64 protein-coding genes, 1 pseudogene and 1 other annotated feature (1 of these 66 cut by a window edge) are annotated in these 57671 nt (G+C 37.9%); of the genes and pseudogenes, 58 read left to right on the top strand and 7 right to left on the bottom strand.

Going from position 1 to position 57671, the window contains the following annotated elements:
- From V7124_RS06535 to V7124_RS06515, 5 genes are all read left to right on the top strand, one after another.
- Positions 1–38: the final stretch of a peptidase U32 family protein gene (locus V7124_RS06535; RefSeq protein ID WP_335487205.1), read on the top strand. Its footprint begins 1234 nt before the window's first position; 38 of the gene's 1272 nt are visible here — the last part of the coding sequence; its start codon lies off the left edge, out of view; it ends in the stop codon at positions 36–38.
- A gap of 4 nt (positions 39–42) precedes the next feature.
- Positions 43–675, top strand: coding sequence for a uridine kinase (udk, locus tag V7124_RS06530; protein WP_335408843.1), 633 nt, complete (start codon positions 43–45; stop codon positions 673–675).
- 161 nt (positions 676–836) lie between these two features.
- Positions 837–1313, top strand: a complete 477-nt coding sequence (gene greA, locus V7124_RS06525) for a transcription elongation factor GreA (protein WP_335487203.1) — start codon at positions 837–839, stop codon at positions 1311–1313.
- A gap of 66 nt (positions 1314–1379) precedes the next feature.
- A complete protein-coding gene (locus tag V7124_RS06520) occupies positions 1380–3140 on the top strand; it encodes a peptidoglycan D,D-transpeptidase FtsI family protein (RefSeq protein ID WP_335487200.1) in 1761 nt (586 codons plus the stop codon).
- A 71-nt stretch (positions 3141–3211) separates the two neighbouring features.
- The gene (locus V7124_RS06515; protein ID WP_335408850.1) at positions 3212–3880 is read left to right on the top strand and encodes a YrrS family protein; all 669 of its coding nucleotides are present in this window, start codon (positions 3212–3214) and stop codon (positions 3878–3880) included.
- 57 nt (positions 3881–3937) lie between these two features.
- Here the strand turns inward: V7124_RS06515 and V7124_RS06510 are convergent, their stop codons facing one another.
- Positions 3938–4141 carry a DUF2536 family protein gene (locus tag V7124_RS06510; RefSeq protein ID WP_335487197.1) on the bottom strand — a complete coding sequence of 68 codons (204 nt, stop codon included), beginning with the start codon at positions 4139–4141 and terminating at the stop codon, positions 3938–3940.
- Between the two features lie 270 nt (positions 4142–4411).
- Here V7124_RS06510 and mtnN point away from each other — a divergent pair, with 270 nt between their 5' ends.
- The 6 genes from mtnN (at position 4412) to V7124_RS06480 (ending at position 9420) form a co-directional block, all read left to right on the top strand.
- The gene (gene mtnN, locus V7124_RS06505; RefSeq protein WP_335487391.1) at positions 4412–5107 is read left to right on the top strand and encodes a 5'-methylthioadenosine/S-adenosylhomocysteine nucleosidase; all 696 of its coding nucleotides are present in this window, start codon (positions 4412–4414) and stop codon (positions 5105–5107) included.
- A 143-nt stretch (positions 5108–5250) separates the two neighbouring features.
- A complete protein-coding gene (locus V7124_RS06500) occupies positions 5251–5496 on the top strand; it encodes a YrhC family protein (RefSeq protein ID WP_335487194.1) in 246 nt (81 codons plus the stop codon).
- Between the two features lie 296 nt (positions 5497–5792).
- Positions 5793–6068: a YrzI family small protein gene (locus V7124_RS06495; RefSeq protein WP_335487191.1), complete on the top strand. Its 276-nt coding sequence runs from the start codon at positions 5793–5795 to the stop codon at positions 6066–6068.
- Positions 6069–6092: 24 nt separating this feature from the next.
- Entirely contained in the window at positions 6093–6236 is a 144-nt protein-coding gene (locus tag V7124_RS06490; protein ID WP_335408860.1) for a YrzI family small protein, read from the top strand.
- A gap of 545 nt (positions 6237–6781) precedes the next feature.
- Positions 6782–7498: an RNA polymerase sporulation sigma factor SigK gene (sigK, locus tag V7124_RS06485; protein ID WP_045517798.1), complete on the top strand. Its 717-nt coding sequence runs from the start codon at positions 6782–6784 to the stop codon at positions 7496–7498.
- Between the two features lie 122 nt (positions 7499–7620).
- Complete coding sequence (locus V7124_RS06480; RefSeq protein ID WP_335487188.1) at positions 7621–9420, top strand: M3 family oligoendopeptidase; 1800 nt, start codon at positions 7621–7623, stop codon at positions 9418–9420.
- Positions 9421–9470: 50 nt separating this feature from the next.
- Here the strand turns inward: V7124_RS06480 and pssA are convergent, their stop codons facing one another.
- Entirely contained in the window at positions 9471–10010 is a 540-nt protein-coding gene (gene pssA, locus V7124_RS06475; protein WP_335408864.1) for a CDP-diacylglycerol--serine O-phosphatidyltransferase, read from the bottom strand.
- 126 nt (positions 10011–10136) lie between these two features.
- Between pssA and V7124_RS06470 the strand changes: the two genes are divergently transcribed.
- Positions 10137–10937 (top strand): phosphatidylserine decarboxylase, encoded by an 801-nt coding sequence (locus tag V7124_RS06470; RefSeq protein WP_335487185.1) that lies wholly within the window; start codon positions 10137–10139, stop codon positions 10935–10937.
- 12 nt (positions 10938–10949) lie between these two features.
- Here V7124_RS06470 and V7124_RS06465 read toward each other — a convergent pair whose 3' ends face one another.
- The gene (locus tag V7124_RS06465; protein ID WP_335408869.1) at positions 10950–11090 is read right to left on the bottom strand and encodes a sporulation histidine kinase inhibitor Sda; all 141 of its coding nucleotides are present in this window, start codon (positions 11088–11090) and stop codon (positions 10950–10952) included.
- A gap of 402 nt (positions 11091–11492) precedes the next feature.
- Between V7124_RS06465 and V7124_RS06460 the strand changes: the two genes are divergently transcribed.
- Genes V7124_RS06460 through V7124_RS06425 form a run of 8 tightly spaced genes read left to right on the top strand, consistent with a single transcriptional unit; the run spans position 11493 to position 16521 of the window.
- Complete coding sequence (locus tag V7124_RS06460) at positions 11493–12008, top strand: YqeG family HAD IIIA-type phosphatase (RefSeq protein ID WP_335487182.1); 516 nt, start codon at positions 11493–11495, stop codon at positions 12006–12008.
- A gap of 30 nt (positions 12009–12038) precedes the next feature.
- Positions 12039–13121, top strand: a complete 1083-nt coding sequence (gene yqeH / locus V7124_RS06455; RefSeq protein ID WP_335409071.1) for a ribosome biogenesis GTPase YqeH — start codon at positions 12039–12041, stop codon at positions 13119–13121.
- Between the two features lie 27 nt (positions 13122–13148).
- On the top strand, positions 13149–13979 hold the full coding sequence (aroE, locus tag V7124_RS06450; protein ID WP_335408873.1) for a shikimate dehydrogenase: 831 nt from the start codon (positions 13149–13151) through the stop codon (positions 13977–13979).
- A gap of 1 nt (position 13980) precedes the next feature.
- Positions 13981–14271: a ribosome assembly RNA-binding protein YhbY gene (gene yhbY, locus V7124_RS06445; RefSeq protein WP_335408875.1), complete on the top strand. Its 291-nt coding sequence runs from the start codon at positions 13981–13983 to the stop codon at positions 14269–14271.
- A 15-nt stretch (positions 14272–14286) separates the two neighbouring features.
- Positions 14287–14856, top strand: a complete 570-nt coding sequence (locus V7124_RS06440) for a nicotinate-nucleotide adenylyltransferase (RefSeq protein WP_335487179.1) — start codon at positions 14287–14289, stop codon at positions 14854–14856.
- Positions 14846–15412, top strand: coding sequence for a bis(5'-nucleosyl)-tetraphosphatase (symmetrical) YqeK (gene yqeK / locus V7124_RS06435; RefSeq protein ID WP_335408880.1), 567 nt, complete (start codon positions 14846–14848; stop codon positions 15410–15412). The genes V7124_RS06440 and yqeK overlap by 11 nt, the downstream gene beginning before the upstream one ends.
- 3 nt (positions 15413–15415) lie before the next feature.
- Complete coding sequence (gene rsfS / locus V7124_RS06430; RefSeq protein ID WP_335408882.1) at positions 15416–15772, top strand: ribosome silencing factor; 357 nt, start codon at positions 15416–15418, stop codon at positions 15770–15772.
- Positions 15769–16521 carry a class I SAM-dependent DNA methyltransferase gene (locus V7124_RS06425; RefSeq protein ID WP_335408884.1) on the top strand — a complete coding sequence of 251 codons (753 nt, stop codon included), beginning with the start codon at positions 15769–15771 and terminating at the stop codon, positions 16519–16521. The genes rsfS and V7124_RS06425 overlap by 4 nt, the downstream gene beginning before the upstream one ends.
- Positions 16522–16576: 55 nt before the next feature.
- Here the strand turns inward: V7124_RS06425 and comER are convergent, their stop codons facing one another.
- The gene (gene comER, locus V7124_RS06420; RefSeq protein WP_335408886.1) at positions 16577–17401 is read right to left on the bottom strand and encodes a late competence protein ComER; all 825 of its coding nucleotides are present in this window, start codon (positions 17399–17401) and stop codon (positions 16577–16579) included.
- 85 nt (positions 17402–17486) lie between these two features.
- Between comER and V7124_RS06415 the strand changes: the two genes are divergently transcribed.
- The 3 genes and pseudogenes from V7124_RS06415 to V7124_RS06405 all read left to right on the top strand — a co-directional run bounded on the left by V7124_RS06415 (position 17487) and on the right by V7124_RS06405 (position 21050).
- Positions 17487–18110: a helix-hairpin-helix domain-containing protein gene (locus tag V7124_RS06415; RefSeq protein ID WP_335408887.1), complete on the top strand. Its 624-nt coding sequence runs from the start codon at positions 17487–17489 to the stop codon at positions 18108–18110.
- An 82-nt stretch (positions 18111–18192) separates the two neighbouring features.
- Positions 18193–18639 (top strand): annotated as a pseudogene (locus tag V7124_RS06410) (ComE operon protein 2); the annotation flags it as partial.
- A 77-nt stretch (positions 18640–18716) separates the two neighbouring features.
- Positions 18717–21050: a DNA internalization-related competence protein ComEC/Rec2 gene (locus V7124_RS06405; RefSeq protein ID WP_335487173.1), complete on the top strand. Its 2334-nt coding sequence runs from the start codon at positions 18717–18719 to the stop codon at positions 21048–21050.
- A 64-nt stretch (positions 21051–21114) separates the two neighbouring features.
- On the opposite strand, the gene V7124_RS06400 is transcribed toward V7124_RS06405, so the two are convergent.
- Complete coding sequence (locus V7124_RS06400) at positions 21115–21249, bottom strand: YqzM family protein (protein WP_335408893.1); 135 nt, start codon at positions 21247–21249, stop codon at positions 21115–21117.
- Positions 21250–21558: 309 nt separating this feature from the next.
- Here V7124_RS06400 and holA point away from each other — a divergent pair, with 309 nt between their 5' ends.
- Positions 21559–22575, top strand: coding sequence for a DNA polymerase III subunit delta (gene holA, locus V7124_RS06395; protein WP_335408896.1), 1017 nt, complete (start codon positions 21559–21561; stop codon positions 22573–22575).
- Positions 22576–22623: 48 nt separating this feature from the next.
- Here holA and rpsT read toward each other — a convergent pair whose 3' ends face one another.
- On the bottom strand, positions 22624–22881 hold the full coding sequence (gene rpsT / locus V7124_RS06390) for a 30S ribosomal protein S20 (protein WP_335408898.1): 258 nt from the start codon (positions 22879–22881) through the stop codon (positions 22624–22626).
- A gap of 212 nt (positions 22882–23093) precedes the next feature.
- Between rpsT and gpr the strand changes: the two genes are divergently transcribed.
- The 13 genes from gpr to deoC all read left to right on the top strand — a co-directional run bounded on the left by gpr (position 23094) and on the right by deoC (position 38356).
- Entirely contained in the window at positions 23094–24218 is a 1125-nt protein-coding gene (gene gpr / locus V7124_RS06385; RefSeq protein WP_335408900.1) for a GPR endopeptidase, read from the top strand.
- A gap of 93 nt (positions 24219–24311) precedes the next feature.
- The gene (spoIIP, locus tag V7124_RS06380) at positions 24312–25502 is read left to right on the top strand and encodes a stage II sporulation protein P (RefSeq protein WP_335487170.1); all 1191 of its coding nucleotides are present in this window, start codon (positions 24312–24314) and stop codon (positions 25500–25502) included.
- A 19-nt stretch (positions 25503–25521) separates the two neighbouring features.
- On the top strand, positions 25522–25848 hold the full coding sequence (locus V7124_RS06375) for a YqxA family protein (RefSeq protein ID WP_335408903.1): 327 nt from the start codon (positions 25522–25524) through the stop codon (positions 25846–25848).
- Positions 25849–26041: 193 nt separating this feature from the next.
- Entirely contained in the window at positions 26042–27877 is a 1836-nt protein-coding gene (gene lepA, locus V7124_RS06370; protein WP_335408905.1) for a translation elongation factor 4, read from the top strand.
- 93 nt (positions 27878–27970) lie between these two features.
- Entirely contained in the window at positions 27971–29113 is a 1143-nt protein-coding gene (gene hemW, locus V7124_RS06365; RefSeq protein WP_335408908.1) for a radical SAM family heme chaperone HemW, read from the top strand.
- Between the two features lie 121 nt (positions 29114–29234).
- Complete coding sequence (hrcA, locus tag V7124_RS06360; RefSeq protein ID WP_335487168.1) at positions 29235–30263, top strand: heat-inducible transcriptional repressor HrcA; 1029 nt, start codon at positions 29235–29237, stop codon at positions 30261–30263.
- Positions 30264–30349: 86 nt separating this feature from the next.
- Entirely contained in the window at positions 30350–30937 is a 588-nt protein-coding gene (grpE, locus tag V7124_RS06355) for a nucleotide exchange factor GrpE (protein ID WP_335408913.1), read from the top strand.
- A 33-nt stretch (positions 30938–30970) separates the two neighbouring features.
- Complete coding sequence (gene dnaK, locus V7124_RS06350) at positions 30971–32800, top strand: molecular chaperone DnaK (protein WP_335487165.1); 1830 nt, start codon at positions 30971–30973, stop codon at positions 32798–32800.
- Positions 32801–33183: 383 nt separating this feature from the next.
- A complete protein-coding gene (dnaJ, locus tag V7124_RS06345; protein ID WP_335408917.1) occupies positions 33184–34314 on the top strand; it encodes a molecular chaperone DnaJ in 1131 nt (376 codons plus the stop codon).
- Between the two features lie 17 nt (positions 34315–34331).
- Complete coding sequence (prmA, locus tag V7124_RS06340; RefSeq protein WP_335408919.1) at positions 34332–35273, top strand: 50S ribosomal protein L11 methyltransferase; 942 nt, start codon at positions 34332–34334, stop codon at positions 35271–35273.
- A 211-nt stretch (positions 35274–35484) separates the two neighbouring features.
- A complete protein-coding gene (locus tag V7124_RS06335) occupies positions 35485–36237 on the top strand; it encodes a 16S rRNA (uracil(1498)-N(3))-methyltransferase (RefSeq protein ID WP_335487162.1) in 753 nt (250 codons plus the stop codon).
- A gap of 5 nt (positions 36238–36242) precedes the next feature.
- Positions 36243–37601, top strand: a complete 1359-nt coding sequence (gene mtaB / locus V7124_RS06330) for a tRNA (N(6)-L-threonylcarbamoyladenosine(37)-C(2))-methylthiotransferase MtaB (RefSeq protein WP_335487159.1) — start codon at positions 36243–36245, stop codon at positions 37599–37601.
- Positions 37602–37681: 80 nt separating this feature from the next.
- A complete protein-coding gene (gene deoC, locus V7124_RS06325; protein ID WP_335408924.1) occupies positions 37682–38356 on the top strand; it encodes a deoxyribose-phosphate aldolase in 675 nt (224 codons plus the stop codon).
- A 21-nt stretch (positions 38357–38377) separates the two neighbouring features.
- On the opposite strand, the gene V7124_RS06320 is transcribed toward deoC, so the two are convergent.
- A complete protein-coding gene (locus V7124_RS06320; protein WP_335408926.1) occupies positions 38378–39307 on the bottom strand; it encodes a Na/Pi symporter in 930 nt (309 codons plus the stop codon).
- A 210-nt stretch (positions 39308–39517) separates the two neighbouring features.
- Here V7124_RS06320 and rpsU point away from each other — a divergent pair, with 210 nt between their 5' ends.
- The 21 genes from rpsU (at position 39518) to rpoD (ending at position 57469) form a co-directional block, all read left to right on the top strand.
- On the top strand, positions 39518–39691 hold the full coding sequence (gene rpsU / locus V7124_RS06315; protein WP_075686208.1) for a 30S ribosomal protein S21: 174 nt from the start codon (positions 39518–39520) through the stop codon (positions 39689–39691).
- A 15-nt stretch (positions 39692–39706) separates the two neighbouring features.
- Positions 39707–40153, top strand: a complete 447-nt coding sequence (locus tag V7124_RS06310) for a GatB/YqeY domain-containing protein (protein ID WP_335408930.1) — start codon at positions 39707–39709, stop codon at positions 40151–40153.
- A 114-nt stretch (positions 40154–40267) separates the two neighbouring features.
- Positions 40268–40900, top strand: a complete 633-nt coding sequence (locus V7124_RS06305) for an NfeD family protein (protein WP_335408932.1) — start codon at positions 40268–40270, stop codon at positions 40898–40900.
- 53 nt (positions 40901–40953) lie between these two features.
- The gene (gene floA / locus V7124_RS06300) at positions 40954–41919 is read left to right on the top strand and encodes a flotillin-like protein FloA (RefSeq protein WP_420490510.1); all 966 of its coding nucleotides are present in this window, start codon (positions 40954–40956) and stop codon (positions 41917–41919) included.
- Between the two features lie 19 nt (positions 41920–41938).
- The gene (locus V7124_RS06295) at positions 41939–42358 is read left to right on the top strand and encodes a hypothetical protein (RefSeq protein WP_335408934.1); all 420 of its coding nucleotides are present in this window, start codon (positions 41939–41941) and stop codon (positions 42356–42358) included.
- A gap of 95 nt (positions 42359–42453) precedes the next feature.
- On the top strand, positions 42454–42756 hold the full coding sequence (yqfC, locus tag V7124_RS06290) for a sporulation protein YqfC (protein WP_335408937.1): 303 nt from the start codon (positions 42454–42456) through the stop codon (positions 42754–42756).
- Entirely contained in the window at positions 42753–43940 is a 1188-nt protein-coding gene (yqfD, locus tag V7124_RS06285; protein ID WP_335487156.1) for a sporulation protein YqfD, read from the top strand. Before yqfC ends, yqfD begins: the two co-directional genes overlap by 4 nt.
- Entirely contained in the window at positions 43937–44905 is a 969-nt protein-coding gene (locus V7124_RS06280) for a PhoH family protein (protein ID WP_335408941.1), read from the top strand. The genes yqfD and V7124_RS06280 overlap by 4 nt, the downstream gene beginning before the upstream one ends.
- Positions 44906–45075: 170 nt before the next feature.
- Positions 45076–47244, top strand: coding sequence for an HD family phosphohydrolase (locus V7124_RS06275; protein WP_335408943.1), 2169 nt, complete (start codon positions 45076–45078; stop codon positions 47242–47244).
- Positions 47241–47714: an rRNA maturation RNase YbeY gene (ybeY, locus tag V7124_RS06270; protein ID WP_335408945.1), complete on the top strand. Its 474-nt coding sequence runs from the start codon at positions 47241–47243 to the stop codon at positions 47712–47714. The genes V7124_RS06275 and ybeY overlap by 4 nt, the downstream gene beginning before the upstream one ends.
- Positions 47698–48078 (top strand): diacylglycerol kinase family protein, encoded by a 381-nt coding sequence (locus tag V7124_RS06265; protein WP_335487153.1) that lies wholly within the window; start codon positions 47698–47700, stop codon positions 48076–48078. Before ybeY ends, V7124_RS06265 begins: the two co-directional genes overlap by 17 nt.
- Positions 48079–48272: 194 nt before the next feature.
- Entirely contained in the window at positions 48273–48674 is a 402-nt protein-coding gene (locus V7124_RS06260; protein WP_335408949.1) for a cytidine deaminase, read from the top strand.
- A complete protein-coding gene (era, locus tag V7124_RS06255; RefSeq protein WP_335408950.1) occupies positions 48664–49584 on the top strand; it encodes a GTPase Era in 921 nt (306 codons plus the stop codon). Before V7124_RS06260 ends, era begins: the two co-directional genes overlap by 11 nt.
- A 157-nt stretch (positions 49585–49741) precedes the next feature.
- Positions 49742–49885, top strand: coding sequence for a YqzL family protein (locus V7124_RS06250; RefSeq protein WP_075686228.1), 144 nt, complete (start codon positions 49742–49744; stop codon positions 49883–49885).
- A 31-nt stretch (positions 49886–49916) separates the two neighbouring features.
- Positions 49917–50669: a DNA repair protein RecO gene (gene recO, locus V7124_RS06245; RefSeq protein ID WP_335487150.1), complete on the top strand. Its 753-nt coding sequence runs from the start codon at positions 49917–49919 to the stop codon at positions 50667–50669.
- Between the two features lie 51 nt (positions 50670–50720).
- Positions 50721–50902, top strand: a binding site (T-box leader).
- Positions 50903–50958: 56 nt separating this feature from the next.
- Positions 50959–52341: a glycine--tRNA ligase gene (locus V7124_RS06240; protein WP_335487148.1), complete on the top strand. Its 1383-nt coding sequence runs from the start codon at positions 50959–50961 to the stop codon at positions 52339–52341.
- A gap of 37 nt (positions 52342–52378) precedes the next feature.
- Complete coding sequence (locus V7124_RS06235) at positions 52379–53029, top strand: helix-turn-helix transcriptional regulator (RefSeq protein WP_335408956.1); 651 nt, start codon at positions 52379–52381, stop codon at positions 53027–53029.
- A gap of 65 nt (positions 53030–53094) precedes the next feature.
- Positions 53095–53904 carry a pyruvate, water dikinase regulatory protein gene (locus tag V7124_RS06230; protein WP_420489486.1) on the top strand — a complete coding sequence of 270 codons (810 nt, stop codon included), beginning with the start codon at positions 53095–53097 and terminating at the stop codon, positions 53902–53904.
- Between the two features lie 360 nt (positions 53905–54264).
- Positions 54265–54411, top strand: coding sequence for a DUF188 domain-containing protein (locus V7124_RS06225; RefSeq protein ID WP_335487145.1), 147 nt, complete (start codon positions 54265–54267; stop codon positions 54409–54411).
- A gap of 79 nt (positions 54412–54490) precedes the next feature.
- Positions 54491–56299, top strand: coding sequence for a DNA primase (gene dnaG, locus V7124_RS06220; RefSeq protein ID WP_335487142.1), 1809 nt, complete (start codon positions 54491–54493; stop codon positions 56297–56299).
- Between the two features lie 42 nt (positions 56300–56341).
- The gene (gene rpoD / locus V7124_RS06215) at positions 56342–57469 is read left to right on the top strand and encodes an RNA polymerase sigma factor RpoD (RefSeq protein ID WP_335408962.1); all 1128 of its coding nucleotides are present in this window, start codon (positions 56342–56344) and stop codon (positions 57467–57469) included.
- Positions 57470–57671: the final 202 nt, after the last annotated feature.

Genomic DNA, 57671 nt, shown 5'->3' with positions numbered 1-57671 from the left:
CAGTTTACCCTAACAACATGATGCGAAAGGAGAACTAGGTCCATGCGCAAACCTGTTGTTATTGGTGTTGCTGGAGGTTCCGGCTCGGGGAAAACAAGTGTCACAAAAGCAATATATAAAAGCTTTACAGGTCATTCTATCACGATGATTCAACAAGATTATTATTATAAAGACCAAAGTGAGTTACCGTTTGAGGAACGCTTAAAGACCAATTATGACCATCCTTTTGCATTTGACAATGATTTGCTCGTCGAACATCTTGAAAAGCTTCTGCGCTACGAGACGATCGAAAAACCCGTTTATGATTATTCAATTCATACTCGCTCAAAAGAAATCATTGAAGTTGAACCAAAAGATGTTATTATTTTAGAAGGTATCCTTGTTCTGGAAGATGAACGGTTAAGAAATCTGATGGATATTAAGCTTTTTGTTGATACAGACGCAGATATTCGAATTATTAGACGATTATCTCGTGATATTAAAGAGCGTGGTCGTACATTGGATTCCGTTATTGATCAATATACGAATGTTGTTCGTCCGATGCATAATCAATTTATTGAGCCAACAAAGCGCTATGCTGACGTCATTATTCCTGAAGGCGGTCAAAACCATGTGGCGATTGATTTAATGGTCACAAAAATTCAAACAATTCTTGAACAAAAGTCATTTTTATGAAACAATAGCGTAAAGATTAGTTACAATGATTCCAAAATGGATGAATACATGCCTGCGCGCCCTTCTAAGAGGACGCGCTACTATGTATTTATGTGATACCTACATAACATTATCAAACACAGTCTATGGGGGATTGTGAAGACTAGAAGGAGTGAGAAGTATTGGCGATTGACAAAGTATTTCCAATGACACAGGCGGGTAAGGATAAGCTTATCCAGGAACTTGACCATTTAAAATCTGTAAAGCGTAAAGAGGTTGTAGAAAGAATCAAAATAGCTAGAAGTTTCGGGGATTTATCTGAAAACTCTGAGTATGATTCTGCAAAAGAAGAACAAGCTTTTGTGGAGGGACGGATTACAACCTTAGAAAATATGATCCGCAATGCAAAAATTATCGAAGAAGGCGACATGTCCACTGATTCTGTTACTCTAGGCAGATCCGTTACATTTGTTGAACTTCCTAATGGCGACGAAGAAACATATACCATTGTTGGTAGTGCAGAGGCAGATCCGTTTGAAGGTAAAATTTCCAACGATTCTCCTATAGCGAAAAGCTTAATGGGCAAAAAAGTAGGCGATCAAGTATCTGTTCAAACACCAGGCGGTGAAATGAGCGTTCGTATTGTCTCAATTAAGTAATTGAATTATTTACTTTATGTTTGAAATGGGAACACCTCGTCAAAACTTTTGACGAGGTGTTTTTTTATGATAAAGAGAAGAATTAAAGGATTACTTGTCTTTTGTGTAGCTGGAATCTTAGTCCTCACAGCCAGGTTAATTCAGATTCAGTTAGTCCAATCTGAATCCTTTTCAAAGCATAATGTTAATTTATTGGAAGAAAGTGTCCAGCAACGAACACAAGAATTAGTCATTGATAATGGCCGCGGTAATTTTTTGGATCGAAATGGAGAGATGCTTACCCATAAAAAAGTATCTGTTCTTGTCCTTTTCCCCTTTTTAAAAAATATGACTTGGGATAGTGAAACAGTCGCAGCGATTTCTGGGATATCAGAAGTAAAGTTAAAAGACGCATTGGAACAGGCCAAAAAACCATTTGCATTTGGAGAGCCAGCGCCAATAGAGTTGACTTCTACGCAGATGGAGAAAATTAACAAACTGGAAATACCCGGTGTATTTGCGATTGAAAAGAAATTTGAACGTACAGAGATTCCAGCCGAACAATTACTTGGTCTAACTGGTGAAAATGTAGAGGAATTAAAAAAGCGCTATCCTAACAAGGAACTTTCGGAAAAAACACTCATTGGTGTTTCGGGTCTTGAAGAAAGTTTTGATGAGTTTTTACTTCCAGAGGGAAAATCAAAACTCGTCTATCACGTAGATGGTGACGGAGCTCCGTTATTTGGAATAAATGTGAAGTATGTGGACCCTGCTAATCCTTTTTATCCAGTGAATATTAGGACAACCATTGATAAAAGTTTACAGCAAAAGTCTGAGGAGCTAGTGGATCAGCATGGTATTAGGAAGGGAGGATTAATCCTTATTGATATTGAAACTAATAGTGTTTTAGCATCCGTTTCGCGACCAGCCATCAATCAAAAGGATCCGTATAGCGGGTCTGGCATCACCAATCGGATGCTTAAGCAAGAAATAATGGGTTCCATTTTTAAAACAGTGGTAGCCGCTGCTGCTATTGACCAAAATCTTGATGATCCCACACGGTTATTTAATTGTAGTCAAAAAATTAATGGGGAACCTGAATTAAAATATAACTATGGAATGCTGTCTTTTACTGAAAGCTTTGCGAGAAGCTGTAACCGAACTTTTGGAGAGTTGGCAAAAGAACTTCAAAAAAAAGATCAAGATATGCTGGCCGATTACGCTGAGAAATTATCATTAACTGGTACTGTAGGCTGGCAGGGTGAAGTCTACCATACAAACAATTTTAAGCAGCTATTGGATGAAGATAAAGGAAGAGTGTTTTTAACAGAAGAGGCAAAAAAGGACCCGAACTTTGCTGCAATGTCAGGGATTGGGCAGCATGAGGTTCGGGCTACACCCCTCGCTGTTGCCAATATGATGGCTACGATTGCCAAAGGGGGGAAAAAAGAAATGGTCAGAACCGCTTCGAAAATTGAGTATAAGAACGGGACGACGATGGTTACCTTTGAAAAAGAAGAGTTACCTGGTGACACGATTTCCCCTTACAGTGCGATGAAGCTTCAGAAATTATTAAGAGAAGTTGTTGTTAATCCAAATGGGACTGGAAAATGGTTTCAAAATCTACCTTACGAGGTTGCTGGAAAATCCGGAACTGCTGAGACAGGTAAGTATGAGAACAATCAACAACTTCATAATAAATGGTTCGCTGGTTACTTCCCATACCAAAACCCTAAATACGCGCTTGTTGCAGTTAATCTTGATGTAGTAGACACAGAAGGCGGCGTAAATTTACTTTTTGCAGATATGGTCAAAATGTTATTCGAAGCCGACAATGGAACTCAATAAGGGATATCCCTTCAGGTTTTTTTTCTTTCATGTTAGAATATTGAAGACCTTATTTTTGGGGAGTGAAATGTATGAGTAATGATTTCCAATCTGGCTCGCGTTCAAGTTACCGGGCAAAAAGAAAGAAAACGAATATTATATTGAATAGTCTAATTGTACTTGTACTTGCCCTTATTTTCTTTGTTGCCTACACGATTTTTTTATCTGGTGATGATAAAGCAGCAACTAAAAAAGTTGAGCCAAAAACAGAAAATCAAGCAGCAAATACAAAAGATAAAGATGTCGAAAAGAAAAAAGAAGATAAGGGAACAGCAGAAGAGACAGCTGGCGAGGAAAGCACTGAAGAAGATAGTGAAGAAGTTACAGCTCCCGAAAAGGAAGATGACTCACAGGCAGTTGTGACTGAAGGAGATGGAAGTTCAAACGTCCTAAAAACCATTGAAAATCCTTCATGGAAGCCTGTCGGAACAGTGCAAACCGGTGAGCATGCACCTAGTTATGATGAAGCCTCTGTAGATTGGCAGGAAATGCTAAAGGCTGTTTCATATGCTACTGGACTAGAAGAAAGCAATATGACGCTTTATTGGTTTGGGCGAGATAAAAAATCTGGAAGTGGCTACTTTAGTACCGTTGCATCTAAAGACAAAACTTTTAAATACAATGTTTTTCTGCAATGGGTCGACGGGAAAGGCTGGAAACCTGTCAAGGTGGAAGAGCTTTCTGAAATAGTAGTAGAATAGGATGGAATACCCCATCCTATTTTTTATCTAGCGGTAAGCCTTGGGGCTTCCGCTTTTCTACTTCCGTTTAAAGTGAACGACTGCGCTATAGAATCTTTGGCCTTTTTCACTAACATACATTTGATGGGAAACGGAATGTACACCTAAAAGAATCGCTTTATTTTCCTCAATTTTTCCTTCAATCTTCTTTTCTAAAACCTTAAGCTCAGTTTCTTCAAAAAATTCTACTTTATCCTCAATAAAATCGAGTTGAAAATTCATTAAAATCATCCTTTCCATAAGTTCATTTTAGTTAATTCCTTTCTTTGAATCAATTACATATTAATAACACTTTGGTGAGGGAAAAGTAAGAAGGAACCTATTGATATGGAAGAATTCTGTCGATTGATGGTAGAATAGGGTTTGCGGATACCAAGGTTGAATCTGAGGAAGATTATAAAAATGGATTCGTGTAAACAAAAAACCATCTTTCATAATCTGGCAATTAAGTCGTTTATGAAAGGAGTAAAAAGATCAGAAAGAGGTTTTAAAATGAAAATTGCCATCATTGGAGCAATGGAAGAAGAAGTAAAATTACTAAGAGACAATATTGAAGGGCAAACACAAGAGACAATAGCAGGTTGTGAGTTTACCTTTGGACAAATGAAAGGTGCAGAGGTGATTTTGCTGCGCTCAGGGATTGGAAAAGTAAATGCCGCGATGTCAACAACTATTTTGCTTGAAAAGTATAAGCCGGACTGCATTATAAATACAGGGTCAGCTGGTGGATATAATCCTGATTTAAACGTAGGGGATGCTGTTATTTCTACAGAAGTCCGGCATCATGATGTTGATGTCACTGCCTTCGGGTATGAATACGGTCAGGTTCCACAGTTGCCTGCTGCTTTTTTAGCAGATGAAAAGTTAATTACCGTAGCAGAAAAGGCTGCAAAAGAACTAAGTAAATTCCAAATTGTTAAGGGCTTAATCGCCACGGGAGATTCTTTCATGGAGGATCCAGAGCGTGTGGAGTTTGTTCGTTCTAAGTTTGAAAAATTGCAGGCTGTTGAAATGGAAGCAGCTGCGATTGCACAAGTTGCCCATCGATTTGGGGTGCCATTTGTGATCATCCGTTCATTATCAGATATTGCTGGTAAAGAATCGGAAATTTCCTTTGACCAATTTATCGACCAAGCAGCCACCCATTCAGCTACATTAGTCATGAAAATGGTTGAAGCTCTAGGGTAGTCAGCTTTAGATTAGTGTGGTGGGTCCGGCTGAAAAGCCGGATTATTTTTTTTCTCCAGTTATGCTAAAATTTACATCCACCTAAGTGCCCGCTTTTATGTTAAAGTAGTCTAGTAGATTTTAAGAAAAGCAGGTGACCAACAGTGGACAAACAAACAAAAAGTCTTAAAGATAAAATGATTGATTTTAAACAATTTGCTGTCGTATTACTCGCTGTCGGTGTATTTTTATATTTAGGTGTAATCATTCCATCAGACGCAAAAACTGAAATGGATATAAATATAATGATGATCTCTTCCACGTCCTTTTTAGCAGTATCAATCTTCCTCTTTATCCAATCAAAACAATGTCAGCTAAAACTTATGGACATGGAAAATAGCAGCAAATGATGAGCGTTCCTTAAGGAACGTTTATTTTTTTTGCACTAATTCCCTAATGTATAAAAAAAAGGCGATTTAATTATTTTTTTAAAAAATTTCAAATAAATGGTTTACAAAGGGGAGGTTGGTGGATATAATTACCGTAGTTAGTAAAAAATTCCGAAGGAGGTCGAAGTAAAATGATGATGAAGTTATGGGTTGCTGCCAACAGAAATGCCATTGGAATGACAACTGGATATATGAATAATTTGCATTCGACCAATAGGAATGGATTGCTTAACTAATTTTAGTTACCTTACATATCCATGCCGCAGGGTGAATGCTGCCCTGCGGTATTTTTGTGCCTAAAATTTGGCCGCAAGGGAGTAATTTCTTGCGGCCTTTTTGCGTCTACTTTTTGGATATATTTCACAATTTTACCAATGAAAGGATGTGATAGCATGACACTCAATATATTTTTTATCTCCATTACATTCAAAAAACGTCAAGAAAGTCTTCAACAAGCAACTCGAAATGAAATGGTTGAAAAGCTTTATGAGCAGCACAAAGATCGTCAAGTTTCTATGTATCATTTAATGTAAAACCCTTTACGGGAGGTGAAAGTCATGACCTTAAATATTTTATTTTTATCCATTACTATCAAAAAACGTGAGATGAATTTCGAAGAAGCAGCGCATCAAGCCCAAATTAAGAAAATATTTGAAGAAACGAAGGATCGTCAAATATCCGTTCATCGCATTATGTATTAAGATTTTAACATGACAAAAAAGAAAGGTGGTTTTACAAATGATATTTTTAATTCAAAGACGTGGAGCAAGCCTATGGAGTATGAAAGATACCACCTAGTCAGCCTTAAAAAGGAGGTAGTCGAAGTGCCAGTGTATAATTTTTTATTGTTTCTTTTCGTTAAGAAAAAAGGAAAATCCAGGATAATATCAAAACTCAACTAAAAGGTAAAATCGATAAATGTTTGTTAACAAAATGTTCACATCCCCCTAAGTTAGATACTGTGAAAATATGATAAATTCGAAGTAGATAAAAGGATCTATCTTAAGGGGTGGAGAATATGTTCATGGTTGTGATGGCTTTGGTCATTACTGGAGCGATTGCCAGTGTGATAACAGCAGAATTGAGTGTTGAGTAATCAACTCAAAAGCGTTGATCTTTTTTTAGGTCAATGCTTTTTTTGTATATGATAAAAGGCATTAATTTTCTTGGACAGACACAATCCCCCTGCTTCTAACATAGGAATTAGTTATAGGCAAAGCCCAAAAAAGCACGGGGGTGGATGTGCATGGCAGGGATTTTCACAGCACTTGGTTATCTCATTAAAGAATTTTTATTTCTTGTCTCTTATGTAAAAAACAATGCTTTTCCGCAGCCCCTATCTGCTGCCGATGAAAGGAAATACCTACGGTTGATGGCGGAAGGGGACTCACATGCCCGTAATATGTTAATCGAACATAATTTACGGCTTGTCGCACATATTGTCAAAAAATTCGAAAATACTGGGGAAGATTCAGAGGATTTAATTTCAATAGGAACGATCGGTTTAATTAAAGCGATTGAGAGTTATTCTGAGGGCAAAGGTACAAAGCTGGCTACCTATGCCGCGCGTTGTATTGAAAACGAGATACTCATGCACCTAAGGGCACTGAAGAAGACAAAAAAGGACGTCTCTTTGCATGACCCAATTGGACAGGATAAAGAAGGGAATGAAATCTCACTCATTGATGTTCTGAAGTCGGAATCTGAGGATGTCATCGATACCATCCAATTAAACATGGAACTCGAGAAAATTCGCAAATATATTGATGTCCTTGATGACAGAGAAAAAGAAGTAATCGTTGGTCGTTTTGGTCTTGACCTTCAAAAAGAAAAGACTCAGCGAGAAATTGCCAAAGAATTAGGGATTTCGAGAAGCTATGTCTCTAGGATAGAAAAAAGAGCATTAATGAAAATGTTTCATGAATTTTATCGTGCTGAAAAAGAGCGGAAGAAAAAGAACTAGCAGAGTCGGAAATATTTCCGTCTCTGTTTTTCATTCTAATCATTTATTAATCGATACTCATAAATAGAATTTTTAAAATTAAGTATTATAATGTAAAGGTACATAGAAAAGGGGGTAACAAAATGACATCGTCTACATATTCTGATGTTTGGAATCTTGAAGTGTTTTTTAAAGGTGGGAGTGATTCAGCAGAATTAGATACCCATTTGAAGGATACGAAGGATTTGATTGAGCTTTTTGAAGCAAAAGTAAAAGATTGGATCCCTCTCAATACCGTTGAAGATAGGATCTATCTTAAGGAATTACTATTAGACTTTGAACGAGCCGGTAAAAAGCTTCGTCAGGCAAGCGCATTTGTGGGCTGCCTGCAGGCGCAAAATACTGAGGATAAAAAGGCTTATGCGCTTGAGGCAACTGTAACGGGTCTAAGCGCCACCTTTCAATCTGCGCTAAGTGCATTTGACAACCTTTTAACGTCTATCCTTGATGAGACTTGGAAACAAGTGTTAGAGGATGATTATCTTGCAGAGTTGACATTCTCGCTTTCCGAAAGGCGTGAACGGGCTAAAGATAAGTTATCGATTGAGGAAGAAGCATTAATAAGTGCACTTGGTGTCGATGGCTACCATAGCTGGGGGCAATTGTATGATTTGATTGTAAGTAAAATAAAGATTCCTGTAGAGGAAAATGGTGAGGTAAAGAAGCTTTCCGTTGGTCAGGCATCCAATAAATTTTCCAGCTCGGACAGAGAAGTTAGAAAAGCCGTTTTTAAAAGCTGGGAAAATTCATGGAATGAACAGGCCGATTACTTATCGAAAACTTTAAATCATCTCTCAGGGTTCCGTTTAAATGTCTATAAAAAACGTGGCTGGGAAGATGTATTAAAAGAACCATTAAGCATCAATAGAATGAAAAAAGAAACATTAGAAACCATGTGGGCTGTGATTTCTGAAAATAAGCAGCCACTCGTTGAGTATTTGAATCGTAAAGCAAAACTTTTAGGTCTTAAAAAATTAAGCTGGTACGACTTAGATGCACCATATGGAAAAACAGAGTCGAAAGTTTCCTACCAAGAAGGTGCTGAGTTTATCGAAGAAAACTTTGCTCTTTTTGGTGAAAAGATGTCTGGATTTGCCAAAAAAGCATTTGAAAATCAATGGATTGAAGCGGAAGATCGTCCCGGAAAAGCACCTGGTGGTTTCTGTACAGGGTTTCCTGAAAGTGAAGAATCTCGTATTTTCATGACTTATTCTGGTACACCATCCAATGTTTCAACACTGGCTCACGAGCTAGGTCATGGCTTCCATTCCTATGCCATGAGAGGGGTACATTATCTCAATCGCGGGTATGCCATGAATGTCGCAGAAACGGCATCGACTTTTGCAGAAATGATTGTTGCTGATGCAGCTGTAAAGAATGCTAAGGGTGAAGAAGAAAAGCTTGCATTACTAGATGATAAAATCCAGAGAACAGTTGCATTATTAATGAATATTCATGCTCGATTCCTATTTGAAACACGTTTTTATGAGGAAAGAAAGCGCGGTCCAGTGTCAGTTGAAACATTAAATCAATTAATGCTAGGTGCTCAGAAAGAAGCATATTGTGAAGCGTTGGACGAATATCATCCTTTATTTTGGGCATCCAAGCTCCATTTCTTTATTACTGGCGTGCCGTTTTATAACTTCCCCTATACTTTTGGTTATTTGTTTTCACTTGGAATATACGCTCAAGCACTTGAGGAAGGTAAAGGATACGAAGAAAAATATATCTCTTTATTAAGAGATACTGCTTCGATGACTGTTGAGGATTTGGCGGCTAAGCATTTACAAGTGGACCTAGATCAAAAAGATTTCTGGGAAAAAGCAGTACGTATATGCATAGACGACATCGATGAGTTCTTGAAACTAACAGAAAATAAATAAAAAATAAATAAAAAATAAACCCAGCAGATTCTTTCTGCTGGGTTTTTGCGTTATACTTTTCTAAGTTTAAATGGGCTAACCATCAGGAATGATAAAATGATGATAATAAACAAAAACGTCTGTGAAGGCAGGTAGGGGATAGCTAAAAAGCTTAAGGTTGCTAAGCACCCTGCTGCTGTAATTGGTAAGCCTGTAAAATACCCATTACTCTCAGTAATATTAAAGCGGGCTAGTCTAAAAGCGCCACAGCCAATGTAGAAAACCGTAAAAAATGATCCAGGTCCGCCAAATTCATTTAAAATTCCCTGATATAGTAATAGTGCAGGGGCCACACCAAATGATATAATATCACTCATGGAATCTAATTGTTTTCCTAGTTCAGATTCGATATTAAACTTTCTTGCAGCCATCCCATCAAAGCGATCAGCCAATGCTGCGATAAAAATTAATAACAAACTTAATCTTAAATTACCCTCCATGGCAAAAATTATTGCAAAACCACCAAAAGATAGATTTGTTAAAGTGATGACATTTGCAGTTTGGGACTTAAGTTTCTTAACGGTAGAATCAAAAACGTCTAGTAAAAACATTTTGCTCCACACTCCTTTTCAACAAGCCAGAAGAGAACTTTTTATTTTGTTTATCTATATTATCTAATTCTAAGCCTTTTAAGCAATTTCGTAAAGAGTATTTTTACACTTTTTGGAGGTTATGTAATGTTAAAGCATGCATATCGATTAATGATAGAACTAACCAATGGAAAATGGACATCTGTTATTTTACAGCGATTTGCTCGTTCGCGAGTAAGTAAATTAGTTGTCCCGTCATTTGCTAAAATTTATAACATAAATCTGGATGAAATGGAAAAGGCTTTACATGAATATCCTACTTTACATGATTTATTTATTCGAACACTTAAAAAAGAAGTACGATTGGTTGACCAAAGTGAAAATACAGTGGTTAGCCCTGTTGATGCCGTCATCGAGGATGTAGGAGCCATTAACGAAACGAGTGAAATCATTGTCAAAGGTAAGACCTATTCAATTGAAGAGATGTTAGGAAGCCATGAGACAGCAAATAAGTATTTACATGGTACATATATGATTCTATATTTAAGCCCAAGTCATTATCATCGTATTCACAGTCCTGTTGAAGGTACGATTGTTAAACAGTGGAGTCTTGGCTCTAAATCATATCCAGTTAATAAAATCGGTTTAAAATATGGGGTAAGAACCTTAGCTAAAAATTACCGTGTGGTTACTGAAGTGAACACCCTATTTGGTAATGCTGCAATCGTTAAAGTCGGGGCGATGTTTGTAAATTCAATCGAAACAACTCATACAGGTTCAAAACTTAAAAAAGGCGGGGAAATGGCTTACTTTAGTTTTGGATCCACGGTTGTATTGTTGTTTGAAAAAGGAATTTTTCAACTTGACTCCTCTATTCAAACACCAAAGGATATTAGAATTGGTGAAAAAATAGGAGTCTTTCTTAGGACAAAAGAAAAAGCCCTCTAAGGGGCAAAATTCTTAAGAAAACATTATCATTTTATTCATTAATGAACGGCGATGAATTTCTGTTTCAATAAGCTCAATAAACTCGGGACATAGTTTTAATTCTCTTGCTTTATAGTAGGATTCGATTAATAATTCATCTGACAGTTTACGCAAGCCAGAATGCACCTCCATATTAAAAATATATGGTACTAAAAAAGAAAAATGAAGCATAAAATGGTAGGTTCAATTGGTGTACCCTAAATCTACCAAATTAACTGGAATTGGACAACCTTACCAATTATTCACAATTAACGGTGGATAACTTGTGATTAATTTGTTTATAAAGTTTTTAAAAGTGACTGAAACAATGTGTATAATGTTAATAACTTTATCCACAGGTGTGTAAAATCAAGGATTTTGTCGAAAAATATTTATAAAGTATTTATATTTTTGTAAAATGAGGAACTTAGTAAATGATTAAACCTACCTACTTTTATAGTTTTATTTTGATACTAAAGCTAAAATTGGGTATGATGGTACAGATAAATAGATGTTAATTAATGAGGTGTAAGCTGAGTGTTAAAGAATTTTTTACCTGATGAACATGTAAAAAGCATATTAGATATTCATCCCGAAGTTTTGAAAAAAAGAGGAATTAAGGGAATTATTACTGATTTGGATAATACGCTTGTGGAATGGGACCGTCCCAATGCAACACCTGAGCTAATAAATTGGTTCGAACAAATTAGAAACCACGATATACTCGTAACAATTGTTTCCAACAATAACGAAAACCGTGTAAAGGAATTCTCGGATCCACTACAAATACCGTTTATTTTTCGAGCCCGCAAACCAATGGTGCGTGCATTTTATAGTGCTCTTTCCAAAATGGGAATTAAAAAGGAAGAAGCTGTTGTTATCGGTGATCAATTATTAACGGATGTTCTCGGTGGCAATCGAAGCGGATTTCATACGATTCTTGTGGTTCCTGTGGCGCAAACAGATGGTTTTTTTACTAAATTTAACCGGTTTACGGAGCGAAGAATTTTGAATTGGTTCAGGAAAAAAGGCATGATTCAGTGGGAGGATTAAAGGGTGAGTGAACAAGAGCAATATTTATGTATGGGCTGTGGGGTAAAGGTTCAAACTGAAAACCCAGAGGAATTAGGATATGCACCGTCATCAGCACTCGAAAAGGAAGCGATTATTTGTCAACGCTGTTTTCGACTAAAGCATTATAATGAGGTTCAGGATGTTAGCTTAACTGATGATGATTTCTTAAAAATTTTAAATGGCATTGGCCAAACGGATGCATTAATTGTTCTGATTGTAGATATTTTTGACTTTAATGGCAGCTGGCTTCCTGGTTTACACCGATTTGTAGGCAGCAATAAAATCGTCCTCGTTGGAAATAAGGTAGACTTATTGCCTAAATCAGTGAAACATAATAAATTGATAAATTGGATGAAACAACAATCTAAAGAGCTAGGGCTTAAACCAGAAGAAGTTTTCTTAGTCAGTGCTGAAAAAGGTAAGTTCATCAAAGAAACGGCGGCAGCGATTGACGAAATGAGAAATGGAAAAGATGTCTATGTCGTAGGATGTACAAATGTAGGGAAATCTACTTTTATTAATAGGATTATTAAAGATGTTACTGGCGAAGGTGACATCATTACTACATCACACTTTCCTGGAACCACTTTAGATATTATTAAAATTCCACTTGAGGATGGCAAAGCATTGATTGATTCACCTGGAATTATCAATCACCATCAAATGGCACACTTTGTAGACAAAAAGGATTTAAAAGTGATTACGCCCAAAAGGGAAATAAAGCCAAAAGTGTTTCAACTGAATGAGGGTCAAACACTATTTTTTGGAGGATTAGCGAGGTTCGACTTTATCAGCGGGGGCAGAAACTCATTTGTTTGCCATGTTTCTAATGACATAAACATTCATCGAACAAAAACAGAAAATGCCGATGAGCTGTATAAAAACCACGTTGGAGAAATGCTAACTCCGCCTCGAAAAGATGGATTAGATGAATTTCCAGAGCTAGTAAAACAAGAATTTATGATCAAGGATGCAAAAACGGATGTAGTGTTTTCTGGACTTGGCTGGGTAACGATTAACGAGCCCGGGATAAAAGTTGCAGCATACGTGCCAAAGGGTGTCCAAACTTTGTTGCGGAAATCTTTAATCTAGAGATATGGTAAATGGGGGAGAAACAAGGTGAAAAAACTTTTTGCGGTTTTGGGAGATCCAATCGGTCATTCAATGTCACCGATTATGCATAATGCTTTATTATCATATTATGAAATCGATGCCCATTATCTTCCCTTTAAAGTGAAAACTGAGGATTTATCAGCAGCTATTAAGGGGTTAAAGGCGATTGGCATTTCAGGTTTCAATGTGACAGTACCCCATAAAAGCTCGATCATTCCATTTTTAGATGATGTTGATCCATTAGCTTTAAGCATTGGTGCAGTAAATACTGTGGTCAATGAAAATGGAAATTTAATTGGCTATAATACAGATGGGCTAGGATTCATAAAGGGATTAGAACCATTTATTACATCATTTACGGACAAAAAACTTCTCATTATTGGTGCAGGCGGGGGAGCGAGAGCTATTTATTTTACACTAGCGAAAATGAAACCCCTAGTGGTTGACATCGCTAACCGCACCATTAATAAAGCCGTAGAACTAATTGAAGCTTGCCCGTTTGATACCACTTCAAAAGCATTATCTTTGGAAGAGGCAGGGCAACAATTGGCGGAATATGATATTGTTATTCAGACAACCATGATAGGAATGTATCCAAATATTTCAGAACTACCGCTGAGTCTTGAAAATCTAAGAGCCCAATCTTTGGTTTGTGACATCATATACAACCCATTAGAAACACAGTTTTTAAAGGAAGCTAAGCAAAAAGATGCAACGATTCAAAATGGAATAGATATGTTTGTTTATCAAGGAGCGCTTGCTTTTGAAAAATGGACAGGAATTTTCCCTGATGTAAACAGAATGAAAGAAAATGTACTAAGACAGTTGGAGGCGTAAAATGTTAACAGGTAAGCAAAAAAGGTTTTTAAGGTCAAAAGCACATCATTTAGACCCGATTTTTCAAGTAGGAAAAGGCGGAGTAAATGAAAACATGATTAAACAAGTGGCGGAAGCTTTAGAAGCAAGAGAACTATTTAAAATAAGTGTATTGCAAAATTGTGAAGAAGATAAAACCGTGGTGGCTCAGCAGCTAGCTGAAGGAGCTGGCGCGGACATTGTCCAAATCATTGGAAATACGATTGTTCTTTACAAAGAATCGGTGGAAAAGAAACAAATTTCACTTCCATAAAAAGGAGGTTTCATCATGACGAAGGTGGGGATTTTAGGAGGGACTTTTGACCCGCCTCATTACGGACATTTATTAATTGCCAATGAGGTACTCTCTGAGCTTAATCTTGATGAAATTTGGTTTATGCCAAACCAAGAGCCTCCTCATAAGAAAAAATCAGAATCCGTTGAAAATAATGACCGTTTGCAAATGCTTGAACTCTCGATCGAAGGAAATCCAGCGTTTAAGATCGAAAAGATTGAGCTTGAAAGAACAGGTCCTTCCTTTACGGTTGACACGATGAAGATTTTAAACGAGCGATTTTCTGACCATCAGTTTTTTTTTATCATTGGTGCAGACATGATAGAATATTTGCCAAAATGGCATAAAATAGACGAACTGATTGAACTTGTACAATTTGTTGGCGTAGAAAGACCAGAATACAGCTCGAAAACAGATTATCCCATTGTATATGTGGACATACCTGCATTCGAGGTTTCGTCAAGTATGATTAGAAACAGAGTGCAACATGGCAAGACAGTTCGTTATTTATTACCTGAACGGGTCATTGAATTTATTAGGGAGAAGCATTTATATGGAACGTGAAGATGCATTAAAGATTGTACGGGAACAGTTGACTGACCATCGCTATCAGCACACTTTAGGTGTAATGGAAACGGCTATTGCCTTAGCAAAACAATACGGTGCTGATGAAAAAAAAGCAGAATTAGCTGCAATCTTTCATGACTATGCGAAATTTCGTCCAAAAGATGAAATGAGGAATATTATTGAATCACAAAAATTTTCTCAGGATTTACTTCACTATAATTCTGAGTTGTGGCATGCACCAACAGGAGCCTATCTAGTTGAAAAGGAAGCAGGTTTAATGGATAAGGAAATCCTGGATGCTATTCGCTATCATACAGCAGGAAGACCGAACATGACCTTGCTTGAAAAAATCATTTATTTAGCGGATTATATCGAACCAGGACGTCATTTCCCGGGTGTCGATGAGGTAAGAGATTTAGCAAAACAAAATTTGGACACTGCATTAATACAAGCTGTCAAAAATACCATACTATTCTTAATGAAGAAGAATCAACCGGTTTACCCAGAAAGCTTTCAAACATATAATGATCTCGTCAAGAGACAGGAGGATTGATTTATGTCTAATCAAGAGTTATTAAAAATTGCTGTAAAGGCAGCAGATGATAAAAGAGCAGAAGATATTTTAGCCCTAAATATGCAGGGGATCTCGCTAATTGCTGATTATTTTATTATTTGTCATGGGAATTCTGACAAACAAGTACAGGCAATTGCAAGGGAAATTAAAGGTAAAGCAGAAGAACACGGATATAATGTAAGAAGAATGGAAGGTTTCGATGAAGCTACATGGATCTTAATTGACCTTGGTGATGTGGTAGCACATGTATTCCACCGCGATGAAAGAAGTTACTACAAGTTAGAACGCTTATGGGGCGATGCACCGTTAGAGGATATTCGCAGTGAGCTAACAACATGAGCTATGAGCAATTTGCCTATCTTTATGACGAGCTCATGCAGGACGCTCCATATGATGAATGGGTCAGATTTGTAAAAGAAAAATTGGATAAATATCAAGTAGATGGTAAAAGTCTACTTGATTTGGCCTGTGGTACTGGAGAACTCTCCGTTCGTTTTGCAAAGGAGGGTTTTTCGGTTACGGGAGTAGATTTATCTGCTGATATGCTTGCGGTTGCACAGGCAAAAGCACAGGAGGAAGGACTGAATATTCCTTTTTTTGAGCAGGATATGGCAAATTTAGAGGGTCATGGAGAATTTGATATTATCGGGATTTTTTGTGATTCTTTAAATTATTTGAAATCAGATTTAGACGTTATACATACATTTTCTTGTGCTTTGGAGCATCTAAAGGATTCTGGGATATTGTTTTTTGATGTCCATTCAACTTATAAAATTTCACAGCTGTTTATCGATCAAACCTTCACGATGGCGGAAGATCATTTATCATATATTTGGAATAGCTTTGCTGGTGAATTACCAAATAGTGTTGAACATGAGCTGAGTTTTTTTGTCTTAGACGAGCAGACTGGAAAATATGATCGTTTTGATGAACTTCATTACCAAAGAACCTATTCTGTTCAACAGTATTCTGCTTGGCTGGAACAAGCTGGTTTTGAAATCCTTGAAGTCAGTGCAGATTTCCAACCAACAGATCCACAGCCAAATTCCGAAAGAATCTTTTTTATAGCAAGGAAAAAGCCATCATAAAAAATATGATGGCTTTTTTTAAAATAAATAAAGGAATTTGACTAATTTTGGCGAATTATTGTTTATAGAATTGCAGATTTACTTTTTCTAGGTCTTCATTAAACTTTGCATGTGTTGCTTGGAAGATATGTTCAAAGACATCACCAAGCTCCTCCTCCATCACCTTAATTCCCTCACCTGTGATACCGCCCTTAACACAAACTTTTTCTTGTAATGAAGGTAATGTATAATGTCCCTGCTTTATTAGCTCCCCAAGCCCAATAATCATTTCACTTGCCATTACGGTAGCTGTTTCTTGATCAATATCAGTCTCTTTCACCGCTGCTAGAATAAATCGCTGCAGCAGGTAACTGAAAAATGCTGGACCGCAGCTTACAATATCTGAGGCAACCCTTGTTATCTTCTCATCAATCGTTACTGGTACCGATATCTTCGCAAATAGACTCTCCACGCTTGTTTTCCAATTTTCCCTGCAATGTTGACCATACGTTAAAAGAGAAACTCCTGCTAACGCCCTATTTGTAATACTAGGAATAGCTCTGATCACCGAACATGCTGTTTTGACTTCAAGTGTATTTGTGGCGATCGGACTCGTGATGGAGATGATACATTTTCTATTATTTATATGTGGATTAATCTCATTGAGAATGGTGTAAACATCCAAAGGTTTAACACAAATAAATACTAAATCGGATTGAGATGCCACTTCTGCCGCATTTTCCCCAACCCTTAAATTCTTATATTTATCTTTAAGCATCATTGCTTTAATTTTTGTCCTATTAGTTATTACCATAGAAGAAGGGGAAACAGCTTTTCCGTCGATCAAAGCTTCGACCAAAATTGTCCCCATATTACCGGTACCAATGATACCAATTTTCATATTGCGACCCTCCTTCGCATGCAGATTCTCTAATTACAATATGAAATTTGATAGTGAAATATACCAATTGAAAGGATGGATTATATTGAAGGACTGGGTGAGTGAGCATAAGTTCTATGTCATGATTGCTGTCGTTATCGCTTTTGCGGCCATTTTTTATTTTTTAGAGGACAGAAAAACTACAGATGGCACGGTAGAAAATTTTATCCCCACAGATATAAAGGAAGAAAAGGAGGGTGAACCACAACAAAGCCAAGTGGAGGAACCTGAAAACATCATTGTAGATGTTAAGGGTCAAGTGAAAATCCCTGGTGTCTATTCATCGTCTCAGGGTGAGAGGGTGATAGATGTAATTAATCGTGCGGGTGGATTAACCGAAAATGCGGATGAAACGCAGGTAAACTTCGCTGAGCATGTGCAGGATGCCATGGTTATATATATTCCTGCGAAAGGGGAGGAAGGGATTGAACCAGTTGGAACCACTGGTATTGTGAATACTGGGGGTGATAAACAAGCGAAAATTAATTTGAATAAAGCTGATGAAACACAGTTGCAAAACATTCCAGGAATAGGTCCTGCAAAAGCCGCAGCCATAATAGAATACCGTGAATCCATCGGCTTGTTTAAAAGTGTGGAAGATTTGAAAAATGTAAACGGAATTGGTGATAAAACATTTGAAAAGCTTAAAGATAGTATAACCTTGCAATAAAGTTCAAATTTTATTGACCAATTAAAGTCCTCACTATTACACTGAAGATAGAAATATATCGAAATTTGGAGGAGTGAAGAAAGTGGAGCGCATTTCGTGGGATCAGTATTTTATGGCACAAAGCCATTTGTTAGCATTAAGAAGTACCTGTACGCGGCTTACGGTTGGAGCAACAATCGTCAGAGATAAGCGAATCATAGCAGGTGGTTACAACGGTTCAATTGCAGGAGGAGATCATTGTATCGACAAAGGTTGCTATGTAATTGATAACCATTGCATAAGAACGATTCATGCTGAAATGAATGCACTTTTACAATGTGCAAAATTTGGCGTACCCACAGCTGAAGCTGAGATTTATGTTACTCATTTTCCGTGTCTCCAATGCTGTAAAGCTATAATCCAGGCAGGGATTAAAACGGTTTATTATGCAGAGGATTATAAAAATCATCCTCATGCAGTTGAATTATTCCAACAAGCAAACGTAAGAACTGAAAAGGTTGAATTGAAGGAATCAGTCATTGATTTTCGGAAAGTAAGCCAGTAACTCAAAAAAAAATAACGCCGGCAGTTCCGGCGTTAATACTCTCTAATAGATGGAGAAAACTCATGAATGGTAAATATTTTTATTTTGCAATTGCTGCTTTATTAGGGATTTCAACCGCTCTTTTCTATCATTGGACTTTCTTCCCGCTTTTCATCATTTATCTATCCCTCCTCTACAAATATAAGAAGTATACAAAACTCCAATTAGTAATCGTATTCTGCCTCTTTATCATTTTTTTTCTCACCAGTCAACATGCAGTAATAAATAATAAAACGATCCTGTCAGATTCCGATGAGAATTTCTATGTAGAATTTACGGAGAACACGAAAGTGGATGGCGATTTACTCCAAGTCACTGCACTTGAAATAAATCATAAAGAAAAGCTGATAATCCGCTATAAAATTAAATCTGAGGCAGAGAAAATGGCTTTAAAAAACACCAATTTTTACGGCCGTATATGCCATATATCTGGACAAATAAGTGATCCTTCCATAGCAAAAAATCCAAATGCATTTGATTACCGCAACTATTTAGCCAGTAAACAAATATTTAAAGTTATTGAATCGGAGGGAAATCCACTTAATAGATGTTCTGCGGTAAAATCTACACCCTTAACAATAATAAAAGAATTACGTTTTAATGGTATTCACTACTTAGAAAAGCATTTCCCACCCGAAATAGCCGCCCTTTCAGCCACTTTACTATTTGGGGATAGAAGTATGTTTGACCCGGAAGTTTTAATGGATTATCAAAAGACAGGAATTGTTCATTTACTAGCAATATCGGGACTTCATGTTTCTTTATTAATCGGGATGGTATTTTTTTTAGGGATTAGATTTGGGGCGACGAGGGAGTTCATGATGAATTTTCTTCTCGCGCTGTTGCCGATATATGCGATTCTAACAGGTGCCTCTCCATCGGTCATTCGAGCGGTGTTAATGATCTTTCTAGTATTACTTATACTAAAATGGAACAAGCAGCTAAAAATGTCACCAATTGATGCGATTAGTCTTACACTTATGATTTATGTGTTTTTTACTCCGCTCATTATTTTAGATGCAGGTTTCCAGCTTTCCTTTACCGTTAGCTTTGCAATTATTTTATCTGCATCCAGTCTGCTGCCTCGGCATCAACAAATGATTTCGACAATGATTGTCACATCTGTAATTGCTCAATTAGCAGCACTGCCGATTTTACTGTACCATTTTTTTGAAGTTTCTTTTATCAGCATTGCTGCCAATCTCCTCTATATTCCACTCTTCTCGTTTGTCTTTTTGCCGGGATTATATTTATTATTTCTATTTCAGATTACGTTTGGTGATACCCCATTGATTTTTATAGATTTATTTATGAAAATCATTACCTTAGCAAATGGTCTAATTGGCCAGCTTGCAGAATTATCTTTTGCCCAATTCGTAACAGGAAGACCCAATTTGCTTACCTTCATTATTTATGTGATCATTCTTCTCACCATTTTTTTATTATGGGAAGTCGGTTTACAGCAAAAGAGAAAACAAGCGGTTATTCTTTTAACATTTTTCTTGTTTACTTTTCACAACGTTTGGAATTGGATTTATCCATTTGGAGAGGTCACCATGATTGATGTTGGGCAGGGGGATAGCATTTTAATTCATTTTCCATTTGGAAATGGTACTTATTTAATAGATACAGGTGGAACCATTCCATTTGAAGAGGAAGAATGGAAAAAACATGCAAAGCCTTTTGAAGTGGGCCGGGATGTAGTGGTTCCATTTTTAAAAGGAAAGGGAATCACAAAAATCGATAAGCTCATCCTTACACATGGTGATGCTGATCATACTGGCGGTGCTCTTGCTGTTTTGAAGGAAATAAAAGTAAAACAAATCATCGTACCTGATGTAGCAGATCCATCAATTTCGGAAATACAAATTATGCAGGAAGCCCATAAAAGAGGAAGTCAAGTGGTTAAGGTTGCATCCGGGAGTCAATGGAAAATTGAAAATAGCCTATTTTATGTATTAAGTCCTGAAAAAAGGTATCAAGGAGAGCGGAATAGTGGTTCGATTGCCATTATGGCGAACATCGGAGGGCTCAATTGGTTTTTTGGCGGTGATCTCGATCAAGAGGGGGAGGAAAGGATTTTAAAGAAATATCCAAGATTAAAAATAGATGTACTAAAGGCAGGACATCATGGCAGTAAAACCTCCAGCAGTGAAATTTTTATCCATAACATTTCCCCAGCCATTGCATGGATATCAGTCGGTGAAAAAAATCGTTATGGGCATCCTCATAATGAGGTGTTGACGAGATTATCTAAGACAAGAATATACCGAACTGATCAAGATGGTGCGATCACGTACAGATTTAATCAGGACAGTGGAACCTTTTCAGCCTTTTTACGTAAGATAAAGCAATAACTCTTCAGAAAAGAAAAAGACTGCATAGATGCAGTCTCGAAAGAACTCATTATGTAGCGGTACATTAGGATCCGATAATCTTAATAACGGTTGCAACAATAAACATTGTAGCAAAAAAGCCAAAAGAAACGATAAAGCCTACCCCAGAATCAATTGCGTCATTGCGTTTAGTTTGCACATTCTTTTCGAATTCGTTCACAATATACCCCTCCTATTTCACATTATAGTATAAGCTTTTTTATTAAAAAAATCCAGCATACATTGAATATCTAATCCCTATATTGACAAGAGTTGACACAAATACTTTACCCCAAAAAGGTGACACTAAATTTACACAAGGAACTCCGCCAAGCAATTAAAAATCCTAGGGCTTTAATTGCAGGCGTTCATTATAGATCGGGAATTGGCGCTTTTTTAGAAAGCCGTCAATTCCCTTTAAACACTTGTCAAATTGTCCAAGCTTCTTTACGATAGATAATGGAACGTGAATCGAGGGGGAGCTTGGATAATGGTATTAGATATTTGGAAACAAATCAAACAACGGGAAATTGCTCCCATTTATTTATTATATGGTACAGAGGCCTTTTTAATCAATGAAACAAAACAATTGCTGCTTAATCAGGTATTAGACGAAGAAGAAAAGGATTTTAACTTTACTGCGTATGATCTAGAAGAAACACCAATTGAAACGGCGATAGAAGATGCTGAAACCTATCCTTTTTTAGGCGAGACGAAAGTGATCTTTTTACATAATCCTAAGTTCCTAACAGCTGAAAAAACAAAAGAAAAAATCGACCATAATATCGCAAGGTTTGAGGCGTATATAAAAGAACCTGCACCCTATACAGTGTTAGTCATTTCAGCACCATATGAAAAGCTCGACGAACGGAAGAAAATAACCAAAGAACTAAAAAGAACAGCAGTCATGGTTGAAGCCAAAAAGCTGAATGAACATGATTTGAAAAATTGGGTAAAAGAAAGAGCAAAAAGAAATGGAATTGTGTTTGATCCGGAAGCACTTGAACTTTTGATAACACTTGTGGGAACGAATATGTTTATGATTACCAGTGAAGTGGATAAATTAGCATTGTATGCTTCGGGGGAAAAACAAATTGATGCATCTATGGTAGAAAAATTAGTTTCGAGATCACTGGAGCAAAATATTTTCGCCTTAATTGAGAAAGTGGTGCAGCGAAAACCGGAGCAGGCCCTTAGAATATATTATGATTTATTGAAACAAAATGAGGAGCCTATAAAGATATTGGCCTTACTAGCGGGCCAATTCAGATTAATTTACCAGGTTAAAGAACTTTCGAGAAGAGGATATGGCCAACAGCAAATGGCTGGATACTTGAAAACTCACCCTTTTCGAGTAAAGCTTGCAGCCGGACAAGCCAACCAATTTACTGATGAAGAATTGACCAACCTGATGATGATGCTGGCAAATGCTGACCTTCAGATGAAAACGGGTGGAATGAATAAGTCTTTACTAATTGAAATGCTATTATTTAAAATAAATCGTTGAAGCATAAAAAAACGATTCCCTGTAGGAATCGTTTTTTTATACACTCTATTATAGAGCGTTAGCTTTTTTAGCAAGACGTGATTTTTTACGAGCAGCAGCATTTTTATGGATAAGTCCTTTTGCAGCAGCCTTATCTAATTTACTAGAAGCAACAGCTAATACTTCTTTAGCATCAGTATCGTTGTTTGCAATAGCAGCTTCTACTTTTTTCACAGCAGTACGCATTGCAGACTTTGCATTTGTATTTTGAGCATTTTTAGCTTCGTTTGTTTTTACACGCTTGATCGCAGATTTAATGTTAGGCATTCCATTCACCTCCTACAAAGAATCGAGACTATATGAACTCGACTATACCTTCATTCACAATTAATCAGAACAAGAGATATTTTATCAAACCAAACCCTAATTTGCAATACTAGATTATTTACATATAAGAATAAACTTGAATGTTTTAGCGGAAAAGGGGCAAAAATAGGAAATAGTTTCTAATCAGATATTTCGGAAGGGAGAAATAAACATTGGATAACAACATTGACTTAAGCCAGTACTCAATTCGAACGGATTTAGCCATTGAGTCAAGAGAAATGGTGATTGCCGGTAGGGAAGGAACAGTGGGACAAGAGGAGAACCTATCCCATATTGAAGGTGTCATCATTAAAGAAAAAGATGTTGATGATATAAAAATCTCATTAGTTGAGGTTACAGAAGAAGGTGCAAAACAGTTAGGTAAAAAACCAGGGCGTTACTTAACCCTTGAAGTACAAGGGATTAGACAGCAGGATACTCCATTACAACAACAGGTAGAGGAAATTTTCGCTAAGGAATTTGCCCACTTTTTAGAAGGCACTGGGATTAAAAAGGGTGCATCCTGCCTTGTGGTTGGTCTGGGTAATTGGAATGTTACTCCTGATGCGCTTGGACCAATGGTTTGTGAAAACCTTTTAATCACCAGGCATCTATTCCAATTACAGCCAGAAAACGTAGAAGAAGGTTACCGTCCAGTTAGCTCCTTAGTTCCTGGTGTAATGGGTTTAACAGGAATAGAAACCAGCGACATTATTTTTGGAGTAGTGGAAAAAACAAAACCTGATTTTGTTATTGCTATTGACGCCTTAGCAGCAAGATCCATTGAAAGAGTTAATTCTACTATCCAAGTTTCAGATACAGGTATACATCCAGGGTCTGGAGTGGGTAATAAAAGAAAAGAATTGAGTAAAGAAACGTTAGGCGTTCCGGTAATCGCAATTGGGTGTCCTACAGTTGTGGATGCTGTTTCCATTACGAGTGATACGATAGATTATATCCTTAAGCATTTTGGCAAGGAACTTAAGGAAGGGAATCGTCCTTCAAGAGCTCTGGCGCCAGCAGGGATGACTTTTGGAAAACGAAAAAAGCTTACCGAAGAAGACCTTCCTGAAGAAAAGCATCGTCAGACCTTCCTGGGTATAGTTGGTACTTTAGAAGAGGAAGAAAAACGTAAATTAATCTCCGAAGTGTTATCCCCTTTGGGCCATAATTTAATGGTGACGCCAAAGGAAGTGGATGTATTTATTGAAGATATGGCCAACCTGATTGCGAGCGGATTGAATGCTGCTCTCCACAGTAATGTTGACCAAACAAATGCAGGCTACTATACCAGATAATGTCCTTAATCCATCTCACAATTAAGATTAATGGTTCTAGTAATTCTTATGGAGTCATAAGTATTTACTAGAATCAAATTGAGAGGTGGAACCATGAAATCTACTAAAAATTCCGGATTGTTTTTGGTCGTGCAAGGGACGAATCTAATTAAAGTAACCTCTATTATCTTATTGTTTATGTTGCTTGTTTTTTCTATCAGTGGGCTGTTAACATCGTTAAAGCCCCAATATAGACCTATGTCGAACTCTGTTAATGCAGCTGCCAATCAAATAAATGGGAAAATGCTCTATCAACTGATGGCTTGGGAGAATCATCATTTTTTAACGATTGAGGATAATTTAACAGCCAGTCCCAAATTAACCAATGTAATTTTTAAGCTTACAAACAATATTAATCTTAATGACCCAAGAAGTCTTTTAGGAAGAGAACTGCCTGGATTTTATCAGTTTGACGGGGAAATCGTTGTCGCTGGTGAAGGTTCAAACTATACGAATATGCCGATGGAGTCTGCACCGCCAATAGAGATCATGTTGGCTGAGCGGGAGGCTTCCCTGCAAAATCTAGAGGGAATAGATGAAGGCAACAGCGGTGGTGAAAAGCCATCACCGTCACTTACAACAGGTGATAAGAAGGTCGTACATCTCTACTTTACACATAATCGCGAATCCTATTTGCCTTATTTACAAGGGGTTACCGATCCTAATCTTGCCTATCATTCCCAGTTAAATGTCACAAAAATTGGCGATCAATTAAAGGCAGGCTTAGAGGCAAGGGGGATTGGAACATCAATTGATAAGTCTGATGTAATGGGGTCTGTGAAGATGGCTAGTACGTATTCCAAATCAGGTGAACTAGTACGGACTGCTATGGCCACAAATCGTGATTTACAGTATTTCATAGATATCCATCGTGATGCTCGACGAAAAGAGTTAACGACCCCGATTGTAAAGGGACAACCCTATGCACAGCTTGTTTTTGTTATAGGTGGTAAAAATCCAAATTATGAAAAAAATCTAAAGTTGGCGACCGACCTTCATACTCTTTTAGAAAAAAAATATAAAGGTTTAAGCTATGGAGTTATGAAAAACCAAGGTGCTGGTCAGAATGGGGTTTACAATCAAAATTTATCTGAAAATGCTTTGTTAATTGAATTTGGTGGTGTCGATAATACATTAGAAGAGCTGAATCGTTCCGCAGAAGCACTTGCGGATGTCTTTAGTGAATATTTTTGGCAGGCAGAAAAAGTAAATCAAAATGTGGAAGAACCTATGGATAAACAATAGAAGTAAAGGAGCATGTGCCATGAAGATGTTCATGCTGAAATTTTTCTGTATTGTGGCGCTTATGTTTATTTCAGTGTTAGCTGGGATGCAATTGGCCAATGACGGTATTCATAAGATGAAGGGCTACGATGATCCGAATTTTCAAAATGCGGTGGCAATAAATGATAATGGTCAGCAAGTAAAGGCAACTTTTCTGGGAAATGAAATATCGAGTCATGATTTAGATGAAAAGAAAAAGAAGCTTGAGGAAATAAGTGCATTTAATGTATTTTCCTCGATGGGAAAGAAGATCTCAGAGGGTGTCTCCCATGCATCTGAAACACTAATTAATCTTATAACCGAATAATAACTCCTAGCGGTTCCGATCTTGGAAACCGCTAGTTTTGTGTCTAGCTTCAGTGACTTGCCCAGGGAAAAAATGAACAGCTTTTTTCCCTAGGCAAGTCACTTCCGCATTTCAGTTTTGATTGAATCTTATTTCCCGTACTGATATAATCAAAAATAGTCTAATTGTGCGAGTTATAGTAGGAGTGAAACACATGAACAGAGAAGAAAAACTCAAAAGACAATCAAATATAAGAAATTTCTCGATTATTGCCCATATTGACCATGGGAAATCAACATTAGCAGACCGTATTTTAGAAAAAACCAATGCATTAACTTCCCGTGAAATGAAGGCTCAACTTTTAGATTCAATGGATTTAGAAAGAGAGCGCGGGATTACGATAAAGTTAAATGCTGTCCAATTAAAATATAAAGCAAAAGATGGTGAAGAGTATACTTTCCATCTGATTGATACACCTGGACACGTCGATTTTACCTATGAGGTTTCCCGAAGCCTTGCTGCTTGTGAAGGTGCTGTTTTAGTCGTTGACGCCGCACAGGGGATTGAAGCACAAACCTTGGCGAACGTTTATCTTGCATTGGATAATAATCTTGAAATTATACCGGTTATTAATAAAATTGACTTACCAAGTGCTGAGCCTGAAAGAGTCCGTAATGAAATTGAAGAAGTTATTGGACTTGATGCCTCTGAAGCGGTTTTAGCGTCTGCCAAAGCGGGAATAGGGATTGAAGATATCCTCGAACAGGTGGTAAAAACTGTCCCTGCACCAACTGGTGACCCTGATGCTCCATTAAAAGCACTAATTTTTGATTCTCTTTATGATGCTTATCGTGGTGTAGTGGCCTACATCCGAGTTGTTGAAGGCAGCGTCAAAGTAGGAGATAAAATTAAAATGATGGCAACCGGTGCTGAATTTGAAGTAAATGAAGTAGGTGTATTTACACCAAAACCGACGATGGTTGATGAGCTAACCGTTGGGGACGTTGGATTCCTTTCAGCTTCAATTAAAAATGTTGGGGATACAAGGGTTGGGGATACCATTACAAATGCTAAAAATGGATCAACAGAACCCCTTCCAGGTTACCGTAAATTAAATCCTATGGTGTATTGTGGTTTGTATCCAATCGATACGGCAAAATTTAATGATTTACGTGAAGCATTAGAGAAGCTGCAGTTAAATGATTCTGCGCTTCAATTTGAGCCGGAAACTTCTCAAGCCCTAGGCTTTGGTTTTCGCTGTGGGTTCTTAGGTCTTCTTCATATGGAGATTATTCAAGAACGGATTGAGCGTGAATTCAAAATTGATTTGATTACAACAGCTCCAAGTGTTATCTATGATGTACACATGACAAATGGCACTCAATTAAAAGTGGATAATCCTTCAAATCTTCCGGATCCACAGAAAATTGACCGTGTTGAAGAGCCTTACGTAAAAGCCACGATGATGGCTCCAAATGAATATGTCGGGGCGATAATGGAGCTGTGTCAGCAAAAGCGTGGTATTTTTATTAATATGCAATATCAAGGTGAAAACCGTGTAAACATCATTTATGAAATTCCGTTAGCAGAAATTGTTTATGATTTCTTTGATCAGCTTAAATCTAGCACCCGAGGCTATGCATCATTTGATTATGAATTAATTGGCTACAAACCGTCTAGTTTGGTTAAGATGGATATATTGTTAAACGCTGAAAAGGTGGATGCGTTAAGCTTTATCGTTCATAAAGATTTTGCCTACGAACGCGGCAAAGTCATTGTTGAGAAGCTAAAGGAATTAATCCCAAGGCAGCAATTCGAAGTTCCTGTCCAAGCCGCTATTGGTCAAAAAATTGTTGCTCGTTCAACTATTAAATCCATGGGTAAAAACGTACTGGCTAAATGTTATGGGGGAGATATCTCCCGTAAACGAAAGCTGCTCGAGAAACAAAAAGAAGGTAAAAAACGGATGAAACAGGTTGGTTCTGTTGAGGTTCCGCAGGAAGCCTTCATGGCAGTCCTTAAAATGGACGATAACAATACAAAAAAATAAAAAATCAAAAGGGAGGTTGGGAAAGTCTATTTTTAGGCGAAATCCAGCCTCTTTTTCTTTCATGAACCCAAAACCGAATAAGAAGGTGAAAGTATGATCAAAGCTGCCTATCTCCATATACCCTTTTGTGAACATATTTGCCATTACTGCGATTTCAATAAAGTATTTCTTAAAGGGCAGCCTGTTGATGAATATTTACAGGCACTTGAGCAGGAAATGATCCTAACATTAAACAAATATCCAACTGACAAACTGCAAACCATTTTTGTGGGCGGCGGGACACCGACCTCCCTAAATGAAAAGCAGCTTGAACGGTTTTGCAAAAGTATAACCCGGAACTTACCGATAAGCGGAACTGGTGAATTTACTTTTGAAGCAAATCCAGGTGATTTGACAAAAGAAAAGTTACAAATATTAAAAGATGCAGGTGTAAACCGACTTAGTCTTGGTGTTCAAACCTTTAATGATGAATTATTAAAGAAAATTGGTCGTGTCCATCGTGCTAAAGATGTTTACCAAACAGTAGAGGCTGCAAAGTCAATTGGCTTCAAAAATATTAGCATTGACTTAATCTTCAGCCTGCCGACCCAAACCATTACTGACTTTAAAGAATCATTGACTCAAGCTTTTACACTAGACATTCAACATTATTCGGCCTATTCGTTAATTATTGAACCAAAGACAGTTTTTTACAACCTTATGCAAAAAGGCAAACTCCCTACACCGGGAGAGGATGCGGAAGCAGCAATGTATGAGCTGGTTATGGAGCAAATGGAAAAGCACGGCTTTAATCAGTATGAAATTAGTAATTTTTCAAAGCCTGGCTATGAAAGCGAACATAACCTAACATACTGGAATAACGATTACTATTATGGGTTCGGTGCAGGTGCTCACAGCTATGTGAATGGCTGGAGACGCTCGAATGCAGGACCATTGAAGAAGTATATGGAACTAATTGATAACGGGAACCTTCCTATCTTTCAGGAACACCAAACATCAAAAGCAGAGCAAATAGAAGAAGAAATGTTTTTAGGTCTGCGAAAAACAGATGGAGTATCTATATCCCGTTTCATCGGGAAATTTGATAATAACCCACTGGAAATATTTGAAAATGAGATTTCTGATTTGCTTGCAAAAAAATGGATAGAAGTAAAAAAAGATAATATATATTTAACAAAAACAGGGCGTCTATTAGGCAATGAGGTTTTTCAATCATTTTTAGGGGTCACAAACTAACTTATTTTAACGTGGATTTCATTTTCTTAGTATCAAATGATTGACACCATCCCCCTATTTTTGATAATTTATTAATAGAATTAGCACTCGACCTTAATGAGTGCTAACAGAGGTGATGAATGTGTTAACAGATCGTCAATTATTGATTCTTCAGGTTATTGTTGATGATTTTATTCGGTCTGCACAACCTGTCGGCTCGAGGAGTTTGTCGAAAAAAGATGAAATATCATTTAGTTCAGCTACGATCCGAAATGAAATGGCTGACCTTGAAGAGTTAGGCTATATTGAAAAAACCCATACTTCGTCAGGTCGAGTTCCTTCCGAAAAAGGATATCGTTACTATGTGGATCATTTGGTGTCACCGCAAGCTCTAGATAAGAAGGACATATCGATTATTCAATCGATTTTTGCTGAAAGGATTTTTGAATTTGAAAAAATCATTCAAAGGTCTGCCAAAATTTTATCAGAACTAACCAATTATACTTCTATCGTTTTAGGTCCTGCTGCGAGCTTCAATAAACTAAAAAGAATTCAAATCATCCCGTTAAACAAGGAAACAGCTGTAGCAATCTTTGTAACGGATTCAGGTCATGTAGAAAACCGAACATTCTATTTGCCGCCAACCGTGGATGCGAGCGATTTGGAAAAAACAGTTAATATCTTAAACGAGCGGTTGACTGGGGTTGCACTTGAAGATTTAAACGATAAAATCTACAAGGAAGTTGCAGTGTTACTAAGGCAGCATATTCGTAATTATGATCTAATGCTGCATACTGTTGCTGATTCATTAAAGATGCCTGTTAACGAAAAACTTTTTTTTGGCGGGAAAACAAATATGTTAAGTCAGCCAGAGTTTCATGATATCAGCAAAATTCGTAGTCTCTTGCAAATGATTGACCACGAAGAATGGATTTATCCTTTAATCAAACATGACTCAGCTGGTATTTACGTGAAAATCGGCAGGGAAAATAATAATAGTGCTATGGAAAATTGCAGCCTGATTACCGCAACCTATTCAGTTGGTGCGGAAAAATTGGGAACCATTGCAATTCTTGGTCCAACTAGAATGGAATATTCCCGAGTTATAAGCTTGCTGCAGTTTTTGAGTCAGGATTTAACATCGGTTTTAACAAAGCTGTATCAAAAATAGTAGGGCTGGAAATATTGAGTAGGGATGAAACGCAATGAACTCTTTATTCAATATAACCAACCATGCCTTTTAAGGAGGTGAGTAAGTTGACAACAGAAAAAAATAATACACTTAATGAAGAAGTTGAATCTCAAACGAATGATCATGTTGAGCTTACCAATGAGGAAGTTGAAACAGTTTTTGCAGAAGCAGCTGGTGAAGAAGAGTCTACAACTGTTGACTATGGGGCTGAGATTCAAGGGCTCACCAATAAATTAGAAGAAGCAGATAATCGTTACTTGCGTCTTCAAGCAGATTTTGACAATTTCCGCCGTCGTACTCGATTAGATATTGAGGCTGGTGAAAAATATAAAGCACAAAAATTGGTCACTGAATTGCTTCCAGTTCTAGATAACTTTGAAAGAGGCTTAAAAATAGAAGCCGATAACGAACAAACCAAATCCTTGCTTCAAGGAATGGAAATGGTTTACCGCAGTTTAGTTGATGCCTTGAAAAAAGAAGGTGTCGAGTCCATTGATGCGGTTGGTAAAGAATTCGATCCAAACTTCCATCAAGCCGTTATGCAAGGGGAAGATGAGGGCTTCGGTTCAAATATTGTGACAGAAGAATTTCAAAAAGGGTATATGTTGAAAGATCGTTTGATCCGTCCATCTATGGTTAAGGTAAACCAATAAAACCTACATATTATGTTCTAGGAGGAAAAGGCTATGAGTAAAATTATCGGTATTGACCTTGGTACAACAAACTCATGCGTTGCTGTTCTTGAAGGCGGCGAACCAAAGGTTATTCCAAATCCAGAAGGAAACCGGACAACACCATCTGTTGTCGCATTTAAAAATGGCGAACGCCAAATAGGGGAAGTGGCTAAGCGTCAGGCTGTTACAAACCCAAATACCATCATGTCCATTAAGCGTCATATGGGAACAGATTACAAGGTAGAAGCAGAGGGTAAAAACTATACTCCACAAGAAATGTCAGCTATTATCCTTCAATATTTAAAATCTTATGCTGAAGATTATCTAGGTGAGCCAGTTACGAAAGCGGTTATTACGGTACCAGCTTATTTCAATGATGCAGAACGTCAAGCAACAAAGGATGCCGGCAGGATTGCTGGTCTAGAAGTTGAGCGTATTATTAATGAGCCGACTGCTGCAGCACTTGCATTTGGACTAGATAAAACAGACCAAGATCAAACGGTTCTTGTTTACGACTTAGGTGGCGGTACATTTGACGTATCGATTCTTGAACTTGGTGATGGAGTATTTGAAGTAAAATCAACTGCAGGGGACAATCGTCTTGGCGGTGATGATTTTGACCAAGTAATAATTGATTTCTTAGTAGAACAATTCAAAAAAGAAAATGGTATTGACCTTTCTAAAGATAAAATGGCATTACAACGTTTAAAAGATGCAGCTGAAAAAGCGAAAAAGGATCTATCAGGTGTAACTTCTACACAAATTTCCTTACCGTTTATCACTGCTGGAGCAGCTGGTCCACTTCACCTTGAAGTAACGATGACACGTGCTAAATTTGACGAGCTATCTGCTCATCTTGTAGAACGTACAATGGGACCAACTCGTCAAGCATTAAGTGACGCTGGTCTTTCACCATCACAGCTTGATAAGGTTATTCTTGTTGGTGGGTCAACTCGTATTCCTGCTGTTCAAGAAGCAATCAAAAAGGCAACTGGTCAAGAGCCACACCGTGGAGTTAACCCAGATGAAGTAGTAGCGATGGGTGCGGCTATTCAAGGTGGCGTTATCACAGGTGATGTTAAAGATGTAGTATTACTTGACGTTACACCACTATCACTTGGAATTGAAACAATGGGCGGAGTATTCACAAAGTTAATTGACCGTAATACAACAATCCCAACATCTAAATCTCAAGTATTCTCTACTGCTGCTGATAACCAAACAGCTGTTGATATCCATGTACTTCAAGGGGAACGTCCAATGGCGAACCTAAATAAAACATTAGGCCGTTTCCAATTATCAGATATTCCACCAGCACCACGTGGAATTCCGCAAGTAGAAGTAACTTTTGATATTGATAAGAACGGAATAGTAAATGTTCGAGCAAAAGATCTTGGAACAAATAAAGAGCAACAAATCACAATCAAATCTTCTACAGGTCTTTCTGATGAAGAAATTCAAAAAATGGTCAGAGAAGCAGAAGAAAATGCTGAAGCTGACAAGCAACGTAAAGAAGAGGTTGAACTTCGTAATGAAGCAGACCAACTAGTGTTTACAACCGAAAAAACATTAAAAGATTTAGAAGGAAAAGTTGACGCTGATGAGGTTGCAAAAGCCAATGAAGCTAAAGATGCGTTAAAAGAAGCAATTGAGAAAAATGAGCTTGAAGAAATCCGTGCTAAAAAAGACGCGTTACAAGAAATTGTGCAGGCGTTAACTGTTAAACTGTATGAACAAGCTGCACAGCAGGCCCAAGGTGCACAAGGACCAGAAGGCGGTTCAGCTCCAAAAGATGATAATGTAGTCGACGCTGAATTTGAAGAAATTAAGGAAGACAAGTAAAGACGACTTACTAACTTACGAAAAAGTCAAAGTCAGCATCGACTTTGGCTTTTTCTTTGTTAATTGTGTTTTTATGTCCAGCTCCAGGCGCTATCGGCTCGAGGCATAAGCTTGTCTAGTTGCGGCTCCTTGGGACTCGAGTCATAAGCCATCCCCTGAAGAAGGCAAAAAGCGCCTTCTTTCATGGTTTGTCTTATGCCTTCGTCCCAGAGCAGTCGCCTCCACATTTCAGACAATCCGTCAAGAAGGTTAAAGAGCAACCTTCATGCCGTCTCGTCTTATGCTGGTCGCCGATGTGCAAGCGCCTTGCGCTTTTCTTGTTGCATTCACCTTTATACAGATGTTAAAATAATCTTTATGTGAAAGATTCGGGAGTGGTAATCATGAGTAAACGAGATTACTATGAGGTGCTTGGTGTTAGTAAGAGCGCTTCTAAGGATGAAATTAAAAAAGCATATCGAAAGCTCTCTAAACAATATCATCCAGATATTAATAAAGAAGCTGATGCTGCAGATAAATTTAAAGAAATCGCTGAAGCTTATGAGGTTTTAAGCGATGAACAAAAAAAGGCACACTATGATCAATTTGGTCACACTGATCCAAATCAAGGCTTTGGTGGCGGTTCCGATTTTGGTGGTGGTTTTGGTGGCTTTGAAGATATTTTTAATACCTTCTTTGGCGGCGGCGGGGGATCGCGCCGGCGTGATCCGAATGCTCCAAGACAGGGTGCAGACCTGCAATACACGATGACGATTTCCTTCGAGGAAGCAGCGTTTGGAAAAGAAACAGATATAGAAATTCCTCGTGAAGAAACGTGCAGTACATGTAGTGGTTCTGGAGCTAAAAAGGGAACAAAGCCTGAAACCTGTCAGCACTGTCATGGAACTGGTCAAATAAATATTGAACAAAATACTCCATTTGGCAGAGTCGTCAATCGCCGTGCCTGTCACCACTGTAATGGCACAGGTAAAGAAATTAAACACAAATGTTCAACCTGCGGTGGCGCTGGAAAAGTGAAAAAACGCAAAAAAATCCATGTGAAAATTCCTGCTGGTATTGATGATGGTCAACAATTAAGGGTTTCAGGACAAGGTGAGGCTGGATTTAATGGAGGTCCATCTGGGGATTTATATATTGTTTTCCACGTAAGAGAGCATGAGTTTTTTGAAAGAGATGGCGATGATGTTTATTGTGAAATGCCAATCACCTTTGTTCAAGCATCACTAGGTGCTGAAATTGAGGTGCCAACTCTGCATGGTAAAGTGAAACTTAAGGTTCCTGCTGGTACGCAAACCGGAACAAAATTCCGACTCAAAGGAAAAGGGATTCCAAATGTTCGTGGGTATGGAGTAGGCGATCAGCATATCATCGTCCGCATTATTACACCTACAAAATTAACAGATAAACAAAAGCAGCTTCTTCGGGAATTTGCAGACCTTAGTGGGAACTCACCAATTGGTGAACATGAAGAAGGCTTTTTCTCAAAAGTAAAACGAGCCTTTAAGGGCGAGTAAGGATTGGAGTTGGTAGAATGAAGTGGTCTGAACTTAGCATTCACACTACAAACGAAGCGATTGAACCAATATCGCATATTTTACACGAGGCCGGTGCAAGTGGCGTAGTTATTGAGGATCCTTTTGAACTAACAAAGGAAAGGGAGGATCAATTCGGGGAAATCTACCAACTCAATCCAGATGATTACCCTGAAGAAGGTGTTATCGTTAAAGCCTATTTACCTGTTAACAGTTTTTTAGGTGAAACGGTAGATGCGATAAAGGAATCAGTAAATAACCTTATCATTCACAATATCGATATTGGATTAAATAAAGTTACCATTAGTGAAGTGAACGAAGAAGAGTGGGCAACAGCATGGAAGAAATATTATCATCCTGTTAAAATCTCAGAGAAGTTTACCATCGTTCCTACTTGGGAGATATACACTCCGGTTAGCAGTGACGAATTAATTATTGAGTTGGATCCTGGAATGGCTTTCGGAACCGGAACACATCCGACTACGGTAATGTGTATTCAAGCGCTAGAAAGATCAGTACGACCAGGCGATAGGGTAATCGATGTTGGAACAGGGTCTGGTGTTCTTAGTATTGCTGCTGCCATGTTAGGGGCGGAGGATGTCCGTGCCTATGATTTAGATGAAGTAGCTGTAACCTCAGCGAAAATCAACATAAAGCTTAATAAAGTAAATGACAAAGTAACCACCTCGCAAAATAATCTTTTAGATGGTGTAGAAGAAAATTCGGCTGATGTTGTCGTTGCTAATATTCTCGCCGAGGTTATTTTACGATTTACAGATGATGTAGCACGTGTTGTTAAACCTGGCGGATCTTTTATTGCTTCTGGAATTATTCAGCAGAAGAAAGATCAAGTAAAAGAAGGCCTCATTCAATCCGGTTTTGAAATCACGGAAACCATTTTAATGGAAGATTGGGTTGCCATTATTGCTAAGAGGGTATAATTATTAGAAAAGCGTAAGCGCCTTGCACAGGGGCGACAGGCATAAGACGAGCCGTCAAGAAGGTTGGTATTTACCTTCTTGACGGATTGACTTATGACCCCGAGACCCTAGGCGCTGAAGCTGGACAATTCTCAAAGTTGAAATTAATAACTTTATATCAATAAAAGGGGATAAAGCCCCTTTTTTCTTCGTCTAGGAAGGGGTGCATCGAATGCAACGCTACTTTGTTAAACAACGAACAAATGAAAATAGTTTTGTGATTGATGAGGATGACCGCCATCACATGATAAAGGTCATGCGCATGGAGCTTGGGGACAAAATCATTTGTGTCGATCCTACTGGTAACACGGCTGTCTGCGAAATTGCAAAAATTACCGATGAACATGTCGTTGTAGACGTTGTACAATGGATAGATGAAAGATCTGAGCTTCCTATTTTCGTTACCATTGCAAGTGGACTACCTAAGGGGGACAAGCTTGAATGGATTATTCAAAAAGGTACAGAGCTTGGTGCCCATGAATTCATTCCATTCTCTGCCCGCCGTTCGGTTGTAAAATGGGATGAGAAAAAGTCAGCCAAAAAAGTTGAGAGATGGCAAAAGATCGCAAAAGAAGCTTCGGAACAATCCCACCGTGGAATGGTACCTGAAATCAGTCAGCCCATGAATTTAAAAGCTTTAATAGAAAAAAGCAAAGATTATCATTATAAATTAGCTGCTTTTGAGGATGAGAGCAGGAGTGGTGAAACATCGATTTTCTCAGCAACATTACAAAAAATGAAACAAGATGAATCACTTTTTATCGTCTTTGGTCCCGAGGGCGGATTAGCGGAAGAAGAAGTTCAAGTTTTACAGGAAAATGATTTTTCCCTGTGCGGTTTAGGACCACGTATTTTAAGAACGGAAACAGCGCCCTTGTATGCTCTAGCGGCGATTTCCTACCATTTTGAATTAATGAGGAGATGAATAAAATGCCAACAGTCGCTTTTCATACACTAGGATGTAAGGTAAATCATTATGAGACTGAAGCAATCTGGCAATTGTTCAAGCAAGAAGGCTATGATCGAGTTGAATTTGAATCCATTTCTGATGTTTATATTATTAATACATGCACAGTAACCAATACCGGGGATAAGAAAAGCCGCCAAGTTATTCGACGTGCAGTTCGTAAAAATCCTGATGCTGTTATTTGTGTAACAGGATGTTACGCGCAAACATCTCCTGCAGAGATTATGGCGATACCTGGTGTTGATATTGTAGTTGGAACCCAGGATCGGGTAAAAATGCTTGAATACATTGAACAGTATAAAACAGAACGCCAGCCGATTAATGGTGTCGGCAATATCATGAAAAACCGTGTCTACGAAGAGCTTGATGTTCCGGCCTTTACCGATCGAACACGTGCGTCGTTAAAAATTCAAGAGGGTTGTAACAATTTTTGTACTTTCTGTATTATTCCTTGGGCACGTGGATTAATGAGATCTCGTGATCCAAAGGAAGTCATTCGCCAAGCACAGCAGCTTGTGGATGCAGGATATAAAGAAATTGTATTAACGGGCATTCACACAGGTGGCTATGGTGAGGATATGAAGGATTATAATTTAGCCTTGTTGCTTCGTGATTTAGAAGCCCAGGTTAAAGGATTAGCACGCCTACGAATTTCTTCGATAGAGGCAAGCCAAATTACAGATGAAGTAATTGAAGTAATCAAACATTCAAATATTATTGTACGTCATTTGCATATCCCGATTCAGTCTGGTTCTAATACCGTTTTAAAAAGAATGCGCCGAAAATATACGATGGAATTCTTCGGTGAAAGATTAGACCGTCTAAAAGAAGTACTTCCTGGACTTGCCGTTACATCTGATGTAATTGTAGGTTTTCCAGGTGAGACAGAAGAAGAATTTATGGAGACCTATCATTTTATAAAGGAACATAAATTCTCCGAGCTTCATGTGTTCCCTTATTCTAAGCGTACTGGCACGCCTGCAGCCCGTATGGAGGACCAAGTTGATGAAGAGGTTAAGAATGAGCGTGTTCACCGCTTAATTACGCTTTCTGATCAATTAGCAAAGGAATATTCTTCTCGTTTTGAAAATGATGTTTTAGAAGTTATTCCTGAAGAAGAGTTTAGCACAGGAATGTATGTTGGTTATACTGACAACTATTTAAAAGTGGTGTTCCCTGCAACAGAAGATATGATTGGGAAACTTGTTAAAGTGAAGATTACTAAAGCAGGTTATCCATACAATGATGGCCAATTCATTCGTGTTGTTGAAGATGATCATGTAAAATCAGATGTATTTGCAGAAGAAGAAGCTGCCATTTAAAGGACCTATTTTGGTCCTTTTTTTTATGATTTTTGGGTAATCTATTATTAGAAGGATCCAGAATTGAAAGGAGTCATAGAATGTCCATTACAAACATTGCTTCAATGATTGATCATACGCTTTTAAAAGCGGATGCTACCCGCAAACAAATTGAAATTCTTTGTCAGGAGGCAAAGGAACATAAATTCTTTTCCGTTTGTGTGAATCCTACTTGGGTAAGTACTGCTAGAGAATTATTAAGTGGCAGTGGCGTGAAGGTTTGTACTGTTATCGGATTTCCATTAGGTGCAACAACATCCGAAACAAAGGTATTTGAGACAAACAATGCGATTGAAAATGGTGCCGATGAAGTTGATATGGTAATCAACATCGGGGCTTTGAAGGACCAAAATGATGAGTTTGTTGAAAAAGATATCCGTGCGGTTGTTGAAGCTGCAAAAGGCAGAGCATTAACAAAGGTCATTATTGAAACTAGCTTATTAACGCGGGAAGAAAAAATTCGTGCTTGTGAGCTTGCGGTAAAGGCAGGTACAGACTTTGTGAAAACCTCCACTGGTTTCTCTACAGGAGGTGCTACTGTAGAAGACATCAAGCTAATGAGGGAAACGGTAGGACCGAATATTGGGGTGAAAGCTTCCGGAGGAGTCCGAAATACAGAAGATACAGAAAAAATGATTCAAGCAGGAGCAACGAGAATTGGTGCGAGTGCCGGAGTAGCGATCCTGCAAGGCTTAACAGCAACTACAGACTATTAGAAAGACGGCCTCGGCCGTCTTCTATTTTGCTTTCCCACCATGCACTCTTAGTATCATTTCACCAAATTTCGTGGCAAACGGCAACACCATTATTGATGAAACCACATTAAATATGACACTAATATGTGCTAATTGAATCATTTTTTCATCCGCTAATAGATGTGCATTCTCAGATAACGCCGGAATAAACGGAGTAAAAAGTAAAACGCCAGCTACATTGAGCCAAACGTGTGCAAATGCGGCCAATCTTGATTCCTTTCCGCCTCCTATTGAAGCAATCAAGGCTGTTATACATGTTCCAATATTGGCTCCAAAAACGATGGCAATCCCTGCATCAAGATGGAGGAGACCTGCAGTTAAAAAACCCATCGTGATCCCAGTCATAGCGGTACTCGATTGAATAATAGCAGTAATAACAGCACCTGTTAGAATACTTAATAAAATATTATCGTTTATGGATAGGATAAAATTATTGATAAATGGAAGTGCAGTAAGCGGCTTAGCTAGAAGCTCAAAACCTTTCATGGCTGTAAAGACTGAGGCGATTCCAAAGATGACCATTCCAATGCTTCTTACCTTTATAGGTTTAAAGAAGGTTAGTAGTGCACCAATAATTGCTAATGGCATCAAAACTTTATCAAGGTCGAATGTAATTAACTCCGTTTTAAAGGTTGTTCCGATATTTGTACCTAGAATGATCCCGATAGATTGAGGGAAAGTCATAATCTTTGCCGAAATTAATCCAATCGTGATCACCATTACAGCCGAACTGCTCTGTAATAGTGCAGTGACAAACGTTCCTGTCAACATCCCTTTAAGTGGTGTACTCGTAAGTTTGGTTAGCCATCCCTTAAGTTTATTCCCCGATAAATTAAATAATCCAAACCTAATAATGGTCATGCCAAAGATAAATAAAAGTATAAATAAAATAAATAATACTAGGTATAGCATGTCTTTCACCTCTCCTTTAATTGTATGTCTGTAGGAGGAGGACATGCTAGATTTATGGGGAAGTTCAAAAAAATATGGGTGATGAATAAAAATTTTAAAAGCTTGTTTCAAGTCAAGAAATACAGTTGACCTTGTTTACAGGTTATATTATAATTACAAGGTACATGGATTGAATGTAAGTGTGTTGTGTTTCGGAGGGAGGGAAAGAGAATGTCTAAAACCGTCGTTAAGAAAAACGAATCGCTTGAAGATGCTCTTCGTCGCTTCAAACGTACAGTATCAAAAACTGGTACTTTGCAAGAGGCAAGAAAGCGCGAATTCTACGAAAAGCCGAGTGTAAAGCGTAAGAAAAAGTCTGAAGCAGCAAGAAAACGTAAGTTCTAAGAGAGGGTGTAATTTATGAGTCTTCTCGAGCGTTTAAATACTGACATGAAACAAGCGATGAAAAATAAGGAAAAAGACAAACTCACAACGATTCGGATGGTAAAAGCTTCATTGCAAAATGAAGCGATTAAGCTTGGAACAAAAGATCTTTCCGAAGATGTAGAGTTAACAATCCTTTCTCGCGAAGTTAAGCAACGCAAAGAATCCCTCCATGAATTTGATAAAGCAGGTCGTCAAGACCTTGTTGATAAATTGCGTGCAGAATTGGCTATCGTCGAACTGTATTTACCGAAGCAGCTTTCCGAAGAAGAGTTGTCAGAAATTGTTAACGAAACAATCTCTGAAGTCGGTGCAAGATCAAAAGCGGATATGGGAAAAGTGATGGCTGCGATTATGCCTAAAGTAAAGGGTAAAGCAGATGGTTCACTTGTTAATAAATACGTACAACAACACCTTTCATAATTATTCTGACAACCAAAACCGCAAGCTGGTGCTTGCGGTTTTTAATTTTATGTAAATTGAATCTTAATATGACTTGGAACGTATTACAGTTGTCGGCATGAAGGGAGGGTTAATATGATTGAATTTCTTACAAATCCCATTGTGGTAACATTGTTACTTACCATTGCAGGGGCAGCTATCGTTTACGAGCTTTTTTCATCAAGGTTTGGAGTATCGGGATTCATCGGTTTATTTGCATTACTTCTTTTCTTTTATGGACATTTTCAAGCTGGTCTTGCTGGTTTTGGAACGATTGCATTATTTGCGATTGGGATTTTGCTCATTTTCTTGGAATTTTTCCTTCCAGGAGCCATATCGGGCACACTGGGATTAGCCGCATTGATTGCCAGTCTCTTTTTGGCAGGAGAAAATCCTTTGAGTATTGGAATCTCTATTTTCATTTCTATTTGCATTTCCGTTGCCTTATTATTCCTTATGATAAAGGTATTAGGCAAAAAAATGGTCTTATTTAATCGAATGATTCTGTTTGATACCGCTAAAAAAGAGGATGGCTATGTGTCTAATGTAAATCGTACAGATTTATTGGGGAAAGAAGGTATTGCATTGACAGTATTAAGGCCATCTGGAACAGCGGTAATCAATAATGAAAGACTCGATGTTGTAACCGAAGGCGATTTCATCGATCAAAATACAAAGATTTCGGTCATCAAGGTTGAAGGAGTACGTATCGTTGTTAGGAAAATATAGTTAGTTATTACAAGGAGGTAAAGGCTGTGGAATTGACGAGCGCAAGTCTTTTTATGATAGGGATTGTTGTTGTTGCAATTATTTTTTTAGGAATATTATTATCATTTGTTCCAGTAATGCTATGGATTTCTGCTCTTGCTGCAGGAGTTAAAATTAGTATCTTTACATTAGTAGGGATGAGACTTAGACGGGTTACACCGAGCAGGGTAGTTAATCCGCTGATTAAAGCACATAAGGCTGGAATAAATGTAACCACGAACCAGCTTGAAAGTCATTATCTTGCAGGAGGAAACGTCGATAGAGTTGTAAATGCATTAATTGCAGCCCATCGAGCTAACATTGAGTTATCGTTTGAACGCTGTGCTGCGATTGATTTGGCAGGACGTGATGTATTAGAAGCAGTACAAATGAGTGTTAACCCTAAAGTAATTGAAACTCCGTTTATTGCAGGTGTTGCCATGAACGGGATTGAAGTTAAAGCAAAAGCGAGGATTACCGTACGTGCTAATATCGACCGCCTAGTCGGTGGTGCGGGTGAAGATACTGTGGTAGCTCGTGTAGGTGAAGGCGTCATTTCGACGATTGGTTCTTCAGTCGACCATAGTAAAGTACTTGAAAGTCCAGAACTGATTTCTCAAACAGTCTTAGCTAAGGGATTAGATTCTGGTACCGCTTTTGAAATTCTATCCATTGATATTGCTGATGTTGATTTAGGCCGGAACATTGGCGCTGAGCTTCAAACAGAGCAAGCGGAAGCCGATAAGAAAATTGCCCAAGCAAAAGCAGAAGAGCGCAGAGCGATGGCTGTCGCTACAGAGCAGGAAATGAAGGCTAGAGTCGAGGAAATGAGAGCGAAGGTTGTCGAGGCAGAGGCAGAGGTGCCACTGGCTATGGCAGAAGCATTAAAATCTGGAAATATCAGTGTTATGGAATATATGAATTATAAAAATATTTCGGCCGATACAGATATGCGCGGATCTATCGGAAAAATGACCGGTGATAAAAAAGACGACCAGTAATATCTAAGGAGGTCGGGGCATGGAAACAATATTATTTTTAATCATCGCCGGAATTCTTTCAACAATCTTCGGAAAATCAAAGGGTAAAAGTACTTCAGGCAGAACGAAACCTTTTGCCCCAAAAGGCCTTGATGACTTCCGGACAATGGTGGACCAACAAATTGGGAGATATCCGAGAAAGACAGGATCAATCTCTATGGGACAGCCAGTTGAGGAGAAGTTCGATGATATAGGTGTAGATGATCAACAACTCAATTCCGTTTCCCCAAGGATGCCTTTAGTGCCTGCAAAGCCTGAGGTGTCATCGAGAATAGAAGTTGAAACGGTTGATACTCAATTCGAAAAACCAGATGCCAAAACCATTATTAATGGGATTATATGGGCGGAAATCCTTGGAGAACCACGGGCTAAAAGACCATATACTACAAAAAATAGGTAATGGTAAATTTTTTGTATCTCTCTCCATAAATAGAAAAATATGTGCTAGAACCCCCTTTCATTTCATAATATGAGGTGAAAGGGGGTTCTTTTTTTATGGCAAAAAAATGGGGCCAGCGTGTCCGGAACTGGATGGCACAAAAAATGGATCTTCCTCAAGATGTCATGATGGATTTACCCCGGATTACGATGATAGGGCAAATTCATATTTACATTGAGAATCATAGAGGTTTGATTACCTTTACCGATAGAGAATTGCGTCTCTTGTTAAAACAGGGGCAATTGCAAATAAAAGGGAAGTCTTTCGTGATTAAGACTATATTACCTGAAGAAATTTTGCTTGAGGGGAAAATTGATCAGGTCCTTTATATAAATGAAAATCCAGGAGGAACAAAATGAAAAACCAATGGATCGAATTTTTATCTGGAAGAGTAACCGTAAAAGTATCGGGGCGAGGTATAGAAAGATTCCTAAATGTCTTAATCCGAAACGGACTGATGGTATGGAATGTAAAGCGACATGGAACGGAAACCATTACTTTTACAATGAGGTTGAAAGATGCATTGAAAATTAGGCACTATGCAAGAGACAGAGATTGCTCCATTTCGTTTTTAAAAAGGGCAGGGATGCCTTTTTTATTTAAACGATTATTAAAAAATAGCGGGTTTGCTGTTGGAGCACTTTTATTCTTAATGATCATTCTCTTGTTATCAAATGTCATTTGGGGGATCGAAATTAAAGGAGCAAAGCCTGCAACCGAGTATCAGATTCGCAAAGAATTAGACAAGCTGGGGGTAAAAATAGGAAAAATTCAATTTTTTGTGGATAACGTTGAGGGGATCCAAAGGAAATTAACAAATAATGTTGGTAACCTCACTTGGGTGGGTGTGGAGTTAAAGGGGACAACCTATCAACTTCAAGTGGTTGAAAAGAAAGAGCCTGAAAAGCCTGAACAATTAGCACCGAGAAATCTTGTAGCGAAGAAAAAGGCTATTATTGCTAACATGTACGTTGAAACTGGACAGAAAATGGTCGATATTCATGACCATGTGGAAGCCGGACAAGTCCTTGTATCTGGCATTATTGGAAGAGAAGGACAGCAGGTCGCTGCAGTCGGAGAAGTTTGGGGGGAAACGTGGTATAGAAGCCATGTTGAGCTGCCATTAAAAACGAATTTCTTTGTGTTCAACGGTAAAGAAAAGCGTAAACATACTCTCGTCATAGGAAGTTTAGTAATTCCAATATGGGGATTTGGCCAACCGGAGTTCAAGGAATATGAATCGGAAATCAATCTGAAAAAAATCAAGTTTCTTAAATGGGAACTGCCCATTTCGATTGGGAATGAAACATTAAGAGCTCGTGAAGAAACGACCCGCACGTATACGAAAGAGGAAGCAGAAAAAATCGCTGTTGAATTAGCAAAAAATAAAATAAAAACTGGGATGGATGAAGAAGCTATCATTAAAGATGAAAAAATTTTACACAAAGAGTTGAAAGATGATAAAGTTATCCTAGATATTCACTTTAAGATTATCGAAAATATTGCGGTTGGACAACCAATACCCAAGGAGACTCCTGAATGACAGTAAAGCTAAAAACCATTAATGTACAGCTAGAAAATCCATCAGAAGCAATTGCCCTCCTAGGGAATGCTGATTCTAATTTAAAAATAATCGAAGAAGAACTTGAAGTTTCCATTGTAACAAGAGGTGAATCGGTCGGGTTATCTGGCGACGAAGAAAGAGTTGACCTTGCCAGTCAAATCCTGGATAAGCTTATTTTTATCATTAGAAAGGGTGTTACTATTAGCCAAAGGGATGTCTTGTCTGCCATCCAAATGGCGCAAAAAGGAACACTTGATTACTTTGACAATCTCTATGATGAGGAAATCGCAAAAAATGTTAAAGGAAAGTCAATACGTATAAAAACGCTCGGTCAACGGCAATATGTAATGGCGATAAGACAAAATGACCTCGTTTTTGGTATTGGACCAGCTGGAACAGGAAAAACCTATTTAGCCGTTGTAATGGCGGTCAATGCGTTGAAAAATGGAAAGGTAAATAAAATCATCCTTACAAGACCTGCAGTTGAAGCTGGAGAAAGCCTTGGATTTTTGCCTGGTGATTTAAAAGAGAAGGTTGATCCCTATTTACGACCATTATACGACGCCCTGAATGACATTTTAGGGGCAGAGCATACCCAAAGGTTGATTGAGCGTGGAACTATTGAAATTGCCCCGTTAGCGTACATGAGAGGGCGGACGTTGGACGATGCCTTTGTGATACTAGATGAGGCTCAAAATACGACTCATGCACAAATGAAGATGTTCTTAACACGTCTAGGCTTTGGTTCAAAAATGGTTATTACGGGTGATCAAACACAAATTGATTTACCAAAGGGTGCCAAATCAGGACTAATAGCTGCGGAAAAAATCTTATTAGGTGTTAATGGAATCTCCTTTGTTTTCTTAGAGCAAAGTGATGTTGTACGTCATCCGCTGGTTGGCAGAATCATTGAGGCGTATGAAAAGAAACCCATTCAAAATTAAAGCATAAAAAAATTCAGGGATAAACCGATCAACGGTTTATCCCTTTTTCTGTAAAAAAAGTACTTATTTGAATAGAAGGTGAAAATTCGCAGGAAAACTGTTATCATTTTACATATGGCTGATTTAGTAACAAGGATATGGTGATTTTAGGTGTTTTTGGGGGTAGAGAGTTGAAAAAAATCCAGGATTACTTAATACAAATAAAAAAGCTTCTTGACTATACCTTCTTCAGAGTGTCACTTTTTGTTATTCTAGGAGTGATTTTATTTACCTCTTTGTATGGGAACGTGAAGCCAGAGAAACTCGATATTAGTCTGTTAACGGTCGCAGAGAAAACCATCAGGTCACCGGCAACTGTAGAGGATAAAATACATACTGAAAAAAAACGTCAAGAAGCATTGGATCAAGTTCAGGACGTTTATACATTAAAAAAAGAATATTCCTCTAACCAGGTTGATTTAATTACATCCATTTTTGATGCAGCCTCAGAGGTAAATGATGAAATTAAAGATGAAGCAAAAAATCAGAATGTGAATGATGAAGCCCCTTTACCTTTGATCGAACCAACAGTTGAAGATAAAGTAACCTTACTTAAAGGAAAACTAACAGATAGAGTGATAAAGGATCTTTCAGAGCGGGTGTTTACTGCACTTGTACAAGCAAGCAACGATGAATTATCCATTGCAAAAGACTTAACCGTAACAGCGATTAACCATGTAATGAATAAACGAATTTCCGCAGATGACGTGGAAAATGCAAAAAAAAGTTTGGAAGAAGAATTAAAATTTACTACTTTGAATGGCGACTTAAAGAATGCAGCAATTGAATTAGGCAGATACGCGGTTATTCAAAATGAGTTCTATGATCCAGAAGCAACGGAAGAGCTGCGTAAACAAGCAGCACAATCTGTTGAGCCTGTGAAAATCCTCCAAGGACAAATTATTATTGAAGAGGGCAAATTAGTTAGGCAGGAAGAATTTCGCCAGTTAGGGCTAGTAGGTCTTTTGGATAACAAACAATCGTATAAGCCGTTTATTGGTTTGATGATCCTAATTATGATTATCCTGTCTTCCATCTATTATCATTTTTATCAGATGAAGGAGCAGCACGAAAAGCGGCAGACACATCTACTTTTGTTTGGAATCGTCTTTATCTTGACGTTTTTTATTTTGAAAATTATTAGTATGCTGCAAATTTTTAATTATTCGGGCATAGGCTATTTATTCCCCGCTGCTATGGGCGGGATGTTAATCAAAATATTAATTGATGAGAAACTTGCCATTCTTTCATCAATCATCTTTTCAATCTTTGGAAGTGTGTTGTTTAATGAAGGAGTTTCTGGCACACTTAATTTTTCAGTGGGAATTTACATTTTGTTTAGCGGCCTTGCTGGTGTATTATTTTTAAGTGAGCAGAATCAACGTTCAAAAATCCTTCAAGCTGGTTCTTTTGCGGCTATAGTTAATCTTTTTACCATTTGGGCACTAATGTTTTTACCTAATGGACAATTTTCAGGATTGGAATATGGTTATTATATAGTAACAGGGATTATTTCAGGAATTGGTTCCGCGGTGCTGACAATGGGACTATTACCACTTCTTGAAACGAGCTTTGGTATTCTATCAACAATGAAGTTGATTGAGCTTTCTAATCCCAATCATCCACTGCTTAGAAAAATCTTAATGGAAGCACCAGGAACCTACCATCATAGTGTGATGGTTGCCAATTTAGCTGATGCTGCTTGTGAAGCAATCGGTGCAAATGGGCTAATAGCAAGGGTAGGGTGTTATTATCATGATATTGGTAAAACGAAACGGCCAAACTTTTTCATTGAAAACCAAATGCATCTTGATAATCCGCATGACCGATTGCCGCCTGATAAAAGTGCAAGTATTATCCTTTCACATGTATCAGATGGGTCTGATATTTTAAAAAAGTACAACATGCCAAAGGAGATCATCCAAATTGCCGAACAGCATCATGGAACAACCTTATTGAAATTCTTTTATCATAAGGCGATGCAAAGTGGAGAAAATGTGCTGGAAGAGGATTATCGTTATCCTGGACCAAAGGCACAGACAAAAGAATCAGCCATCATTGGCATTGCCGATAGTGTGGAGGCTGCCGTTAGGTCCCTAAGCCAGCCTACCCCTGAAACAATTGAATCGCTTGTTAAGAAGATTGTAACAGACAGGCTTCAGGATGGGCAGTTAAACGAATGTGACTTAACATTAAAAGAGTTGGAAATAGTAACACATTCCTTTTGTGAAACATTAAAGGGAATCTTCCACTCTAGAATAGAATATCCAGACATGACAAAGAAGGTGATTCAAGTATGAACAAGTTGATGATTGATTTAGTCGATGAAACCAATCTATTGCCGAAAGAGGATTTAGAAGAAATTGAAAAACTGTTAAATTTTGCTGCCGAAAAAGAAGGTGTTGATGAAAATAGTGAAGTATCTGTTACCTTCGTATCGAATGAAAGAATTCACGAAATTAACCGTGAATACAGAGATAAAGATGCCCCTACTGATGTCATTTCATTTGCAATGGAAGAACTTGGAGAAGGTGAAATAGAGTTAATTGGTGCCGAGATTCCTAGGGTATTAGGGGATATCATTATATCGATTCCTAAGGCAGAAGAACAGGCAAAGGAGTATGGACATTCATTCATTCGTGAACTTGGCTTTTTGTCCGTCCATGGTTTTCTCCACCTTTTAGGTTATGACCATTTAGAGAAGGCAGAGGAAGAAAAAATGTTTACTCGACAAAAGGAAATTTTAGATAATTATGGACTCACGAGATAAACCTGTACGTTTATGGAAATCTTTTTCTTTTGCTATAACAGGTATAAAGACAGCTCTTTGGTCAGAAAGAAATATGCGTATCCATTTTCTAGTTTCTTTATTGGTCATTGGGTGTGCGCTGTTCTTTTCAATAAGTCAATTGGAATGGTTATTTGTTATTTTTGCCATAGGGGGAATCTTTTCATTAGAACTAATCAACACTGCCATCGAGCGTGTAGTCGATTTGATTACAAAGGAGTATCATCCGCTTGCTAAACAGGCAAAAGATATCGCAGCTGGTGCAGTTTTTATTTATGCAATCACTGTGGTAGTGATTGGGATTATCATATTTTTACCCTATGTACTTAGAGGCCTAAGACTTTAGGTTGGTGGGATTTGAAAAGAAAAAGCGTATTCGGTACAATAATTAACAGACTTGAAGTGGAATGGGTAAATCGGCTGACTTTTTGGAAAATTCAAATTTTCATATTACTTTTTCGCTACAAGTGATGATTTTGTGACAATTTTAGGGTAAAATAAAGACAGCGGCAGATAACTGCTGGAAGGGAAGATTGAAGTTTGAACATCGAGAAATTAATTGAAGAATCAAAGAAAGCAAGAGAAAAAGCGTATGTCCCATATTCAAAGTTTGCAGTAGGGGCGGCCGTTTTAACATCAGATGGAAAATTATATCATGGATGTAATATTGAGAATGCAGCTTATAGCATGTGCAATTGTGCTGAACGTACTGCATTGTTTAGCGCCTATGCACAGGGTGATCGAGATTTTAAAGTATTAGCAGTTGTTGCGGATACAGATCGACCATGCTCACCATGTGGAGCCTGCAGGCAGGTAATCTCAGAGCTTTGTCCACAGGATATGAAGGTCATATTAACGAACCTTAAAGGTGATGTTCATGAAATTACCGTAGCTGAATTACTTCCAGGTGCGTTTTCTTCGGAGGATTTAGATGCTAAGTAATGAAAATAAAGGGTACAAATCAGGTTTTATTTCAATTATCGGTCGTCCAAATGTAGGAAAGTCTACATTCCTTAACCGAGTTATAGGTCAGAAAATTGCTATTATGAGCGATAAACCTCAGACAACTCGTAATAAAATTCAGGGTGTATTAACGTTAGACGATACCCAAATGGTTTTTATAGATACACCAGGGATTCATAAGCCAAAGCATAAACTAGGCGACTTTATGATGAAGGTGGCACAAAACACATTAAAAGAAGTTGATTTAATCCTATTTATGGTAAATGCTGAGGAAGGGTTTGGACGTGGGGAAGAATTTATTCTTGAAAAGTTTGAAACCGTCAACACACCTATCTTCCTTGTTATCAATAAAATTGATCAAATACACCCAGATGACTTACTGCCACTAATTGAATCCTATAAAGAAAAGTATTCATTTAAAGAAATTGTTCCTATTTCAGCACTTGAAGGAAATAATGTGGAACGTTTACTTGAACAAATTAAAGTTTATTTGCCTGAAGGCCCTCAGTATTATCCGGCAGATCAGGTAACCGATCACCCAGAAAGATTTATTATCACAGAATTAATCCGAGAAAAAGCATTACACTTAACACGTGAAGAAATTCCTCATTCCCTTGCTGTTGTTCTTGATAAGATGGAACGTCAACATGGAGGTAAGGATATCATTCATGTAATGGCAACAGTTATAGTCGAGCGGGACTCTCAAAAAGGTATCATTATTGGGAAACAAGGAAGTATGCTCAAAGAAATTGGAAAACGTGCCCGCGTGGATATTGAGAATCTTTTAGGATCGAAGGTTTTCTTAGAGCTTTGGGTTAAAGTTCAAAAGGATTGGCGTAATAAAATGTCCCAGCTTCGCGATTTTGGCTTCAATGAAGATGAATATTGATACTACACATCCTAAAATATTTAAAGTCTTGTAAAATTATGCACGAACAAATTAACAATATTTTCGTCTTATGAATTTTGCGTAGGCAGGCTATGATAATTGTAAGGTTTGGGATTCTTATAAAGGCTAGTCTAAATCATGAAAGGTGGGGTTTTCGATGATGGATTTTACGTGGAAAGTATTCCTCCAGACAGGCAATATTGACACATATCTTCTCTTTAAAGAGCTTGAGAAGGAAAACCAAGAAATACCCGGAAATCAGAATGAAGATCTAGCGCAAATGGATTTTCCCGTTTCATAAGTTTGTCTAATGTATCGGGATGGTGACAACTATGCTTCAAAAATGTGAAGGCATCGTCATTAGAACTACAGATTATGGTGAAACCAATAAAATTATTACCCTGTATACAAGGGAATGGGGAAAGATAGGTGTAATGGCAAGAGGAGCAAAAAAGCCTATCAGCCGACTTTCCTCGATAACCCAGCTATTTACACACGGTTACTTTCTAGTTCAAAGAGGAACTGGATTAGGAACTGTTCAACAGGGAGAAATGATTACTAGCTTTCGAGCTATTGGTGAAGATATATTTCTTACTGCTTATGCCAGTTATATTATTGAATTAACAGATAAATCTACAGATGATAAAAAACCAAACCCATTTCATTTCGAACTTCTCTTCCAAACCCTTAATTATTTGAATGAAGGATATGATCCAGACATTCTTATGAATATCTATGAAATGAAAATGTTGACTGTATTGGGTTTACATCCAATTTTAAATCAATGTTCCGTTTGCGGCAGCACAGACGGACTTTTTTCTTTTTCCATACGGGAAGGCGGGTTTATATGTCACCGCTGTTTGGAGAAGGATCCATACCATTTTAAATTATCGCCATCATCTGTAAAATTATTACGATTATTTTATTTTTTTGATCTTTCAAGATTAGGAAACATCTCAGTTAAGCAGGAAACAAAGAATGAATTAAAAGAAATCATTTCTGCCTATTACGAGGAATATTCGGGTCTTTATCTTAAGTCCAAAAAATTTCTTCAATCGATGGAAAAATTTCGAAATCAATTATAGTGGTTTATTGACTTTTAGTATAGATTTCGATATCATTTGTTTTAATAATGAATAGTTGCAATGAGAGAAAAGAGTACTTAGCAATCTTAATAAAAGCGAACCTAGGGTGGTGTGAGCTAGGATATTGGGACCTAAGGAAGGCGTTCTTGAGCAAATCTTGTGTATAACACATAAAAGAGGCTGCTTTTACAGCAGCAATTAGGGTGGAACCGCGGGTAACTCTCGTCCCTATGCTTTTTATAAGCATAGTGACGGGAGTTTTTTAGTTTATTAAGGAGGAGTAATGAAAATGAAAGTATCAATGGAGCAAATTGTTTCTCACGCGAAACATAGAGGTTTTATTTTTCCGGGGTCTGAAATCTATGGAGGACTTGCAAATACATGGGATTACGGACCACTAGGAGTCGAATTTAAAAACAATATTAAACAAGCATGGTGGAAAAAGTTTGTGCAAGAATCTCCATACAATGTCGGATTAGATGCAAGCATATTGATGAACCCAAGAACATGGGAGGCTTCAGGACATATCGGCAACTTCAATGACCCGATGATGGATTGTAAAAACTGTAAGGCAAGACATCGTGCGGATAAGTTAATTGAAAATGCGCTTGATGAAAAAGGAATGGAAATGGTGGTTGACGGACTTCCTTTTGATAAAATGGAGGAACTTGTCAAGGAACATAATATTGCCTGCCCTGACTGTGGTAGTCATGATTTTACGAATATTCGCCAATTTAATTTAATGTTTAAGACCTTCCAAGGGGTAACAGAGTCTAGTGCGAATGAAATATTCCTTCGTCCTGAAACGGCACAAGGGATCTTTGTGAATTTTAAAAATGTCCAGCGTACAATGAGAAAGAAATTGCCTTTTGGGATTGCCCAAATAGGAAAAAGTTTCCGAAATGAGATTACTCCTGGAAACTTCACATTCCGCACTCGAGAGTTTGAGCAAATGGAGCTTGAGTTCTTTTGCAAGCCTGGTGAAGAGTTAACATGGTTTGACTATTGGAAGAATTTTGCTGAACAATGGCTTCACTCATTGGGGTTAAATAAAGAAAATTTAAGACTTCGTGACCATTCAGACGATGAACTTTCTCACTATAGTAATGCAACTACAGACTTTGAATATAAGTTTCCATTTGGTTGGGGAGAGCTTTGGGGTGTAGCTTCAAGGACAGATTATGATTTGAAGCAGCACATGCAATTCTCAGGTGAAGATTTCAATTATATCGACCCAGAAACGAACGAAAGGTATGTTCCATTCTGTATCGAGCCTTCACTAGGTGCGGACCGGGTAACATTAGCATTTTTGATCGATGCTTATGATGAAGAACAGCTTGAAGATGGAACATCTAGAACTGTTATGCATTTTCATCCTGCCCTGGCACCATTTAAAGCAGCAGTGCTTCCATTGTCTAAAAAACTTTCTGATGAAGCTAAAGAAGTCTTTGAAACACTAGCAAAGCATTTTTCCGTCGACTATGATGAAGCAGGTTCAATTGGAAAACGCTACCGCAGGCATGATGAAATTGGTACGCCATTCTGTATCACCTTTGATTTTGATTCAAAAGAAGATAACATGGTCACAATTAGACATCGCGACACCATGGAACAAACCCGGGTACCAATTGCAGACCTAGTTACATTTATACAAGAAAAGCTTATGTTTTAACTTCTGATGGTGCGGTTCAAAACCGCACCTCTACATAATGGATCCCAATAGGGTGGTGAGAAAAATAGAACTGACCAAACGCCAAGAACATATCGTTCAGATTGTAAAGGAAAATGGACCGATTACAGGGGAGAACATTGCAGAACAACTAAACTTAACGAGAGCAACATTAAGACCAGATTTATCGATTCTAACAATGGCTGGCTATCTAGATGCACGACCCCGTGTTGGATATTTTTATACAGGTAAATCAGGCAATCAGCTTCTGACTGAAAATCTTCAAAAAATTTTTGTGAGAGATTATAACTCTATTCCTGTCATCGTGAAGGAAAATGTTTCGGCATACGATGCAATTTGTACAATGTTCCTTGAGGATGTGGGTACATTATTTGTTGTAGACCAAAACTCTTTATTAGTAGGTGTATTATCAAGAAAGGATCTGCTAAGGGCGAGTATAGGTAAACAAGAGCTGACAGCACTTCCAATCAACATCATTATGACGAGAATGCCAAATATTACCACGTGTGAAATGGACGACACTTTGATTGATGTGGCGAAATTATTAATTGAAAAGCAAATCGATGCTTTACCTGTAGTAAAACCATCAGAAAAGGGCTTTGAGGTAGTTGGAAGAATTACCAAAACGAATATTACAAAGGCCTTCGTTGCCTTGGGGAACGATGAGTAACTAGCATAACAATGGACGTAGATATCAATTAAAAAGTATTCCAGAGGAGCTGTTGAGGAAGAATGATGATTACTCCTGTCATATATGTTGTATCTGATTCAGTGGGGGAAACAGCTGAATTAGTTACAAAAGCGGCAATCAGCCAGTTTAACGGATCAGGAATGACGTTGAAAAGATTTCCCTATGTAGAGGATATGGAGCATATTGATGAAGTCATTTCGCTGGTTGCGATGGACCATGCAATGATTGCTTTTACTCTAGTAAAGCCAGAAATGCGTGTGTATATAAAGGCGAAAGCAGACGAAGCAGGCATTCATGCTGTTGACTTAATGGGCCCAATTATGGATCAAATCCAAATCTTTACCGGGAAAACTCCGCTGTGTGAACCTGGACTGGTAAGAAAACTGGATGAAGAATATTTTAAAAAAGTGGAGGCCATTGAGTTTGCAGTTAAATATGATGATGGCCGTGACCCAAGAGGAATATTAAAAGCGGATATTGTCTTAATTGGGGTATCTCGGACATCTAAAACTCCGTTATCGCAATATCTTGCTTTAAAACGTTTAAAAGTTGCCAATGTACCACTCGTTCCAGAAGTGGACCCTCCAGAGGAATTGTACAAAGTTCCACCAGAGAAGTGTTTTGGACTGAAAATCAGCCCGCAAAAACTAAATAATATTCGACGGGAACGCTTAATCTCCTTAGGCCTAAATGATCAGGCGAGCTATGCAAATATAGAAAGAATTCGTGATGAATTAACCTTCTTTGAAAAAATAGTAAATAGAATTAATTGTCCTGTTATTGAGGTAACCAATAAGGCTGTCGAAGAAACAGCAAATGTAATTTTAAATTACGTTCATAAAAGAAGTCAGTAGCACATAATCTTAAGATTATGTGTTTTTCAATGAATGATAGAAAAGTGTGGAAAAGTACAAAAAAATGTACTATAATAAAAAATTGTGATAAAAATGAATCTTTTAGGTTTAGACTTGCATGGATACGAATAAACTATTTATTGTTAGATGTCAAGGAAACCTACAGAAAAAAATTCGACAATAAAAAGTTAGCTTCTTAAAGAAGGAATATACGGAGTAATGTAGAATTAGTACTAATACAAAAGGGATTCCAACTATTTTTGTCGATGCAGGTTCATGCCCGGTGAAAGAGGAAATTGTCGAAATAGCTTTAACATTTCCCGTGAAAGTGCTTCTTTTTATTGCTTCTTTATTATCACCATGGAAACAATACATAAACACCATGGAAATATTGATTCCAGAGAAGAAGCTACGGACTTATTCATCATGTATCATACTGCAAAGGGGGATATTACTGTTAAGCAGGATATTGGACTTGCTATACTGATGATCGAACAGAATTTGTGAAGTAACTTTTAAAAATTTTGTCGAAATATGCAGGAATTTAGATTTCTTTTGGAGAATAAGTACAAATGGAGATGTTTTCATGGCAGAACGGATTGCCGAAGAAAAAATCAATCAAATTCGCCAGTCTGTTGATATTGTTGAATTAATTAGCGAATATGTTCAACTGAAGAAACAAGGGCGAAATTACTTCGGATTATGTCCTTTCCATGGAGAAAACTCCCCATCCTTTTCCGTTTCAACCGATAAACAAATATACCATTGCTTCGGTTGTGGTGCGGGAGGAAATGTTTTTTCATTTTTAATGGAGCTAGAGGGTGTTACCTTTTTAGAAGCTGCTGTTAAATTAGCTGAAAAGGCTGATATTGACTTACAAGTAAACCTCTCCGTAAATGGGAAGGGGAAAAGTGTTTCTCCAGAAATTCAGTCTATGCTGGACGCGCATGAGCTTTTGCAAAAATTTTACCATCACTTATTGGTAAATACAAAGGACGGTCAACATGCTCTCGAGTATTTGCTGCAGAGAGGATTTACCCGAGAATCGATTGATAAATTTCAAATTGGTTATTCATTAAATTCATGGGATTTTGTAAACAAATTTCTTACCAAAAGAGATTTTTCTCCTGAATTGATGGAAAAAGCCGGACTGATTATCAAAAGAGAAAGGGATGGGACATATTTTGATCGATTTAGAGATCGAATTATGTTTCCGATTTTCGACCGCAATGGAAATACGATTGCTTTTTCTGGGAGATCATTAGGGGCGGATGAGCCCAAATATTTAAATAGTCCCGAAACAGCAATCTTTAATAAAAGTAAAATTTTATATAATTTTCATTTGGCCAAACCAAGTATTCGAAAATTGCAGCAAGCCATTCTTTTTGAGGGATTTGCGGATGTCATTGCTGCTGACAAGTCTGGTGTGGAAAATGGCATTGCTACAATGGGTACTTCCTTGACCGATGAGCATATTAACATTATCAAGCAGAATACCCAGTCCATCACGATTTGTTATGATTCAGATAAAGCAGGAATTGAAGCTGCTTTTCGAGCTGGTAATATGCTCATTGACGCTGGTTGTACGATTAAAGTTGCTATGATGTCTGATGGACTTGATCCAGATGATTATATTAAAAAAAATGGTCCAGAAAAGTTTCGTAATGAGGTCATTGGTGCAAGCCTAACCTGGATGGGATTTAAATTTCTTTACTTCCGGAGAGGAAAAAAACTTCAAATTGAAGGAGAACGGCTTGCCTATATCGAAACAATACTTAAAGAAATAAGTAAATTGACAAAAGCTGTTGAAAAAGATCATTATTTGCGACAGCTCGCGTCAGAGTTTTCCATTTCTTTAGAGGCTTTACAGCAACAGTTAAAACAAATTTTCTTTACTGAAAAAAGAAAATCAAACGGGCAAACTCCGTTAGTCAATCAGCCTCGTGTAATTGTAAAACAGGATAAGAAATTACCTAAGGCACATTTTACGGCTGAAAGGCGATTAATTGCTCATATGTTAAGAAATCGGGATATAGCCTATAAGGTTCAAGATTTATTGCAGGGTAACACGTTTAACACGGATGAACATCAAGCAATAATAACTTATCTTATTGGTTTCTACGAAGAACATATGAATCCAGATTCTAGTGCATTTTTAACTTATATTCAAGATGAAAATCTTCGAAGGATCATCGCTGACATTGAAATGATGTCAGTGAATGAGGAATTAACAAATCAAGAATTAACTGATTATATCAAACAGGTGTTGAATTATCAAAAAATGTTAAAGATAAAAGAAAAAGAAGTGGAACTGAAAGAAGCAGAGCGGCAAAGTGATTATGGGAAAGCAGCTGCAATTGCTACTGAAATCAATCAATTGCGTAAATCGCTATAGATTCCATTTTTAATGTCTTTGATTCTGGAAGGAGGGGGACATATGGCTGAAAAATCAGCCCGTTCAAAAGAGGCCGAGAATGAATTGACCTTCGAACAAGTAAAAGACCAGTTAACGGTACTGGGAAAGAAAACCGGCGTCCTTGCCTACGATGATATTGCGGAAAGAATGGCAAATTTTGAGTTAGAATCCGAACAAATGGATGAATTTCTTGAATTTTTAGGTGATCAAGGTATCGAATTAGTAGGAGAAAGTGATGAGGAAGATCCAAACCCTAAGCAATTAGCAAAAGGTGACGACGATGAGTTTGATTTAAATGACCTTAGCGTTCCTCCTGGTGTTAAGATAAACGATCCTGTTCGTATGTACTTAAAAGAAATAGGCCGCGTAAATTTACTTTCTGCGGAAGATGAGATTAAGCTTGCAAACCGTATTGAGGGAGGCGACGAAGAAGCGAAACGACGCCTTGCTGAAGCAAACCTTCGCTTAGTTGTTAGTATTGCGAAGCGCTATGTTGGACGCGGTATGCTATTTCTTGACCTTATTCAAGAAGGCAATATGGGACTCATAAAAGCAGTTGAAAAATTTGATTATCGCAAAGGCTTTAAATTTAGTACGTATGCAACTTGGTGGATACGTCAAGCGATCACGAGAGCCATTGCAGACCAGGCTAGGACCATTCGAATTCCTGTTCATATGGTCGAAACCATTAATAAACTTATCCGTGTACAAAGACAATTACTTCAGGACCTTGGCCGCGAACCAACTCCAGAAGAAATTGGAGAAGATATGGATTTAACACCTGATAAGGTTAGAGAAATCTTAAAAATTGCTCAAGAGCCTGTCTCACTTGAAACTCCTATAGGTGAAGAGGATGATTCACACTTGGGTGATTTCATTGAAGACCAAGATGCCACCTCTCCTTCAGAGCATGCTGCTTACGAATTATTAAAAGAACAGCTTGAAGATGTACTTGATACATTAACAGACCGAGAAGAAAATGTACTTCGTTTACGTTTTGGTTTGGATGATGGACGTACCCGTACTCTAGAAGAGGTTGGAAAAGTTTTCGGTGTTACCCGTGAACGTATCAGACAAATTGAAGCAAAGGCACTTAGGAAATTACGCCATCCAAGTCGTAGTAAGCGCCTAAAAGACTTCTTAGAATAAAAAAATTACAGATAGTTTACTTCTTGAAAAAGGAGTAAACTATTTTTTTTAGAATGGCTACGTTAAAGAATGATTCTAAAACCTGTTCTTTGAGCGGAAGGCGCTCATAACTCCTCGAAAATGCTATCGCATTTCCTTCGTGCGGTGATAATTCACGGAAGCTTATTCAATGTCCTGCGGGAAGAACGAGCTGAGTGAGACC

The sequence above is a fragment of the Neobacillus niacini genome, assembly GCF_036961885.1.
GTDB lineage: Bacteria > Bacillota > Bacilli > Bacillales > Cytobacillaceae > Neobacillus > Neobacillus niacini_H.
The sequence above is the reverse complement of the archived record's forward strand: the minus strand, read 5'-3'. Positions and strand labels throughout refer to the sequence as shown.

What these genes read in the sequence shown, in the direction of transcription:
- udk (WP_335408843.1), top strand. Translation starts at nt 43, where the DNA reads ATGCGCAAACCTGTTGTTATTGGTGTTGCTGGAGGTTCCGGCTCGGGG.
- V7124_RS06520 (WP_335487200.1), top strand. Translation starts at nt 1,380, where the DNA reads ATGATAAAGAGAAGAATTAAAGGATTACTTGTCTTTTGTGTAGCTGGA.
- V7124_RS06515 (WP_335408850.1), top strand. Translation starts at nt 3,212, where the DNA reads ATGAGTAATGATTTCCAATCTGGCTCGCGTTCAAGTTACCGGGCAAAA.
- V7124_RS06510 (WP_335487197.1), bottom strand. Translation starts at nt 4,141, where the DNA reads ATGAATTTTCAACTCGATTTTATTGAGGATAAAGTAGAATTTTTTGAA.
- mtnN (WP_335487391.1), top strand. Translation starts at nt 4,412, where the DNA reads ATGAAAATTGCCATCATTGGAGCAATGGAAGAAGAAGTAAAATTACTA.
- V7124_RS06495 (WP_335487191.1), top strand. Translation starts at nt 5,793, where the DNA reads ATGCCGCAGGGTGAATGCTGCCCTGCGGTATTTTTGTGCCTAAAATTT.
- V7124_RS06490 (WP_335408860.1), top strand. Translation starts at nt 6,093, where the DNA reads ATGACCTTAAATATTTTATTTTTATCCATTACTATCAAAAAACGTGAG.
- sigK (WP_045517798.1), top strand. Translation starts at nt 6,782, where the DNA reads ATGGCAGGGATTTTCACAGCACTTGGTTATCTCATTAAAGAATTTTTA.
- V7124_RS06480 (WP_335487188.1), top strand. Translation starts at nt 7,621, where the DNA reads ATGACATCGTCTACATATTCTGATGTTTGGAATCTTGAAGTGTTTTTT.
- pssA (WP_335408864.1), bottom strand. Translation starts at nt 10,010, where the DNA reads ATGTTTTTACTAGACGTTTTTGATTCTACCGTTAAGAAACTTAAGTCC.
- V7124_RS06470 (WP_335487185.1), top strand. Translation starts at nt 10,137, where the DNA reads ATGTTAAAGCATGCATATCGATTAATGATAGAACTAACCAATGGAAAA.
- yqeH (WP_335409071.1), top strand. Translation starts at nt 12,039, where the DNA reads ATGGGCTGTGGGGTAAAGGTTCAAACTGAAAACCCAGAGGAATTAGGA.
- yhbY (WP_335408875.1), top strand. Translation starts at nt 13,981, where the DNA reads ATGTTAACAGGTAAGCAAAAAAGGTTTTTAAGGTCAAAAGCACATCAT.
- V7124_RS06440 (WP_335487179.1), top strand. Translation starts at nt 14,287, where the DNA reads ATGACGAAGGTGGGGATTTTAGGAGGGACTTTTGACCCGCCTCATTAC.
- yqeK (WP_335408880.1), top strand. Translation starts at nt 14,846, where the DNA reads ATGGAACGTGAAGATGCATTAAAGATTGTACGGGAACAGTTGACTGAC.
- rsfS (WP_335408882.1), top strand. Translation starts at nt 15,416, where the DNA reads ATGTCTAATCAAGAGTTATTAAAAATTGCTGTAAAGGCAGCAGATGAT.
- V7124_RS06425 (WP_335408884.1), top strand. Translation starts at nt 15,769, where the DNA reads ATGAGCTATGAGCAATTTGCCTATCTTTATGACGAGCTCATGCAGGAC.
- comER (WP_335408886.1), bottom strand. Translation starts at nt 17,401, where the DNA reads ATGAAAATTGGTATCATTGGTACCGGTAATATGGGGACAATTTTGGTC.
- V7124_RS06405 (WP_335487173.1), top strand. Translation starts at nt 18,717, where the DNA reads ATGAATGGTAAATATTTTTATTTTGCAATTGCTGCTTTATTAGGGATT.
- holA (WP_335408896.1), top strand. Translation starts at nt 21,559, where the DNA reads ATGGTATTAGATATTTGGAAACAAATCAAACAACGGGAAATTGCTCCC.
- rpsT (WP_335408898.1), bottom strand. Translation starts at nt 22,881, where the DNA reads ATGCCTAACATTAAATCTGCGATCAAGCGTGTAAAAACAAACGAAGCT.
- spoIIP (WP_335487170.1), top strand. Translation starts at nt 24,312, where the DNA reads ATGAAATCTACTAAAAATTCCGGATTGTTTTTGGTCGTGCAAGGGACG.
- V7124_RS06375 (WP_335408903.1), top strand. Translation starts at nt 25,522, where the DNA reads ATGAAGATGTTCATGCTGAAATTTTTCTGTATTGTGGCGCTTATGTTT.
- lepA (WP_335408905.1), top strand. Translation starts at nt 26,042, where the DNA reads ATGAACAGAGAAGAAAAACTCAAAAGACAATCAAATATAAGAAATTTC.
- hemW (WP_335408908.1), top strand. Translation starts at nt 27,971, where the DNA reads ATGATCAAAGCTGCCTATCTCCATATACCCTTTTGTGAACATATTTGC.
- dnaK (WP_335487165.1), top strand. Translation starts at nt 30,971, where the DNA reads ATGAGTAAAATTATCGGTATTGACCTTGGTACAACAAACTCATGCGTT.
- dnaJ (WP_335408917.1), top strand. Translation starts at nt 33,184, where the DNA reads ATGAGTAAACGAGATTACTATGAGGTGCTTGGTGTTAGTAAGAGCGCT.
- prmA (WP_335408919.1), top strand. Translation starts at nt 34,332, where the DNA reads ATGAAGTGGTCTGAACTTAGCATTCACACTACAAACGAAGCGATTGAA.
- V7124_RS06335 (WP_335487162.1), top strand. Translation starts at nt 35,485, where the DNA reads ATGCAACGCTACTTTGTTAAACAACGAACAAATGAAAATAGTTTTGTG.
- mtaB (WP_335487159.1), top strand. Translation starts at nt 36,243, where the DNA reads ATGCCAACAGTCGCTTTTCATACACTAGGATGTAAGGTAAATCATTAT.
- deoC (WP_335408924.1), top strand. Translation starts at nt 37,682, where the DNA reads ATGTCCATTACAAACATTGCTTCAATGATTGATCATACGCTTTTAAAA.
- V7124_RS06320 (WP_335408926.1), bottom strand. Translation starts at nt 39,307, where the DNA reads ATGCTATACCTAGTATTATTTATTTTATTTATACTTTTATTTATCTTT.
- rpsU (WP_075686208.1), top strand. Translation starts at nt 39,518, where the DNA reads ATGTCTAAAACCGTCGTTAAGAAAAACGAATCGCTTGAAGATGCTCTT.
- V7124_RS06310 (WP_335408930.1), top strand. Translation starts at nt 39,707, where the DNA reads ATGAGTCTTCTCGAGCGTTTAAATACTGACATGAAACAAGCGATGAAA.
- V7124_RS06305 (WP_335408932.1), top strand. Translation starts at nt 40,268, where the DNA reads ATGATTGAATTTCTTACAAATCCCATTGTGGTAACATTGTTACTTACC.
- floA (WP_420490510.1), top strand. Translation starts at nt 40,954, where the DNA reads ATGATAGGGATTGTTGTTGTTGCAATTATTTTTTTAGGAATATTATTA.
- V7124_RS06295 (WP_335408934.1), top strand. Translation starts at nt 41,939, where the DNA reads ATGGAAACAATATTATTTTTAATCATCGCCGGAATTCTTTCAACAATC.
- yqfC (WP_335408937.1), top strand. Translation starts at nt 42,454, where the DNA reads ATGGCAAAAAAATGGGGCCAGCGTGTCCGGAACTGGATGGCACAAAAA.
- yqfD (WP_335487156.1), top strand. Translation starts at nt 42,753, where the DNA reads ATGAAAAACCAATGGATCGAATTTTTATCTGGAAGAGTAACCGTAAAA.
- V7124_RS06280 (WP_335408941.1), top strand. Translation starts at nt 43,937, where the DNA reads ATGACAGTAAAGCTAAAAACCATTAATGTACAGCTAGAAAATCCATCA.
- ybeY (WP_335408945.1), top strand. Translation starts at nt 47,241, where the DNA reads ATGAACAAGTTGATGATTGATTTAGTCGATGAAACCAATCTATTGCCG.
- V7124_RS06265 (WP_335487153.1), top strand. Translation starts at nt 47,698, where the DNA reads ATGGACTCACGAGATAAACCTGTACGTTTATGGAAATCTTTTTCTTTT.
- era (WP_335408950.1), top strand. Translation starts at nt 48,664, where the DNA reads ATGCTAAGTAATGAAAATAAAGGGTACAAATCAGGTTTTATTTCAATT.
- V7124_RS06250 (WP_075686228.1), top strand. Translation starts at nt 49,742, where the DNA reads ATGATGGATTTTACGTGGAAAGTATTCCTCCAGACAGGCAATATTGAC.
- recO (WP_335487150.1), top strand. Translation starts at nt 49,917, where the DNA reads ATGCTTCAAAAATGTGAAGGCATCGTCATTAGAACTACAGATTATGGT.
- V7124_RS06240 (WP_335487148.1), top strand. Translation starts at nt 50,959, where the DNA reads ATGAAAGTATCAATGGAGCAAATTGTTTCTCACGCGAAACATAGAGGT.
- V7124_RS06235 (WP_335408956.1), top strand. Translation starts at nt 52,379, where the DNA reads ATGGATCCCAATAGGGTGGTGAGAAAAATAGAACTGACCAAACGCCAA.
- V7124_RS06230 (WP_420489486.1), top strand. Translation starts at nt 53,095, where the DNA reads ATGATTACTCCTGTCATATATGTTGTATCTGATTCAGTGGGGGAAACA.
- V7124_RS06225 (WP_335487145.1), top strand. Translation starts at nt 54,265, where the DNA reads ATGGAAACAATACATAAACACCATGGAAATATTGATTCCAGAGAAGAA.
- dnaG (WP_335487142.1), top strand. Translation starts at nt 54,491, where the DNA reads ATGGCAGAACGGATTGCCGAAGAAAAAATCAATCAAATTCGCCAGTCT.
- rpoD (WP_335408962.1), top strand. Translation starts at nt 56,342, where the DNA reads ATGGCTGAAAAATCAGCCCGTTCAAAAGAGGCCGAGAATGAATTGACC.